A 57,289-nucleotide genomic window follows, 5' to 3' on the forward strand; every position below is an offset into this window, starting at 1 on the left:
GCTCGTCCTCGATCCGACCAAGAACTACCAGCCCACCGGACGGCCACGAGGACCAGCCCCCGGACATGACAACGGCGGACCTACAATTTCGTAGGTCCGCCGTCGCGGATGTCCTGAGACATCACAAACGTGCCCTCGACAGGATTCGAACCTACGACCTTCTGCTCCGGAGGCAGACGCTCTATCCACTGAGCTACGAGGGCGTGCGCACCGTGGTGCACGAGGGACGACATTAGCACCGCGTGCCGCGCGCGGTCACATCGGTCCGGGGTCAGCTCGTGAGGGCTTCGAGGTAGAGCTCGAGGTAGGCGTAGATCTCGCGGGCGGCGGCGTCCTCGTCGCCGTCGACGATCGCCTCGACGAGCTCGTCGTGCGTGTGGTCGGGGTGGTCGGTCTCGACGTTGGCGCGGATCGAGTCGCCGATCGCGTCGAGGAGGTTCTCGTAGAGGTCGAGCAGCAGCGGGTTGCGGGCGGCGGCGACGATCGCGCGGTGCAGGGCGAGGTCGCTCGTCACCATGGAGTCGACGTCGCCGACGGCGAAGCTGTTCTGGCGGCCCTCGTTGAGGGAGCGGAGCGTCATGACGTCGCGCTCGGTGCGGCGTCGCGCGGCGAGGCGAGCGGCCTCGACCTCGAGGCTGCGGCGGACCTCGAGGATGTGCTGCTGGTGGACGTGCTCGATCTGGCGGCCGAGCGCGACGGAGAGCTCGGAGTCGGAGAGCACGTACGTGCCGGAACCCTGCCGGCGCACGAGGAGACCCGAGTGGACGAGGGACTGGACGGCCTCGCGGACGGTGTTGCGGCCGACGCCGAGCGTTGAGGCGAGATCTGCCTCGGTGGGGATGCGGCTGCCGACGGGCCAGGTGCCGTTGATGACGGACTCGCGGAGCTGGTCGACCGTGCGATCGATGAGTCCGGTGCGGGCGGCCATGTGCGTCTCCTTCGTCGGGGGTCCATGAGAAGTGAACACCGTGGGACGTCCTACGACCACCTCGGCTCACCGGGTGGACCGGAACGTCCAGATCGTCACCCGCAGCGGGCTCGGATCGTGCTCGCTCCTGCGCGTAGTTCCCGGCTAGGCTGGTGAACGTGCGCGCGTCACGTCGGAGTTGTGCTCCGCGCCGCGCACGCAAGGCTCGAGGAGGAGTGATGACCACGGAGCGTCGCGGCGCCCCCGTCCGTGACGGTGCGCGGACCGCCGTCGCATCCGTCATCACGGGCATCCTCATGTCAGGCCCAGTCGCGCTCGTCCTCGGAGTCGTCTCGCTCGTCGCCCGGCCGGCCGCCGCGGTGCGGCGTCTCGCGGTCGTCGGGTGCGTGCTCGGGCTCCTCGGCACGGCCGGGTGGGGCGTGTGGGCCGTGAGCGTTCCGACGGGGTCCGGGACCGCCGTCGCCGCGGCCGCGCCGAAACCGGTGCGGCTCGCGCTTCCGTCGACGGCGGTCGCGCTCACCGACGAGCGGTCGGCGTTCGACACCGAGACGGGTTCCCGGGCCGCTGACGCCACGGAGAGCGCCAGCGCGACGGTGGCGATCGAGGACCTCGACGGCAAGGACGAGGTCCCGGTGCTCGGCATGGAGTCCGGGCTCGTGCAGAGCCTCCCGTTGGACGTCGCGACGTTCTCGACGGCCGGCTGGACGGTCGACCGGGGCGACGGCACCACCGAGACGATGCGCGCGACCTTCACCCACGACGGCACGGCGGTCAACGTCGTCGTCACGCTGCACCCGACCGCGACGGATGCGGAGGCCGCGATCGCGAGCGCCGTCCGGGACCGGCTCACGAGCCCTGACGCGTCCGAGCGGTCGGTCCTCACCCTCCGGGACGGTGCCGAGGCGCGCCGTGTCGTCGAGGCGGGCGTCACGACGTTCGCGTGGTCGGAGTTCACCGCGAGCGTCGAGGTCGACGGCCCCTCGAAGGACGCGCGCGTCTTCGTCGACCGCTTCCTCCTCGGAATGGGGGAGCAGGGCGGTCAGCAGTCTCGCTAGGATTGCCCGGTGACTCCCGACGAGCTCTCCCACGCGATCAGTTCCGCCCTCGCCGCCGCCGTCGCTGACGGCACCCTGGCCCTGCCTGCCGAGGACCTCCCGGCGACCGTCCACGTCGAGCGACCCCGCCAGCGTGAGCACGGTGACTGGGCGACGAACGTCGCGCTCCAGCTCGCGAAGAAGGCGGGCGTCGCCCCGCGCGTCCTCGCCGAGGACCTCGCAGCGCGCCTCGGCGCGACGCCGGGCGTCGCGAAGGTCGACGTCGCAGGCCCCGGCTTCCTCAACATCACGCTCGAGGCCGCAGCGGCGGGCGAGCTCGCACGCACGATCCTCGAGGCAGGAGCGGCCTACGGCCGCGGCACGGCCGAGGCTGGCAAGAAAATCAACCTCGAGTTCGTCTCCGCGAACCCCACGGGCCCCATCCACATCGGCGGCGTCCGCTGGGCCGCGGTCGGCGACTCGCTCGCGCGCGTCCTCGAGGCGCAGGGCGCCGAGGTGGCGCGCGAGTACTACTTCAACGACCACGGCGCGCAGATCGACCGCTTCGCACGGTCGCTGCTCGCGCGCGCCCGCGGCGAGGAGGCGCCCGAGGACGGCTACGGCGGCCAGTACATCCAAGACATCGCCGACGCCGTCCAGGCGGACGTCGCCGCGGCGGGCGAGCCGGACCCGCTCACGCTCCCCGAGGCCGAGGCCCAGGAGGTCTTCCGCTCGCGCGGCGTCGAGCGCATGTTCGGCGAGATCAAGCAGTCGCTCCACGAGTTCGGCGTCGACTTCGACGTCTTCTTCCACGAGGACTCCCTCCACGAGTCGGGCGCCGTTGAGCGCGCCATCGAGCGGCTGCGCGCCGCAGGCCACATCTTCGAGAAGGACGGCGCGACGTGGCTGCGCACGACCGACTTCGGGGACGACAAGGACCGCGTCGTCGTGAAGTCCGACGGTGACGCCGCCTACATCGCGGGCGACATCGCCTACTACCTCGACAAGCGCGAGCGCGGCTTCGACGTCGAGATCCTCATGCTCGGCGCCGACCACCACGGCTACGTCGCGCGCATGCAGGCCGTGTGCGCCGCGTTCGGCGACACCCCGAACGTCAACCTCCAGATCCTCATCGGGCAGATGGTCAACCTCCTCAAGGACGGCCAGCCGCTGCGCATGTCGAAGCGCGCCGGCACGATCGTCACGCTCGAGGACCTCGTCGAGATCGTCGGCGTCGACGCCGCGCGCTACTCGCTCGCACGCTCGTCGTCCGACTCCTCGATCGACCTCGACCTCGACCTGCTCGCCCGCGCGAGCAACGAGAACCCCGTCTTCTACGTGCAGTACGCGCACGCCCGCACCGCGAACGTCGCGCGCAACGCCGCCGAACACGGGGTCCGCCGCGAGGACGGGTTCGACCCGTCGCTGCTCGACCACCCCACGGAGGCCGCTCTCCTCGGCGCGCTCACAGAGTTCCCCCGCGTCGTCGCGCAGGCCGCGGAGCTCCGCGAGCCCCACCGCGTCGCCCGCTACCTCGAGGCCCTCGCCGGCTCGTACCACAAGTGGTACGGCGAGCGTCGCGTGACGCCGCTCGGCGACGAGCCCGTGGGCGACGAGCACCGCACGCGCCTGTGGCTCAACGACGCGACCCGTCAGGTCCTCGCGAACGGTCTCGGCCTGCTCGGCGTCTCCGCGCCGGAGCGCATGTGAGCGCCGCGGCCGGCGGGCCCGTGCCCGCACAGGTGCCGGGCGGCACGTCGATGCCCGGTGAGCCGTGGCCCCGTTCGGCGCGCCGCGACGGCGACGGCGTCGTGCACGTCGCGGGCGTCGACGTCCGTGAGGTCGCCGCCGAGCACGGCACGCCCGCCTACCTCGTCGACGAGGCCGACATGCGCGGCCGCGCACGCGCCTACCGCACGGCGTTCGAGACCGCGTTCGCCGAGATCGGCGCCGAGGTCGACGTCTACTACGCGGGCAAGGCGTTCCTCTCGACGGCCGTCGCCCGCTGGATGCACGCCGAGGGCCTGCGCATCGACACCGCGTCGGGCGCCGAGCTCCTCACGGCGCTCCGCGCGGGGGTGCCCGGCGCGGACATCGGCCTCCACGGCAACAACAAGTCCGACGCGGAGATCGCGCGCGCCCTCGACGAGGGCGTCGGCCGCATCATCGTCGACTCCCTCGCGGAGATCGAGCGGGTCGCCGACGCCGCCGGCGCGCGCGGAGTCACCGCGCCCGTCATGGTGCGCGTGACGACGGGCGTCCACGCGGGCGGCCACGAGTACATCGCGACGGCCCACGAGGACCAGAAGTTCGGCCTCTCCGTCACGTCACGCGAAGGCACGGACAGCCCCGCGCTCGCGGGCCTGCTCGCGGTGCTCGCACGCCCCGAGCTCACGCTCCAGGGCATCCACTCGCACATCGGCTCCCAGATCCTCGACGCGTCCGGCTTCGCGGCGGCCGCGCACAAGGTGCTCGAGCTCCGCGGCGCGCTCGCCGCACGGACCGGGGTCCTCGTCGACGAGGTCGACCTCGGCGGCGGCTACGGCATCGCGTACCTGCCGGGCGAGGTCGCGCTCGACCCCGATCGCGTCGCCAAGGAGATCGCCACGGCCGTCGCGGACGTCGCCGCGAACCTCGGCCAGCCCCTGCCGCGCTTCTCGATCGAGCCCGGCCGCTCGATCGCGGGCCCGCCGGGGACGACGCTCTACACGGTCGGCACGATCAAGCCCGTGCGCGTCGACGACACGACGACCCGCCTCTACGTGTCCGTCGACGGCGGCATGAGCGACAACGTGCGCCCCGCGCTCTACGGCGCGGCCTACCACGCCGAGGTCGCGAGCCGCCTCTCGACGGCCCCGCCCGCGCTCGCGCGCGTCGTCGGCAAGCACTGCGAGTCGGGCGACATCGTCGTCCACGACGTGTGGCTGCCCGCGGACGTGCGTGCGGGCGACCTCCTGCTCGTCGCCGCGACGGGCGCCTACGGGCGATCGATGGCGTCGAACTACAACCTGGTGCCGCGCCCGCCCGTCGTCGCCCTCGCCGAGGGTGGGACGCGCGTGCTCGTGCGCCGCGAGACCGAGGACGACCTGCTCGGGCTCGACGTCGGCTGACAGTGCCGGTCCGTCCACGGACGTGGACGAACCGGCACGGCCGCCCGGCCGACGCCTATCCTGTGCACGACCCCGCCGCGCCCGGCCCGGAGCGGCGGCCGATCCGGGGCGCAGCGCGCCCCGAACGAAGGAGGACCGGTGCCTGCACCGTCCAGCGCCCTGCGCATCGCCCTGCTGGGCTGCGGCGTCGTCGGCACGCAGGTCGTGCGGCTGCTCACCGAGCAGGCCGAGGACCTCGCGGCCCGCGTCGGCGCCCCGCTCGAACTCGTCGGCGTCGCCGTCCGTGACGTCGACGCCCCCCGTGACGCGGTCGTCCCGCGTGCCCTCCTCACGGCGGACGCCGCCGACCTCGTGACGCGCGCCGACATCGTCGTCGAGCTCATGGGTGGCATCGAGCCGGCGCGCGGCCTCCTGCTGCGCGCGATCGAGCACGGCGCGAGCGTCGTCACCGCGAACAAGGCGCTCCTCGCGCAGCACGGCCCCGAGCTCTACCAGGCCGCCGACGCCGCAGGCGTCGACGTCTACTTCGAGGCCGCCGTCGCGGGCGCGATCCCGCTCGTGCGTCCCCTGCGCGAGTCGCTTGCGGGAGACCGCGTGCGCCGCGTCCTCGGCATCGTCAACGGCACGACGAACTACATCCTCGACGAGATGACGACGAAGGGCCTCGCGTTCGACGACGTCCTGCGCACCGCGCAAGAACTCGGCTACGCCGAGGCCGACCCCACCGCCGACGTCGAGGGCCACGACGCCGCAGCCAAGGCCGCGATCATCGCGTCGCTCGCGTTCCACACCCGCGTGACGCTCGACGACGTCGCGTGCGAGGGCATCACGAAGGTCTCGGCCGACGACGTCGCCTGGGCGACCGCGACCGGCCACGTCATTAAGCTCCTCGCGATCGCCGAGCTCACGGACGACGGCGTCGCCGTGCGCGTCCACCCGTCGCTCGTCCCCGCGACGCACCCGCTCGCGTCCGTCGGCGGGGCGTTCAACGCCGTCTTCGTCGAGGCCGAGGCCGCGGGCGAGCTCATGTTCTACGGCCGCGGCGCCGGCGGTGCGCCGACGGCGTCCGCCGTCGTCGGCGACGTCGTCTCCGTGGCCCGCCACCGCGTGCTCGGTGGCAAGGGGCCCGACGAGTCGCGCTACGCCGACCTGCCGCTCGCCGCCGCCGACTCGGCCGTGACCCGCTACCAGATCCGCGTGCTCGTCGACGACCGCCCGGGCGTCCTCGCCCAAGTCGCAGGCGTCGTCGCCGAGCGCGACGTCTCGATCGCCGCGATGCGTCAGCAGGGGGAGACCGCCGACGGCGGCGCCCGCCTCGTGCTCACGACGCACTCCGCGCCCGAGGCCGCGCTCGCGGCCACCGTCGAGGCCGTGCGCGCCCTCGACGTCGTCAAGGAAGTCACCTCCGTCCTGAGAGTTGAGGGAGCCTGATGGCCCACCAGTGGCAGGGAATCATCCGCGAGTACGGCGACCTGCTCCCTGAGCACCTGCGCACGCACGTCGTGACGCTCGGCGAGGGCGGCACGCCGCTCGTGCCCGCCCCCGCGCTCTCGCGCCGCACGGGCGCGGAGGTCTTCGTCAAGGTCGAGGGCATGAACCCGACCGGCTCGTTCAAGGACCGCGGCATGACGACCGCGATCTCGGCCGCCGCCGCGCGCGGCGCGAAGGCCGTCGTGTGCGCCTCGACCGGCAACACGTCGGCGTCGGCCGCGGCGTACGCGACCGCCGCGGGCATGACGTGCGCGGTCCTCGTGCCCGACGGCAAGATCGCCATGGGCAAGCTCAGCCAGGCGATCGCGCACGGCGCACGTCTGCTCCAGGTCGACGGCAACTTCGACGACTGCCTCGACATCGCGCGCAAGCTCGCCGAGGTCTACCCGGTCGAGCTCGTGAACTCCGTCAACCCCGACCGCATCGAGGGGCAGAAGACCGCGTCCTTCGAGATTGTCGACGTCCTCGGCGACGCCCCGGACATCCACTGCCTGCCCGTCGGCAACGCCGGCAACATCACGGCCTACTGGAAGGGCTTCCGCGAGTACGCCGAGGCCGGAGTCGCGTCCCGCACGCCGCAGATGTGGGGCTTCCAGGCCGAGGGCGCGTCGCCGCTCGTCAAGGGCCACCCCGTCGACGAGCCCGAGACGATCGCGACCGCGATCCGCATCGGCAAGCCGGCATCGTGGGACCAGGCGATCGAGGCACGCGACTCGTCGGGCGGCGTCATCGAGGCCGTCACCGACGAGCAGATCCTCGCCGCGCACCGCATCCTCTCAGCCGAGGTCGGCGTGTTCGTCGAGCCCGCCTCCGCAGCGGGCGTCGCGGGCCTGCTCATGCGTGCCGAGCGTGGTCTCGTGCCCGCGGGCGCCCGCGTGACGATCACGGTGACCGGCCACGGTCTCAAGGACCCGCAGTGGGCGCTGCGCACGCTCGACGGGGCGGACGTCGAGCCGCAGAAGGTCCAGGTCGACGTCATGTCGGTCGCCGACGCCCTCGGCCTCGTCTGACCATGCGGCTCGGTCACGACCACGTCCGGGTGACGGTTCCTGCGACGAGCGCGAACCTCGGCCCGGGCTTCGACTCGATGGGCCTCGCGCTCGGCCGCCACGACGTCCTCGACGTGCAGGCGCTCGGCACGGACACGACCGACGTCACGGTCGTCGGCGAGGGGGCGGGGGAGGTGTCGCTCGGCGAGCAGCACCTCGTCGTGCGTGCGCTCCGTGCCGCGCTCGACCTCGTCGGTGCGCCGCAGATCGGCGTGCGCATGACGTGCACGAACGAGATCCCGCACGGCCGCGGCATGGGGTCGTCCGCGGCGGCGGTCGTCGCGGGCATCGCCGCGGCGCGCGCCCTCATCGCCGATCCGGAGGCGCTCGACGACCGTGTGGCGCTGCGTCTCGCGACGAGCTTCGAGGGTCACCCGGACAACGCTGCTCCCGCGATCCTCGGCGGCGCGACCGTCGCCTGGCAGGGCGTCGACGGAGCTCGTGCCACACGCCTCGAGGTCCACCCGGACGTCGAGCCGTGGGTGCTCGTGCCGACGGAGCGGCTCGCGACGAAGCGTGCGCGCGGCGTCCTGCCGACGCACGTGCCGCACGCCGACGCCGCGTTCAACGCGGGCCGCGCCGCGCTGCTCGTCGAGGCGCTCACGCGTCGACCCGAGCTCCTGCTCGAGGCGACGGAGGACCGGCTCCACCAGGACTACCGCGGCGACGTCATGCGCGGCTCCGTCGACCTCGTCCACGCGCTGCGCGAGCGTGGGCTCGCCGCAGTCGTCTCGGGAGCAGGGCCGACGGTCCTCGTGCTCGGACGGGCGAGCGACGGCGACCTTGTCGCCGACGCCGTTGCGGAGCTGCTCGACGGTGCGCCCGCCTGGCGGGCGTCGTGCCCCGGCATCGACGCCATCGGCGCGCACGCCGAGAGGCTCTGACGCGCACGTGCACAGGGCACGCGTGAGCGCGTGCCGCTCGTGTACCATGAGTCTGTTCCCCCGGTGATTCTCCTGAGACCGGGTGCGCCCGCGCCGCGACGCGCCGGGCAGCCACACGGGGGTGCGTCTCCGGAACGTCGCGTCGGCACCTTGCCGGCCCCTGCACGTGCGAGAGCACGGGGTAGTCGCGTCCGGACGGTCAGCGCGCAGGAGACGCGCGTGGCCTCCACACCAGCGGTCGACCGCACGGGCGGCGCACCGCAACACCAGGGGAAGGGTCCTCAGTGACTGACACCACCTCCGCTCCCTCAGGCGCTCTCAGCGCGATGCGCCTCGCCGAGCTCCAGGCCGTCGCCTCCGGCCTCGGCGTCAAGGGAACCTCGAAGATGCGCAAGAGCGATCTTGTCGAGGCCATCAAGGGAGCCCGCGGCGGCGCCACGGCGCCCCGCGCCCAGAAGGCTGCGCCGGCAGAGAAGCCCGCGGCCGCCACCACCGCGCCGAGCACCGAGAAGGCTGCCGCGCCTGCGCGCGAGGAGCGTGCCGAGCGTCCCGCCCGGACCGAGCGGCCCACCCGCGAGGACGCTGACCGTCCGGCCCGCGCCGAGCGTCAGCGTCGCAGCGACGACGCCGAGCAGCGTGCCGAGGAGGCGCGCAAGCGCGCCGAGGCCCGCTCCGGCCAGCGTCGCAGCGACGACCGTGGCGCGGACACGTCGAAGGACGAGACTCCTCGTGCCGCGCGTGAGGCCGTCGCCGCCGACCTTGCGTCGATCGAGCGCGGCCTCGAGCGCGGCCCGCGCCGTCGCGCGGGTCGCGACCAGGGCCCGGCCGACGGGCAGGGCCAGAACAGCCAGGGCCAGAACGGTCAGCCTCAGAACAGCCAGCAGGGCAAGCAGGCCCCGCAGCAGAGCCAGCAGCAGAGCTCGCAGGCCGGGCCGCGGCAAGCTGGTGAGCACCAGCAGGACCAGCGCTTCGACGACGACGAGCGTGGTGGACGCCGCCGTCGCGGGCGCGACCGCTACCGCGAGCGCGACCGCAAGCGTGGCCGCAGCCGCACGGGCAACCTCGACCTCGCGACCGAGGACTTCGAGGTCCACGAGGACGACGTCCTCCTGCCCATCGCCGGGATCCTCGACATCCGCGACAACATGGCGTTCGTCCGGACGAGCGGCTACCTGCCCGGCCCGAGCGACGTCTACGTCTCGATGGGCCAGGTGAAGAAGGCCGGCCTGCGTCGCGGCGACGCGATCACGGGCGCCGTGCGCCAGCCGCGCGACGGTGACCAGATGCCGCAGTCGAACATCGCACGTGCCAAGGCCAACGCGCTCGTCCGGCTCGACTCGGTCAACGGCGACGCGCCGTCGAAGGCGCTCGAGCGTCCCGACTTCCCGAAGCTCACGCCGCTCTACCCGCAGGAGCGCCTGCGTCTCGAGAACCCCGGGGCGACGAAGCTCACGCCGCGCGTCATCGACATCGTCGCCCCCATCGGCAAGGGCCAGCGTGGTCTCATCGTCGCGCCGCCCAAGGCCGGCAAGACGATCATCATGCAGCAGATCGCGAACTCGATCGCCGTGAACAACCCTGAGGTGCACCTCATGGTCGTCCTCGTCGACGAGCGTCCCGAGGAGGTCACCGACATGGAGCGGACCGTCGACGGCGAGGTTATCGCCTCGACGTTCGACCGCCCCGCGACGGACCACACGATGGTCGCGGAGCTCGCGATCGAACGCGCCAAGCGCCTCGTCGAGCTCGGCCAGGACGTCGTCGTGCTCCTCGACTCGCTCACGCGCCTCTCGCGTGCGTACAACCTCGCGGCCCCCGCGTCGGGTCGCATCCTCTCCGGAGGTGTCGACGCGTCGGCGCTCTACCCGCCCAAGCGGTTCTTCGGTGCGGCACGCAACATCGAGAACGGCGGTTCGCTCACCATCCTCGCGTCGGCGCTCGTCGAGACGGGCTCGAAGATGGACGAGGTGATCTTCGAGGAGTTCAAGGGCACGGGCAACATGGAGCTCCGCCTGTCGCGCAACCTCGCGGACAAGCGCATCTTCCCCGCCGTCGACGTCAACGCGTCGGGCACGCGCCGTGAGGAGATCCTCATGGGCGGCGACGAGTTGAAGATCGTCTGGAAGCTCCGCCGTCTGCTCTCCGGCCTCGACCAGCAGCAGGCGATCGAGCTGCTCCTGGGGAAGTTCAAGGAGACGAAGTCGAACGTCGAGTTCCTCCTCCAGGTGCAGAAGACGACGCCGACGACCGCGCACGACGAGGATGCAGGCAAGACGGTCTGACTCTTCGACGACCGACGTAGGAGCCCCCGTGACCGTGAGGTCGCGGGGGCTCCTGCGTACCTACGCCGACGCGTCAGCGATGCGTGTCGATGAGCGTCGGTGCGCGGTGCTTGGCCTGGCCGCGACGGAGGGTGAAGCGGACTGTCGGCTCGTCACCCGCGTCCTCGTGCGTCGAGAACACCCACCATCGACCTGCCCACAGACCCGTCACCTGCCACCGACCGTCGGCATCGGTCTCGACATACTCGCCCCAGCCGTCCGCCGAGACGACATAGACGGTCGTGCCGGCGAGGGGCATCTTCGTGCGGTCGACGACCTTGCCGGTGACGGTCGTGCCGCGCGCGAGCGTGATGTTCGCCGTCGTGGTGCCTGTCGTGCGGGTCGTCACGCGCTTCTTCGTGAGGACGCCCCGCTTCTGCCAGGAGAGGTCCGGCGCGTGCTCGTTCCCGTCGGCAGGGTCGGCGAGGACGACATAGCTGCCGCGGACGGCCCCACGGATCGTGTAGCGGCCGCGCTCGTCGGTGCTGGTGGCACCGAGGTCGGTTCCGTTCGCGTCGCGCACGACGACTCCGACACCCTCGTACACCTTGCCGTGCCGATCACGGACGACGCCCGAGATCGAGGCCTTGCCTGTGCGCGCTGTGAGTGCGACAGCGGAGGTCCGGGCGTTGCGCACGGTGATGCGCTTGGCGGTGTTGAGGCCGCTGATCGCGACCGAGTACTTCCCGGCGGGCACGCCGGAGAACGTGAAGACCTTGCCCCGCTGCTTCGCGGTGATGCCGACCGGGTACGTGACGCCGTCGACAACTGTCATGAGCATGACCGACTCGACATTGGCGGTGCTCCACCAGGCCTTGGGGGCCTTGATGGTCACCTTGATCTTGCCGGTCGTCACGCGCTTGGCGGCGGCCGTGACGACCGTGGTCGTCGCTGCGGTTGTGGCGGGTGCGGCCTGGGCCGGTGCGGCCGCGCCGGCCGCGAGGGCCAGCGCGGTGACGAGCGCGGCGGCGCTACGACGGGCGCGCGTGCGCCGTGCGGGAGTGTCTGGGTGCATCGAGGTGTCCTGTCTGAGGGAGGGGACGGTGGAGGGCGGTCCGGCCGCCGCACGCGGTGCGACGGCCGGTCGGACGTCAGTCGCGGAGCACGTCGAAGTGGTCGATCGCGTCGTTCCACTTGATCTTGTCGGGGAGGGTGGCGAGGTTCGCGTGGTCCTGGAGCGGCTCGACGACGAGCTTCTCGTCCGGGCGGGAGGTCCGCTTGTTCACTGCGGCCCACCGGTACATCGACCGGTTCCAGACCGAGCTGATCGAGTCGCGTGCACATCCCGTGACGACCTTTGTGCCGCCGATCTTGGCGGAGTCGAGGAGCGAGCTGTACCGGCCCGGACGCAGGCGGTCGATTTTGGTGACAGCCTTCTGGTAGGCGAGCCAAGACTCGCTGGCCGTCGTCGAGACGGTCGCGGCGGAGCGCAGCGCACTCTCACCCGCGGCGCCGAGCCCCTTGATCTTGTCCCACTGGCTCTCCCAGACGTGCTTGCCGGACGAGTTGACGAGGTTGCCATACATGACGCTCGTGTCGTTGTTCGGGTCGGCGAGGAGGATCGTGGCCTTGACGTTTCTGACGACGTCGGTGTTGGTGCCAACGCTGGCGAGCGTGGCATGCGTCACCCACGCGCCCTGGGAGTATCCGACGACGATGACCTTGGCGCTCGGGCAGGTCGTGCGATAGTGCGCGATGCGGTCCCGCAGTGTCGTGACGCCGGTCTCGGCGGACGTGACGTAGTTGGTGACCTCCGTGGCCGTCACCTTGGTTGGCAGGCCGGCGGCAGGGTAGTTGAGCGCTTCCTCCTTGAACGTCGTCACCTGGGTGGTGCGGTACGAGGACGCCTTGAGGTCGCTCTCGATCCGGTTGAGAACGTCGCGGACCGTCTCGCCGTACCCGCCGAACTCCTTGATCTTCGCGTCCGTGCGCTCACCCGACCCTGCGACGCCGAGGAGCACGATGTCGGCGCACGTCGTGGTCACCAACTTGGCGGGGCCGACAGCGGCCTGGGCGGCAGGGGCCGTCGCGACACCGGCTGCGCCGGGCGCGAGTCCGGCGGCCAGTGCCGCTGAGACGATTCTCTTCAAAGGTGCCTCCTCATCGTCGGGGGCAGCTGTGCCCTCGCCGATGACGAGGCTAGTGACGAGTCGGCTACTTCGGAAGCATCTTGACGTGTCCACTTTTCCCGACAGGTCAGACGCCCAGGTGGCGTAAGGGCGGGGCGGCCTGCCGTCGGGCCACGCCCGCCCGATGGCGTGACGTTCAGGCGCGCGGCAGCCCGAGGTAGCCCTGAAGGGTCTGCGCGACCTCGTCCCACGTCCAGTCACGGGCGACGCGCTCGCGGCCGGCGGCGCCCATGCGCTGGGCCTTCTCGGGGTCCTCGAGGAGCTCGACGATGCGCGCGGCGATGTCGGCTGGGTCGCGCGGGTCCACGACGTAGCCGGTGACGCCCTCCTCGATCGCGTCGGGCGCGCCGCCCGAGCGGCCGACAATGACCGGCAGGCCGGTCGCCGCGCCCTCGAAGAAGGCGAGGGGCAGCCCCTCGGGCTCGAGGCCCATGAGCCGGGTGCGGGACGGCATCGCGAAGACGTCGCCCGCGTCGACGAACGGGGGGACCTCGGCCCAGGGGAGTGGGCCGGTGAGGATGACGCTGTCGCCGACGCCGTGCCTGGTGACGAGCTTCTCGACGGGGCGTCGGGCCGAGCCGTCCCCGACGATGAGAAGGACCGCCCCGGGTACGGAGGCGAGGACGGTCGGCCACGAGCGCACGAGCATGTCCTGGCCCTTGCGAGCGACGAGCCGTGCGGCGCACACGACGACGGGCGCGTCGGGAGCGATGCCGAGGCGCGCGCGCACCTCGGCGCCGCCGTTGTCGGGCCGGAAGCGTGTGACGTCGGCGCCCGGGTGGAGGCGTCGCATGCGGTCGCGGGCCGCCGGGGTCATGGGCCGCGCGATGATGTCGCGGCACCAGTCGTTGATGAAGGTGACGTGGTCGGTCGCCTCGCCCGCGGTGCGGATGACGCGCCGCACACCGGGGACGCGTGCCCACCAGGTCTCGGCGGAGTGCGTGATGCCGACGATGCGCTGCGCCCCGGCCTCGCGCAGCGCCGGGGCGAGGAGCGCGAGCGGCGCCGACGCGCCGAACACGACACGGTCGCACTCGTAGGTCCGGAACGTCTCGAGCACCTCGCGGCGCACGCGTGCCGTCGGCAGGAGCGTCGTGCGCCGGTCGCGGACGACGGGGTAGGGGAGGGTTGCGTCGAGCTCGGCGGAGCCCGGCATCCCGGACGTGTGGACGACGACCTCGTCGGAGGGGAACCTGTCGGCGACCGCCTGGACGAACGCCTCGATCCCTCCCTGGCGGGGCGGGAAGTCGTTCGTGACGATGAGCGTCCTGGGCACCTGTCCTCCTCGGCCGGCGCGCCGCGGCGCGGCGCATCCGCACCATCCTAGGGGCGTGGGCCCTCTCGGCAGCCGGTGCGCGCCGGGCTGCGCCGACGTGAGCGGCCCCACCGCCCGCACCGCGCACGGGCCTTGACGGCCGTGGCACAATGGAGCGCTGGGATTCCGGTTCACGGCCGCGAGGTGCGGGCGACCCGGGACCCTCTCACATGAGGAGAACCATGAAGAAGGACATCCACCCGGAGTACGTGGAGACCACGGTCTACTGCACCTGTGGCAACACGTTCACCACGCGCTCGACGAAGACCTCGGGCGAGATCCGCGCGGACGTGTGCAGCGCCTGCCACCCGTTCTACACGGGCAAGCAGAAGATCCTCGACACGGGCGGCCGCGTCGCGCGCTTCGAGGCTCGCTACGGCAAGAAGGCTGCCAACTAGCTTTCTCACCGACGCCGGCGGGACCACGACCGACAACCTCTCCAGGGGCAGTCGGAGCCGTGGACCCGCCGGCGTCGGCCGTTCCCGGGCCTACCACCCGAGATCCCCCGAGCACGAGAGGCACCGATGAGCACCCCCGTCGGGCCCGAGGCCTTCGCGGCCGTCGAGCCCCTCCTCGCCGAGCACGCCGAGATCGAGCAGCAGCTCGCCGACCCCGCGGTCCACGCCGACGGCGACCGTGCGCGCACGCTCGGCCGTCGCTACGCCGAACTCGGCCGCGTCGTCGGCGCGTACCGTGCGTGGCGCGCCGCCGAGGACGACCTCGGCGCGGCGCGCGAGATGGCCGGGGAGGACGAGGGGTTCGCCGCCGAGGTTCCCGGCCTCGAAGAGGCTGCGACGGACGCGGCCGAGCACCTGCGGCGCGTCCTCGTGCCGCGTGACCCCGACGACGCGCGCGACGTCATCCTCGAGATCAAGGCGGGGGAGGGCGGCGAGGAGTCCGCGCTTTTCGCGGGCGACCTCCTGCGCATGTACCTGCGCTACGCCGAGCACCGCGGCTGGCGCACCGAGATCCTCGAGCGCACCGAGTCGGACCTCGGCGGCTTCAAGGACGTCCAGGTCGCCGTCAAGGCGCGTGGCACCGTCGCCCCCGAGGACGGCGTGTGGGCTGCCCTCAAGTACGAGGGCGGCGTCCACCGCGTCCAGCGCGTGCCGGTCACCGAGTCGCAGGGACGCATCCACACGTCGGCGGTCGGTGTGCTCGTCTTCCCCGAGGTCGAGGACGCGGGCGAGGTTGTCATCGACCCGAACGACCTGCGCATCGACGTCTACCGCTCGTCCGGTCCGGGCGGTCAGTCGGTCAACACGACCGACTCCGCGGTCCGCATTACGCACGTGCCGACCGGCATCGTCGTCTCGATGCAGAACGAGAAGTCCCAGTTGCAGAACCGTGAGCAGGCCATGCGCGTCCTGCGCGCGCGGCTCCTTGCCGCGCAGCAGGAGGAGGCGGCCGCCGCCGCGAACGACATCCGACGCTCGCAGGTGCGGACCGTTGACCGTTCCGAGCGGATCCGCACCTACAACTTCCCCGAGAACCGCATCGCGGACCACCGCACCGGCTACAAGGCGTACAACCTCGACACGGTGCTCGACGGCGAGCTCGGCCCCGTCATCGCGTCGGCGATCGAGGCCGACGAGGCAGCGCGCCTCGCCGGAACGTCCGAGTGACCATGGACCTCGCCGGGACGACGCGCGTCCGGGACGCGCTCACGCTCGCCGACGCGCTGCTCGCGGACGCGGGCGTGCCCAGCTCGCGTGTCGACGCGGAGCTGCTGTGCGCGCACGCCGCGGGCGCCGACCGCTCGGCGGTGACGACCGCGAGCATCCTCGGCCGGACGCTTGCCGACCTCGGCACCGACGTCGCCGACGCGTTCGCGCGGCTCGTCGCGGCGCGCGCCGAGCGGCGTCCCCTCCAGCACCTCACGGGCCGCGCCCCCTTCCGGCACCTCGAGCTCGAAGTCGGGCCTGGCGTCTTCGTGCCGCGCCCCGAGACGGAGGACGTCGCACAGGTCGCGATCGACGAGGCCGCCCGCGTCGTCGCCGAGCGTGGCGAGGCCCTCGTCGTCGACCTCTGCACGGGGTCGGCCGCGATCGCGCTCGCGGTCGCGACCGAGGTCCCGGGCGCGGAGGTCCGTGCGGTCGAGCTCGACGCCGACGCGCACGCGTGGGCCGCACGCAACGTCGCCCGCGTCGAGGCAGCGACCGGCGCGCGCGTCGGGCTCGTTCGGGGTGACGCCCGCACCGCGCTCCGTCAGTTCGACGGCACGGTCGACGTCGTCGTCTCCAACCCCCCGTATGTGCCCTCCGACGCGGTGCCACGCGACCCCGAGGTCGCCCGGCACGACCCCGCTGTTGCGCTCTACGGCCTCGGCGCCGACGGCCTCGAGGTGCCCCGCGGCGTCACGGCCGCGGCCGTGCGGCTCCTGCGCCCCGGCGGGCTCTACGTCATGGAGCACGCAGAGGTCCAGGACGCAGCCGCGCGCGCGATGGCCGCGGCTGCGGGCCTCGTCGACGTGCGTACCGTTCCGGACCTCACCGGCCGCCCCAGGACGGTCGTCGCACGTCGGCCGCTCGCAGTCGTGGGAGGATCGGAGTCGTGACGCACGCGATCCTCCCCGCTTCCGACCCTCAGTCGTGGGGGCCCGCGCTCGACGAGGCCGTGGCCGCCGTCCAGCGCGGAGCCGTCGTCGTCCTGCCGACCGACACCGTCTACGGCGTCGGTGCGGACGCGTTCTCGCCCGCGGCCGTCGCGGCCGTGCTCGCAGCCAAGGGCCGCGGCCGGCAGATGCCGCCGCCGGTCCTCGTGCCCGACGCCCGCACGCTTGACGGCCTCGCAACCGAGGTCTCCGACGACGTGCGCGCGCTCGTCGACGCGTTCTGGCCGGGCGGACTCACGCTCATCTGCCGCGCGCAGCCGACCCTCGCGTGGGATCTCGGCGAGACGCACGGCACCGTCGCCCTCCGCATGCCTGACCACCCGGCCGCGCTCGCGCTCCTGCGCCGCACCGGACCGCTCGCGGTCTCGAGCGCGAACCTCACGGGGCAGGCGGCCGCGCTCGAGGTCGCCGACGCCGCCGCGCAGCTCGGCGACGCGGTTGCGGTCTACCTCGACGGCGGCCCCGTCCCCGGGGGCGTCGCGTCGACGATCGTCGACGCGACCAGCGCCGTTCCCGTCGTCGTCCGCGCGGGCGCGATCTCGCTCGAGCGGCTGCGCGAGGTCGTCCCCGGGCTGCGTGGCGCGGGCGAGCCCGCGTCTGCGGAACCGGCTCCCGACACGCCGTCCGCCCCGTCGGAGGGCGCGGGGGACGAGACCCCCGACGCGCTCCGGTGAGGGCCTATCTGCTCGTCGCGCTCGTCGCTGCGACCGTGACGTTCCTCCTCACGCCGCTCGCGCGGTGGATCGCCATGCGCACGGGCGGCATGACCGCCGTGCGCTCGCGCGACGTCCACACGGTGCCGACCCCGCGCCTCGGCGGGCTCGCGATGCTCGCGGGGCTCGCGGTGTCGTTCCTTGTCGCGTCCCGGATCGGCTTCCTCGAGGACGTCTTCGCGTCGGGGGAGGCCTGGGCGATCCTCCTCGGTGCCGGGCTCGTCGCGCTGCTCGGCGCGGCCGACGACATCTGGGACCTCGACTGGATGACGAAGCTCGCCGGGCAGGTCCTCGCGGCGGGCGTTATGGCCTGGCAGGGCGTCCAGCTCATCACGGTGCCGATCGGCGGGCTGACGATCGGCTCGGGCCGGCTCTCCCTGTTCCTCACGGTTCTTGCGGTCGTCACGGCGATGAACGCCGTGAACTTCGTCGACGGCCTCGACGGGCTCGCAGCGGGTCTCATCGCGATCGGCGGCAGCGCCTTCTTCCTCTACACGTACCTCCTCACGCAGTCGACGAACCCCACGGACTACTCCGACCTCGCGAGCCTCGCGACGATCGCCCTCGTGGGCGTGTGCCTCGGATTCCTGCCGCACAACTTCCATCCGTCGCGGCTCTTCATGGGTGACTCGGGCTCGATGCTCATCGGCCTCGTCATCGCGGCCGCCGCGATCGCCGTCACCGGGCGCATCGACCCGGCGCGCATCTCCGAGGGCCAGTCGATCCCCGCGTTCCTGCCGATCCTCCTACCCGCAGCCATCATTGTCCTGCCGCTCCTCGACATGGTTCTCGCCGTCTTCCGGCGCACGCTCCAGGGCAAGAGCCCGTTCCATCCCGACCGCATGCACCTCCACCACCGGCTGCTGCAGCTCGGGCACACCCACCGTCGTGCGGTCGTCGTCATGTACCTGTGGACCGCGGTCCTCGCGTTCGGCGCCGCCGCACTCGTCGCGTTCACCGTGACGCAGGTGGTCGCGGGCATGGCCATCGCCTCCGTCGTCGTCCTCGCACTCACCCTCGGACCGCTCGGCCGCCACGGCCGTGGCGGCTCCGCCCCCGTCACGGCCAGCGTCTCGCAGGCCTGACCGAACCAGGAGCTCCCATGTCCCAGCCCACCGATCCGTCCCCGGTCCGCGCCGCGTTCGCCGGCGTGCTCCGTGCAGTGACGCTCTTCGTCGTCGCGGTCGCCGTGCTCGGCGCGGGCGTCGGCCTGCTCGTCGGAGGGACGCCCGGCCTCTGGGGCGGGCTCCTCGGCGCGGGCGTCGCGGCGTTCTTCTCGGTGACGACCGCGGTCATCATGGTGCGGACGGCCGACAAGCCCATGCACGTGACGAACGCGTGGGTCGTGGGCGCCTGGCTCGCAAAGATGCTCGTGCTGCTCCTCGCGCTCGCTGCGCTCAAGGACGCGACGTTCTTCCACAAGGGTGTCTTCTTCGTCGTGCTCGTCGTCGCAGTCGTCGGCTCGATGGCGCTCGAGATGTGGCAGCTGCAGCGTGCCCGCATCCCCGTCGTGGACCTCACGCAGCGTCCTGGCGCGAGTGCGGGGGACGACGCCGAAGCCCCATAGGCCCGTGACATCCCGACGATCGCACGCACGCAACCCCTGTGGGCGTGGCGATCGTCACACACAGCGGGTCCTGAGGCCTCGGACCGCGGCAGTTCGCCGCGGCTCCATGCGCTAGTCTGGGACCCGATTCCGACAATGTAGTCCGACGGCCCGCGTCCGCACCCGCGTGGTGTGGTATGTCGTCGACACGATCGCTGGGAGATCACCCTGTTCGCTCTGCCTCTCCACGGTGCCACTGTGCTCGCTGCCGGTGACGGCGGTGGGTTCCACACGCCCACCCTGGCCGACTTCTTCCCCCCGGTGATCTTCTTCGAGGGCACGCCCTTCGAGTTCAACCGGATCACGCTCGTGCGCGTCGTCGTGACGATCGCACTCCTCACGGTGCTTGTCATCGCCGCCCGCCGCGCGAAGCTCGTGCCAGGCCGCTTCCAGGGTGGCGTCGAGATGGTCCTCGATTTCGTGCGCGTCCAGATCGTCGAGGAGATCATCGGTAAGCGGACGGCACGCCGTCACACGCCGCTCCTCACGATCATGTTCGTGACAATCTTTGCCTTCAACATCACGGGCATCGTCCCAGGCCTCAACATTGCGGCCTCGGGCGTCATCGGCTTCCCGATTCTCATGGCGCTCGTCGCCTACGTCGCGTTCATCGTCGCGGGTGTGCGTGCCCAGGGTGGCGCGCACTTCCTCAAGAGCTCGCTCTTCCCGAGCGGCGTGCCGTGGCCGATTTACTTCATCCTCACGCCGATCGAGATCATCTCGACGTTCATTCTGCGTCCCGCGACGCTCGCGATCCGACTCCTTGTCAACATGGTCGCCGGGCACCTGCTGCTCGTCCTGTGCTTCGCCGCGACGCACTTCCTCTTCCTCGAGGCCGCAGGTGCCCTCAAGGCCGTCGGCACCGTGACGCTCGCGGCGGGCCTCGCCTTCACCGCGTTCGAGATCTTCATCGCCGCCCTGCAGGCGTACATCTTCGTCCTGCTCACCGCGGTGTACATCAACCTCTCCGAGGAAGCCCACTAAGACCCTCTACCGGGGCAGGTCGCGGACCGGCCTGTCCTCACACCCCCGACCGGGACTCTCCCGGCCGTACTGGAAGGAACACACTCGTGGACATCACGACGCTCGCCGCCCTCGAGGGCAACATCGCGACCATCGGTTACGGTCTCGCGGCCCTCGGCCCGGGCATCGGCCTCGGCATCATGGTCGCCAAGACCCAGGAGGCCACGGCTCGTCAGCCCGAGGTCGCCGGCGCCCTCCGCACCAACATGTTCATCGCGCTCGCTGCCATCGAGGCCCTCGGCCTCATCGGCTTCGCCGCGGGCTTCGTCTTCTGACGATGATCACCACGACGACCATCCTTGCGGCAGCGGAAGGGGAGCAGCCCTCGCTGCTCTGGCCCGAGCCGTACGACATCATCTGGTCGGCGGTCTGCTTCGCGATCATCGCGTTCGTCCTGGGCAAGTTCGTCCTGCCCGTCTTCACGGCGATTCTCGACGAGAGGACCGCGAAGATCGAGGCCGGTCTCAACTTCGCCGACGAGGCGAAGGCCAGCGCTGAGGCCGCGGCGACCGAGCAGGAGCAGACGCTCCGCGAGGCACGTGCCGAGGCCGCCCAGGTGCGCGAGCAGGCGCGGATCGAGGCCGCGGCGATCGTCGCAGAGGCCCGGACCAAGGCCTCCTCCGAGGCTGACCGACTCGTCGAGACCGCGCAGCGTCAGATCGAGGCGGAGCGGCAGGCGGCAGCGGTTGCCCTGCGCGCCGACGTCGGTGCTCTTGCGACCGAGCTCGCCTCGAAGATCGTCGGCGAGTCCCTCGAGGACGTCGCGCGCCAGTCGCGCGTCGTGGACCGCTTCCTCGACGAGCTCGAGGCGTCCACCCTCACCACCGCCAAGGAGAAGTGATGCGGGGTACCAGCCAGCGTTCGCTGGAGGCCGTGCGCGCCGGGTTCGCCCCGGTGCTGCGCGACGCCGGCGAGGGCGCCGTCGAGCTCGGTGAGCAGCTGTTCGCCGTGCTCGACGCGCTCGACGGATCGGCGGCTCTCCTGCGCGGCCTCTCTGACCCGGCGCGTGACGCCGCGGCGAAGGCCGGGCTCGTGCGCAGCCTCCTCGGACGGCAGGCCGACGACCGTGTCGTCGACGTGCTCGTCGACCTCGTCGGTCGGCGCTGGTCGGCGGACGCCGACCTCGCCGAGGCCGTCGAGGACCTCGCGGTCGGGGCGACGCTCGCGTCGGCCCGCGCCCGAGGGACGCTCGAGACCGTCGAGAACGAGCTCTTCACGATCGTGAGGTCGCTCATCGGCTCCCCGGCCGACGTCCGGTCCACGCTCTCCGCCCCCGGAGTCTCCGAGGCCGACAGGATCCGTCTCCTCGAGACGATCCTCGCCGGTCGCGGTGACGAGGCCACACGCCGGCTCGCACGCCGTGCCGTCGGTCTGCGGGGCGGGCGCCGGTTCGTCGCCACGCTCAGCTGGTACATGGAGATCGCCGCCGGCATGCGCGACCGCCTCGTCGGTCTTGCCACGGTCACCGCCCCCCTCACGGAGGCGCAGACGGACCGGCTCGGCTCCCTGCTCGCCCAGGCGTACGGCAAGCCCGTCCAGCTCAACGTCGTCGTCGACCCCACGGTCGTCGGCGGCCTGCGCATCCAGGTCGGCGACGACGTCGTCGAGGCCACCGTCCTCGCACGGATGGCCGACGCCCGCCGCCGTCTGGCGAGCTGACCCCCGCGCCGCAGGCGCACCACCCGCACCTCGCGGCCCGGCAGGGTCCGCACACTGAAAGATCGCACGACCGCCACGGGCGGTCATGACAGGAGAGATCAATGGCTGAGCTGCAGATCCGGCCGGAGGAGATCCGCGCCGCGCTGGACAGCTTCGTGAAGTCCTACGAGCCCACGGCCACCGCGAGCGAGGAGGTCGGTCGCGTCACCCTCGCGGGCGACGGCATCGCACGCGTCGAGGGCCTCCCGGGCGTCATGGCGAACGAGCTGGTCCGCTTCGAGGACGGCACGCTCGGCCTCGCCCTCAACCTCGAGGCACGTGAGATCGGCGTTGTCGTCCTCGGTGAGTTCACCGGCATCGAGGAGGGCCAGACGGTCCACCGCACGGGCGAGGTCCTCTCAGTCCCCGTCGGCGACGGTTACCTCGGCCGCGTGGTCGACCCGCTCGGCAAGCCGATCGACGGCCTCGGTGACATCGCGACGACGGGCCGCCGCGCCCTCGAGTTGCAGGCGCCCGGCGTCATGCAGCGCAAGTCGGTTCACGAGCCGCTCCAGACCGGTCTCAAGGCCATCGACGCGATGATCCCCGTCGGCCGCGGCCAGCGCCAGCTCATCATCGGTGACCGCCAGACCGGCAAGACCGCGATCGCGATCGACACGATCATCAACCAGAAGGCCAACTGGGAGACGGGCGACCCGACCAAGCAGGTCCGCTGCATCTACGTCGCCATCGGCCAGAAGGGCTCGACGATCGCCTCGGTCCGCGGCGCCCTCGAGGAGGCCGGCGCGCTCGAGTACACGACGATCGTCGCCGCCCCCGCGTCGGACCCGGCCGGTTTCAAGTACCTCGCCCCGTACACCGGCTCGGCCATCGGTCAGCACTGGATGTACGACGGCAAGCACGTCCTCATCATCTTCGACGACCTGTCGAAGCAGGCCGAGGCCTACCGTGCCGTCTCGCTCCTCCTGCGCCGTCCCCCGGGCCGCGAGGCCTACCCCGGTGACGTCTTCTACCTGCACTCCCGCCTGCTCGAGCGCTGCGCCAAGCTCTCGGACGAGATGGGCGCGGGCTCGATGACCGGCCTCCCGGTCATCGAGACGAAGGCGAACGACGTCTCGGCGTACATCCCGACGAACGTCATCTCCATCACCGACGGTCAGATCTTCCTCCAGTCCGACCTCTTCAACGCCGACCAGCGCCCCGCGGTCGACGTCGGAATCTCGGTCTCCCGAGTCGGCGGCTCGGCGCAGGTCAAGGCCATGAAGAAGGTCTCGGGCACGCTCAAGCTCGATCTCGCCCAGTACCGGTCGCTCGAGGCCTTCGCGATGTTCGCGTCTGACCTCGACGCCGCATCGAAGGCGCAGCTCACACGTGGTGCGCGACTTATGGAGCTCCTCAAGCAGGGTCAGTACTCGCCGTACCCCGTCGAGGACCAGGTCGCGTCGATCTGGGCCGGCACGAAGGGCAAGCTCGACGACGTCCCGCTCGAGGACGTCCGCCGCTTCGAGACCGAGCTCCTCGACCACCTGCGCCGCAACACCGACGTCCTCACGGTCATCGGATCGACCGGCAAGCTCGAGGACGACACCGAGGCGGCCCTCGCCGCCGCGGTCGAGGACTTCCGCCTCGGCTTCCTCAAGGGCGACGGCACGCCGCTCGTCGGCGGCGACGCTGCCGACGAGGAGACCCCGGTCGAGCAGGAGCAGATCGTCAAGCAGAAGAAGGCCTGACGATGGCGGGCCAGCAGCGCGTCTACCGGCAGAGGATCCGGTCGACACAGTCGCTCAAGAAGATCTTCCGTGCGATGGAACTCATCGCGGCCTCGCGCATCGGCAAGGCCCGCGCGAAGGTCACCGCGGCGTCGCCGTACTCCGACATGCTCACGCGTGCGGTGTCGGCGGCGGCGACGCACGGCGCGACCGACCACCCGCTCCTCTCCGAGCGGACGGACACCCAGCGGGTCGCGGTCCTCCTGGTCACGGCGGACCGCGGCATGGCCGGCTCCTACTCGGCGTCCGTCATCCGCGAGGCGGAGGCGCTCATCGAGCGTCTCGAGTCCGAGGGCAAGGAGGTCGACCTCTACGTCACCGGACGTCGCGCCGTGTCGTACTACTCGTTCCGCAACCGGCCGCTCGCGGGGTCGTGGACGACGCAGTCGGACGCGCCGTCGGTCGAGACCGCCGACGAGATCGCCGACCGTCTGCTCGAGTCCTTCCAGGCTCCGGCGGAGGAGGGTGGCGTGGGCGAGCTCCACGTCGTCTACACGCGGTTCGTCAACATGGTGACGCAGAAGCCGCGCATCATCCGCCTCCTCCCGCTCGAGGTCGTCGAGGGCGTCGAGGTCGCGGGCAAGGACGAGGCGCTGCCGCTCTACGAGTTCGAGCCGTCGGCCGAGGCCGTGCTCGACGCGCTCCTGCCGCGGTACGTCCGTCGCCGCATCTACACCGCGCTCCTGCAGTCGGCAGCCTCCGAGCTCGCCGCCCGGCAGCGCGCGATGCACACGGCGACCGACAACGCTGAGGATCTCATCCGCAACTACACGCGTCTGGCCAACCAGGCGCGTCAGGCCGAGATCACCCAGGAGATCTCCGAGATCGTCTCGGGCGCGGACGCCCTGGCGGCGTCATGAACGTGACGTCCCGAACCCACGTTGCAAGCATCGACCCCGCCGGGCACGTGCCCGGCACTGTGAAGCGAGGCCAGCAGTCATGACCGCCACCACTGTCGACACCGGCGCCGCCGGCGCGAAGACCCCCGGCGTGGGGCGCGTCGCCCGCGTCATCGGTCCCGTCGTGGACATCGAGTTCCCGTCGGATCAGATCCCCGAGCTCTACAACGCGCTCCAGGTCGACATCGACCTGACGTCGCAGGGCGAGGGCGAGAAGAAGTTCACGCTCAACCTCGAGGTCGCACAGCACCTCGGCGACTCGATGGTCCGTGCCATCGCCCTCAAGCCGACGGACGGCCTCGTCCGCGGCTCGGAGGTCCGTGACACGGGCGCCCCGATCTCCGTGCCCGTCGGCGACGTCACCAAGGGTCACGTCTTCGACGTCACCGGTGAGGTCCTCAACGCGGAGCCCGGTGAGCAGATCGAGATCACCGAGCGCTGGCCCATCCACCGCAAGCCGCCGGCGTTCGACCAGCTCGAGTCGAAGACCACGATGTTCGAGACCGGCATCAAGTCGATCGACCTCCTCACCCCGTACGTCCAGGGTGGAAAGATCGGCCTCTTCGGTGGTGCAGGCGTCGGCAAGACGGTCCTCATCCAGGAGATGATCTACCGCGTCGCCAACAACCACAACGGTGTCTCCGTGTTCGCCGGTGTCGGCGAGCGCACCCGTGAGGGCAACGACCTCATCCAGGAGATGACCGAGTCGGGCGTCATCAAGCAGACCGCGCTGGTCTTCGGCCAGATGGACGAGCCGCCGGGCACGCGTCTGCGCGTCGCGCTCTCGGCACTCACCATGGCCGAGTACTTCCGTGACGTGCAGAAGCAGGACGTCCTCCTCTTCATCGACAACATCTTCCGCTTCACGCAGGCCGGCTCCGAGGTCTCGACGCTGCTCGGCCGCATGCCGTCGGCCGTCGGCTACCAGCCGAACCTCGCTGACGAGATGGGTCAGCTGCAGGAGCGCATCACCTCGACGCGTGGTCACTCGATCACGTCGCTCCAGGCGATCTACGTCCCCGCCGACGACTACACGGACCCGGCCCCGGCGACGACGTTCGCGCACCTCGACGCGACGACCGAGCTGAGCCGTGAGATCGCCTCGCGCGGTCTCTACCCGGCTATCGACCCGCTGACGTCGACCTCGCGCATCCTCGACCCGCGCTACGTGGGCCAGGAACACTACGACGTCGCGACCCGCGTGAAGTCCATCCTCCAGCGCAACAAGGAGCTCCAGGACATCATCGCGATCCTCGGTGTCGACGAGCTCTCGGAGGAGGATAAGACCGTCGTCGGTCGCGCGCGCCGCATCCAGCAGTTCCTCTCGCAGAACACCTACATGGCCGAGCAGTTCACCAACGTGCCCGGTTCGACCGTTCCGCTCACGGAGACGATCGAGGCGTTCAAGAAGATCGCGGACGGCGAGTTCGACCACATCGCGGAGCAGGCGTTCTTCAACATCGGTGGCCTCGAGGACCTCGAGCGCAACTGGGCCCGCATCCAGAAGGAGTACGGCGTCTGACGCCGTCCGCCTCCTGATCGAGCCGACACACGCTAGGAGCTCACATGGCTGAACTTTCCGTCGACGTCGTCGCCGCTGACCGGGCCGTCTGGTCCGGCACGGCACGATCCGTCACCGCGCCCGCGCACGACGGGTCGCTCGGGATCCTCGTGGGGCACACGCCCCTGCTCGCGCTGCTCGGCGCGGGGGCGGTCGTCATCCGTCCCGCGTCGGGCCCCGAGCTCGAGATCTCGGTGACGGGCGGATTCCTGTCCGTCGACTCCGACCAGGTCACGGTGGTCGCCGACGAGGCGACTCTCGTCACCGCCTGATCACGCACGAGGGCGGCCGTCATGGGGGAGTGGTTCCGGTGGATGCTCGTCATCCTCGGTCTGCTCGCCGTGACGGCCGCCCTCGTCGTCGTCCTGCGCCTGCGGGCGCTCGAACGACGCGTGGGCTCCTTCTCGTGCGCCGTGGCGCCCGCCCACGCCCCCGCCCCGAGCGCGCCGCCGCGCGTCGGGGTCGCGCACTACGGCGTCGGCCGCCTCGACTGGTACCGGCGCTGGTCGCTCTCCCTACGTGCTGACCGCACGTGGATCCGGCACGACCTCGAGGTCGACTCGCGCGAGCTCGTCCCCGGGTCGGAGGACCGCTACCGCGTCCTGTGCAGCTATCGTGGGGAGCCGCTCGTCCTCGAGATGTCGTTCCCTGCGTACGCGGGACTCACCTCGTGGCTCGAGTCCGCGCCGCCGTCGGACGGTGGCGTAGTCTCCTGACCGCGCTGCGTCCCCGGGCGCCCGGCGCGGCGGAGCGCTTCCCGTCACCCCCGAGCCTGAGGATGTCGTGAGACTCGTCATCGCGGACTGCTCCGCGCACTACACCGGCCGGCTCTCGGCCCACCTGCCGCTCGCGCGGCGCCTCATCGTCGTCAAAGCCGACGGTTCGGTGCTGCTGCACTCGGACGGCGGCTCCTACAAGCCGCTCAACTGGATGAGCCCGCCGTGCACGCTCGTCGTCTCGGAACCCGACGACGACGAGGCGGCCGCAGGTCTCACTGCGGTGTGGGACGTCCAGCACACAAAGAGCGACGACCACCTGCGCATCGAGATCCATGAGGTCGTTCTCGACACGACCGCAGACCTGGGCATCGACCCGGGACTCGTCAAGGAGGGCGTCGAGGCACACCTCCAGGCGTTGCTCGCGGAACAGATCGAGCTGCTCGGGCCCGGGCACACGCTCGTCCGGCGCGAGTACATGACGGCGATCGGTCCGGTCGACATCCTCGCGCGCGACCCACGCGGCGGGTCGGTCGCGATCGAGATCAAGCGCCGGGGCGAGATCGACGGGGTCGAGCAGCTCACCCGGTACCTCGACCTCCTCAACCGGGATCCCCTCATCGCGCCGGTCCGCGGAGTGTTCGCGGCGCAGCAGATCAAGCCGCAGGCTCGGGTGCTCGCGACCGACCGCGGGATCGAGTGCCTCGTGCTCGACTACGACGCGATGCGCGGGGTCGACGACGTCGACGCGCGTCTCTTCTGAGCCGAACCGGGGCCTCGTGACTGGCACTGGGCGCCGCTCCGGGACAAGAATGGCAGCGTGGCTAACAAAGTGGTGCTGCGCGGTCGGGTCCTCACCGGGACGACGGAGATCCGGGATGGTGCCGTCGTCCTCGACGGACCGAGGATCGCGTTCGTCGGTGAGGTGAGCGAGGCGCAGGCCGCAGGCCACGACCTCGCCGGCGCGCGGGCCGTGCCCGTCGTCACGCCGGGCCTCGTCGACATCCACTGCCACGGCGGCGGCGGCGCGAGCTTCCCCGACGCTGAGGACGCCGCGACCGCGATGGCCGCTGTGCTCGAGCACCGGCGTGCAGGCACGACGACGCTCGTCGCGTCGCTCGTCACGGCGGCACCCGAGACGCTCCTGCAGCGCTCGGGCGTGCTCGTCGAGCTCGCCGAGGCTGGGGAGATCGCGGGCGCGCACCTCGAGGGTCCGTTCGTCTCGGTCGAGCGCTGCGGCGCGCAGGACCCGGCCCTCATCCAGGCGCCGTCGGCTGACCTCGTCCGCGAGGTCGCGCAGGTCCTCGGCCGGCACTTCGTGACGATGACGATCGCGCCGGAGAAGGACGGCAATGTCGGCGAGGGCGGGGTCGCCGAGGCGCTCATCGACGCGGGCGCCCTCCCGAGCTACGGGCACACGGACGCGGCTGCGGGCGAGATGCGCGTCGCCCTCGACGAGGCGCACGAGCGGCTCGCAGCGCCGGGCGTGCGTTCGGCGCGGCCGACGGTGACGCACCTCTTCAACGGCATGCGGCCCCTCGCGCACCGCGAGGCGGGCCCGATCGCCGACTGCCTCTCCGCGGCGGCACGCGGCCGGGCGGTCGTCGAGCTCGTCGCGGACGGCATGCACGTGCACCCCGCGCTCGTGCGGGACGTTATCGAGATGGTCGGCGCCGAGAACGTCGCGTTCGTCACGGACGCGATGGCAGCCGCCGGCATGGCCGACGGCAGCTATCGGCTCGGCTCGCAGGACGTCACGGTCCTCGACGGCGTCGCACGCCTCACGGTCGGCGGCGCGATCGCTGGCGGCACCGCACGGCTGAGCGACGTGCTGCGGCGCACTGTCCGGGGCGGTGTGCCGCTCGTCGACGCGGTGCGCTCGGCGACGCACACGCCGGCGACGGTTCTCGGACGCACGGACGTCGGCCGGCTCGAGGTCGGCGCGCGCGCCGACGTGCTCCTCCTCGACGAGGAGCTGCGCGTCCTCGACGTGCTCCGTGGCGGTGAGATCGTCGCGTAGGGCTGGCCAGGCCTCGGCCGTCGCTCCTTCGTCCGACTCGTAGGGCCCCAGCACCGTTCAATGGTGCTGGGGCCCTACGGGCCGTGCGAACCGGGCGGCAGGTGAGCGGGTGCACCGTCGGCGGTGCGCGATCCCGTGGTGCCGGTCGCCGGGCCCGTGGTACCGGTCGTCGGGGCGTCGGGGAGCGCTGCCTGCCGGGACGAGGCGCTCAGTGGCGCCTCGTCGATCCTCGGTCGACGAGCGTGGGCGCGACGAGCCGGATCTCGGCCGGTCGGGTCTCGGCGATGCGGTCGACGAGCATGTCGACAGCGGCGGCACCGAGGTGCTCGGCAGGGATCTCGACGGCCGTCACGGGCGTCGACTGTCGTTCGGCGACGTCGGCGGGGCAGACTGCGAGGACGGAGACGTCGCCGGGGACGGTCCGACCATGAGCCGCGAGGTGCGCGCGGACGTGGGGCAGGGCTGGCTCGTTGTGGACGATGAAGGCGCTCGTGCCGGGGGCTGCGGCGAGGATCGCGTCGACTGCGGCGTGCGTGCCACCGCCGCTCCCGTCCGAGCCGACGAGCGTCACGTCGAGGCCGGTGGCGTTGCCTGCGTCGTGGATGCCACGGGCGAACCGGACCGCGAACGAGGTCCCCTGCTCGCGGAACTCGTCGGCGTGGGCGACAACGCCGACGGTCGTGTGACCGAGCTCGGCGAGGTGCTCGATCGCGGCTCTGCCAGCACCCTCGAAGTCGAGGTCGACGCAGGGCAGCCCGCCGGGGGAGGCGGGTAGGCCGACGAGGACGGCGGGGCGGGGCCTGTCGCTCGCGTTCTCGGGCTTCGGATACTGGAGCCACGACATTGGTGGCTTCGAGGGCACGGCCGAGCCGGCGGTCTTCAAGCGGTGGCTCGCGTTCGGGCTGCTCTCGTCGCACTCGCGCCTCCACGGCTCGACGTCGGTGCGCGTCCCGTGGGCGTTCGACGACGAGGCGGTCGACGTCACGCGGCTCTTCACACGCCTCAAGCTTTCGCTCATGCCGTACCTCGGGCGGGTCGCAGGTGAGGCGCACGCGGCCGGGACGCCGATGGCACGCCCGATGCTGCTGGAGTTCCCCGAGGACCCGGCGGTCGCGACGCTCGAGACGCAGTACATGCTCGGTGACGCGCTCCTCGTCGCCCCCGGTCTTCTCGCACGAGGGCGAGGTCTCGTACTACGTGCCCGCGGGCACGTGGACGCACCTCCTCGACGGGCGGACGCTCGAGGGCGGCCGGTGGGTGACGGAGTCCTACGGCTTCGACTCGCTCCCGCTGCTCGTGCGTCCGGGCACGGTGCTGCCCGTCGGTGCGCGCGACGACTCGCCCGAGTACGACTGGGCGGACGGCGTGACGCTGCGGCTCTTCGAGATCCCCGACGGCTTCGACGAGGTCGTCGTCGTGCCGGCGTCGCAGGTGACGGGTGGTGCGGCGACCGAGTTCCGGGTCGTGCGCGAAGGCGCCGAGATCCGTGCGACGTCGTCGAGCGCGAGCCCGTGGCAGCTCGAGCTCGGCGGGCGTCTCGTCGAGGCGGCGTCGGGCACGGCCGTCCTCGCTCTCTGAACCCCGCGGCGGCTCCGGCCGCCGCCCTGGCCGCCGTTCCCCCGCGGCGGCCGACCCGGCCGGTCCGGCACTGCCGGACCGGCCGGCCCTTCCCCCTGATCGAAACGTTTCGATATTCTGGGCGGGGCTTGAGCCCACGACCACCGTCTGCCACCGTGGGCCCGGGACCCGTCCGCATCTCGAAGAGGAGACCACGCTCGTGACCGACCCCCGTACCTTCCCCGCCGACTTCCTCTGGGGCACTGCGACCGCCTCGTACCAGATCGAGGGCGCCGCGACCGAGGGAGGACGCTCCCCGTCCATCTGGGACACGTTCTCCCACACGCCCGGCAAGGTCCTCGGCGGCGACACCGGCGACGTGGCCGTCGACCACTACCACCGCTGGGAGGAGGACGTGCAGCACCTCGCCGACCTCGGCGTCGGTGCCTACCGCCTCTCGATCGCGTGGCCCCGCGTCCAGCCCGACGGCCGCGGCGAGCTCAACCGCGAGGGCGTCGAGTTCTACTCGAAGCTCGTCAACGCGCTCCTCGCACGTGGCATCAAGCCCGTCGTCACCCTCTACCACTGGGACCTCCCGCAGGTCCTCGAGGACGCAGGCGGGTGGCGCAACCGCGAGACCGCCGAGCTCTTCGGCGAGTACGCGCGCCACATGGCGCGCGAGCTCGGCGACCGCGTCAGCCTGTGGACGACGCTCAACGAGCCGTGGTGCGCCGCCTTCCTCGGCTACGGCAACGGCCAGCACGCCCCGGGCGTCACCGACGACCTCGCGGCGCTCGAGGCCTCCCACCACCTCAACCTCGCGCACGGCCTCGCCGTGCGCGCGATCCGTGACGAGCTCGGCGAGGATGCGCCCGTCTCCGTGACCCTCAACCTTCACGTCGTGCGGCCCGCCGACCCCGAGAACCCCGGTGACGTCGAGTCCGCGCGCCGCATCGACGCGGTCGGCAACCGCATCTACACGGGCCCCATGCTCGAGGGCGCCTACCCGGACGACCTCCTCGCCGACACGGCCTCGATCACCGACTGGTCGTTCGTCCGCGACGGCGACCTCGAGATCATCCACCAGCCGCTCACGTCGCTCGGCGTCAACTACTACGACGTGACGATCGTCGCAGCGCCCACGGGTGAGCCCGTCGGCGACGAGCCCACGCCGTGGGCTGGATGCCGGGACGTCGTGTGGGCCGACCGCCCCGGCGAGAAGACCGCGATGGGCTGGGGTATCGACGAGACGGGCCTCACCGAGCTCCTCACGAACCTCTCGGCGCGCTACCCCGGGCTCCCGCTCATGGTCACCGAGAACGGTGCCGCGTTCGACGACGAGGTCTCGGCCGACGGCGCCGTCCATGACCCGCGGCGCATCGACTACTACGCGCGTCACGTCGAGGCCGTCGGCAGGGCGCTCGACGCGGGCGCCGACGTCCGCGGCTACTTCGCGTGGTCGCTGCTCGACAACTTCGAGTGGTCGTTCGGTTACGAGCGTCGCTTCGGGATCATCCGCGTCGACTACGAGACGCTCGCACGCACGTGGAAGGACTCCGCGCACTGGTTCCGCGAGCTCGTGACGACGGGCACGCCGCCAGCGCTCCCGTACACCCCCGCACGCTAACCCCCGACCCCCGACCCCCNTCTATGTCGATCATCTCTCTGAGGCTGTTTTTTCAAGTAATAGACGGCATATGATATCCTATCGGGTTGCGGTGTAGTTGAGATGTGTATTAGATACGTTTTTTTTAGGAAAAGGAGAAGGGGGCATACGAGTTCTAGTCCGGTCTCGTGGGCTGGGAGATGTGTATAAGAGGCGGGGTGGGGGTGGGTCAGGCCGGGACTCGGTTTGCGAGCCACGCGAGCTGGCGCGGCGCCATGTGACCTCCGCCGCCCTCGTGGCCGTTCCACGGCCACACGACGATCTCCTTGTCAGTGCCGGCGTACGCGTTGAACGCCGCGTAGATCGTCGACGGCGGACACACCATGTCCCGCAGCGCCGCCGACGTGAGGAGGGGAGCGGTCGCCCGACGCGCGTGCGTGACGCCGTCGAAGTACGCGAGCGTGCGGAACACCTGCTCCTCGTGGAGGCGGTTGACGCTGAGGTACTGGACGATCTCCTGGTACGGGAACGCGTCCGTGAGGTCGACCGACCGGCGGAAGTGGCAGAGGAATGGCACGTCGGCCATGACACCCGCGAGACCGTCGGTGAGGCCGGCGACGGCGAGCGCGACGCCGCCTCCCTGTGACCGGCCCGTGACGACGATCCGGGTGCCGTCGACCTCGGGCATCGCGCGCGCAGCGTCGACCGCGAGCACGGCGTCCGTCTGGAGGCGGCGCAGGTAGTGCTCGTGGGGGTCGAGGATCCCGCGCGTCATCTGGCCTGCGGCGGCGGGGCCGTGGCCGACCGGGTCGGGCGTGTCGCCCCCGTTGCCCCACCCCGATCCCTGCCCGCGGGAGTCCATGAAGAGGTGTGCGTAGCCCGCGTTCGCCCAGAAGAGGTGCTCGATCGCGAGTCCTCGTCCGCCGCCGTAGCCGTTGTACTGCACGACGGTCGGCAGGGGGCCCTCGGTCGCCGCGGGGAGCGTGAGCCACGCGCGGACGGGGTGGCCGCCGAAACCGGAGAACGTCACGTCGTAGGAGTCGACCGCGCGCAGGCCGGTCGTCACGCGTGTGCGCGTCGGCGCCGAGGCGAGGGCGCGGGACCCGGCGAGGGTTGCCGCCCAGAACTCGTCGTGGTCCGGGGCCTCGCCGACCTCGTCGGGCCCCGGTGCGTACGCCTGCAGCTGGTCGGTGGGCAGGTCGAAGAGAGCCATCACGTCCTCGTCGTCGGATCGTCCGTGCGCCGTCGTCGGCGCGTGCCCGCCCAGCGTAGGGAAGATGTGGGAGCGCTCACCTGGCGTGGGTGGGTGTGTCGCAGGAACGGGTCCCGGCGTGTCGCTCCCCGGCGTGTCGGAGGCGCGGCGGGTGAGATCTGCCCCGTCGGCGCGCGGTGTCCACCGCCTGTGGACGACGCGGGCGCACGGGGTGGGGACAGGCGCTCGGCGGGGGCGGGGGGGCCGCGGCGCAGGGCGGGGAGCGGCGTGTTGGCGCGATTGTCGGTGGCTCGTGGGAGGGTGATCGAGCAGGTTCTGTGCGTGGGTTGCAGCGGGGTCCGCGCGGTCGTCCACAGGCTTCCCACACGTCTGTCCACCTTCCGGCGAACATGGGATGACACCGATGTAAGTCACAACACCTAGGGGCTGTGGCCACGGCCGACCACTAGGTGTAGTGTTGCCGACGTCGGTGCGAGCCCGGGCCTCCCGGAGCCCGCCCCGAGAATCACATGAACGTCGTTCAGCCGCCGCGCGCGGCCGGACGGTCCGAACGAGGGGATCCGACTGATGAGCATCACGGTCTACAGCAAGCCGGCCTGCGTGCAGTGCGACGCCACCTACCGCGCGCTCGACAAGCGCGGCATCGACTACACGGTCGTCGACATCAGCCAGGACCTCGAGGCCCTCGAGATGGTCCGCTCGCTCGGCTACATGCAGGCTCCCGTCGTCGTCGCTGGCGACACCCACTGGTCCGGCTTCCGCCCCGACCAGATCTCGGCCCTCGCGACGCAGGTCGCCACCGCCGTCGCCTGACGACGCACCTGCCCGGTGCACCTCGCGAGGTGCGCCGGGCATCCCCGTACCCGGAGGTGCCCGTGACCGCCCTGGTCTACTTCTCGAGCGTCTCAGGGAACACCCACCGGTTCGTCGAGAAGCTCGGGCTCCCCGCCCGGCGGATCCCGCTCCTGCGGACCGACGAACCACTACGCGTCACCGAGCCGTACGTGCTCGTCGCCCCCACCTACGGCGGGGGCAACGGACGCGGGGCCGTTCCCAAACAGGTGATCCGATTCCTCAACGACGAGACCAACCGATCACTCATCCGCGGCGTCATCGCCGCAGGCAACACCAATTTCGGTGAGGCGTACTGCCTCGCCGGAAAGATCATCTCCGCCAAGTGCGAGGTGCCGTACCTGTACGGCTTCGAGCTCCTGGGGACGAGCGAGGACGTCACCCGCGTCCGCGAAGGATTGAGGCAGTTTTGGCAACGACAGTCACGGAGAACGGCATGACCGCCCTCGAGCAGGAGTCCGAGATGGACTACCACGCGCTCAACGCGATGCTCAACCTCTACGGCCCGAACGGCGAGATCCAGTTCGACAAGGACCGTGAGGCCGCGCGTGCCTTCTTCCTCCAGCACGTCAACCAGAACACGGTGTTCTTCCACTCGCTGCGCGAGCGGCTCGACTACCTCGTCGAGCACCACTACTACGAGCAGAGCGTGCTCGACCAGTACTCGTTCGAGTTCATCACGCAGCTCAACGACCTCGCGTACTCGAAGAAGTACCGCTTCGACACCTTCCTCGGCGCGTTCAAGTACTACACGTCGTACACGCTCAAGACGTTCGACGGGAAGCGCTACCTCGAGCGCTTCGAGGACCGCGTCGTCATGACAGCCCTCGCGCTCGGCGCAGGCGACGAGGCCCTCGCGACGAACATCGTCGAGGAGGTCCTCGCTGGCCGCTTCCAGCCCGCGACCCCCACGTTCCTCAACGCCGGCAAGGCGCAGCGCGGCGAGCTCGTCTCGTGCTTCCTCCTGCGCATCGAGGACAACATGGAGTCGATCTCGCGCGGCATCAACTCCTCGCTCCAGCTCTCGAAGCGGGGCGGGGGCGTCGCGCTCCTCCTCTCGAACATCCGCGAGTCGGGCGCGCCGATCAAGAAGATCGAGAACCAGTCGAGCGGCATCATCCCCGTGATGAAGCTCCTCGAGGACTCGTTCTCGTACGCCAACCAGCTGGGCGCACGCCAGGGCGCGGGCGCGGTCTACATCTCCGCGCACCACCCAGACATCATGCGGTTCCTCGACACCAAGCGTGAGAACGCCGACGAGAAAATCCGCATCAAGACGCTCTCGCTCGGCGTCGTCATCCCCGACATCACGTTCGAGCTCGCACGCAAGAACGAGCCGATGTATCTCTTCTCGCCCTACGACGTCGAGCGCGTCTACGGCGTGCCGTTCGGCGACATCTCCGTGACGGAGAAGTACCAGGAGATGGTCGAGGACTCCCGGATCCGCAAGACGAAGATCAACGCGCGCGAGTTCTTCCAGACGATCGCCGAGATCCAGTTCGAGTCGGGCTACCCGTACATCGTCTTCGAGGACACGGTCAACAAGGCGAACCCCATCAAGGGCCGCATCAACATGTCGAACCTCTGCTCGGAGATCCTCCAGGTCAACACGCCGACGACGTACAACGAGGACCTCTCGTACGACGTCATCGGCAAGGACATCTCGTGCAACCTCGGCTCGCTCAACATCGCGCGCGCCATGGACTCCCCGGACCTCGGCCTCTCGGTCGAGACCGCGATTCGCGCGCTCACCGCGGTGTCCAATCAGTCGCACATCTCGTCGGTCCGCTCGATCGAGGTCGGCAACGACTCCTCGCATGCGATCGGCCTCGGCCAGATGAACCTCCACGGCTACCTCGCGCGTGAGCGCGTGTTCTACGGCTCGGAGGAGGGGATCGACTTCACGAACATCTACTTCATGACGGTGCTCTTCCACGCGCTGCGCGCCTCCAACCGCATCGCAATCGAGCGCGGCGAGACGTTCGGCGGGTTCAAGGACTCGACGTACGCGTCGGGCACCTTCTTCGACAAGTACACCGAGCAGGCGTGGGTCCCGGCGACGGCGCGCGTCGCCGAGCTCTTCGCGCAGTCCGGCCAGCACATCCCGACGCAGGACGACTGGCGCGAGCTCAAGGCCTCGGTCATGGAGCACGGCATCTACAACCAGAACCTCCAGGCGGTGCCGCCGACCGGCTCGATCTCGTACATCAACCACGCGACGAGCTCGATCCACCCGATCGCGTCGAAGATCGAGATCCGCAAGGAGGGCAAGATCGGGCGCGTCTACTACCCGGCGCCCTACATGACGAACGACAACCTCGAGTACTACCAGGACGCGTACGAGATCGGCTACGAGAAGATCATCGACACGTATGCCGCCGCGACGCAGCACGTCGACCAGGGCCTGTCGCTCACACTGTTCTTCAAGGACACCGCGACGACGCGCGACCTCAACAAGGCCCAGATCTACGCGTGGCGCAAGGGCATCAAGACGATCTACTACATCCGTCTGCGCCAGCTCGCGCTCGAGGGCACCGAGGTCGAGGGCTGCGTCTCCTGCATGCTCTGACCCGCTGACGGCACATCGACGGCCCCGTCCCGCCCCCCGGCGGTGCGGGGCCGTCGGCGTCGCGACCGGGGAGCACCTGCGCTGTGCACGCTCGTCGGAGGTGGGGGAGGATGAGCAGCAAAGCGACAGGGGGATGCATGAGCAATAGCCGCACGCACATCACGGTGGCGCGGGGGCCCGCCGCGTACGTCGTCCTCGGCGTCATCGTGCTCGGGATGGCTGCGTTCTGGGGCTTCGTCGCACCGTTCATCCTCTCGGCGGTCTCTGCGGCGGGACCAGGGCCGGGCGGGCTCGACGCGCGCACGCTCGGGCTCCTCGTCCGCGGGGTCACTGTGCTCCTCGTCGTCGGCGGCCTCGCGAGCGTCGTCCGGGGGATCGCCGGCATCGTCCGACGCGAGAGCCCCGAGGCATCGAGCGCGAACTTCTACGTCGACGTCGGAGTCGAGCCCTGGCTGCTCGACGGGATCCTCGGGCGAGACGAGCGCGGCACGCCCGACGGCGGCACGTCCGACGACGGGGGCCCCGACGACCGCGAGCAGCCGAGGTCGCAGGGCCCTGATGTCGCTCCTCCGCTCTTCTGACCGCGGCGCGCGTCGCCCCGGCGGGTGCGCTCGCACCGGTGACCGGGCACCCCTAGACTCGGCGCGACAGCCACGGCCGGGCCTCCGGGCGCGCACCGCGGCACGGAGCTGGTGTGCGACGCAGGGGGTCGACGGACGATGACAGACGGAACCTCTCACGGCACGCCCGCGTGGGATCACGGACGGGGCTCCGGTGCGCCGGACCCGTTCCGTGCTGCACCGGCCGGTGCAGCACGGCCGGGCACGGGCCGCACGGTCGGTGGTGTCGTCGCGCTCGTCATCGGCATCTTCCTGATGTTCTTCGGAGTCGTGTGGCTCGCCGTCACGGTCGGGTTCGGTTTGCTCTCCGGAGCCGGGAGCGTGCTGTTCGACGACAACCTCGTCGAGGCCGACGGGCGTGTCGTCGACCTCGTCCGGTCGACGTCGAGCGACGGCGGCGCCTCGTGCCAGCCCGTCATCGCCTACCCGGGGCGCGAGGGAGAGGTCCTCACGTTCACCGGGCTGGTGAGCGAGTCGCCCTGCCGACGCGTCGGCGACGTCGTCCGCATCCATGTCGACCCCGTGAACCCGACGCGCGTCTATCTCGACCCGTTCGACGGGCCTACGGGCCTGCTGCTGCCGATCTTCGCCGTCATCGGCGGGGTCCTGCTCGTCGGGGGCATCGGGCTCGTCGTCGGCGGTTCCGTCGCCCTTCGGCGTGGGCGTCGTGCAGCGCGTGCGAGCGACGTGTCCCGCGGGGCGTGGCCGCCGCCCACGGGGACACCGTCCTCCGTGCCACCGCCGCCCGGGTACGTCGAGCACGCGGGCCCGGGCAACGGCATGGCTGCCGGTGCGTACGCCGTCGCGGACGAGGCCGGTGCCCGCACCGACGCTGCCCGCGCCGACGCCGCCCGCACCGACGCGGCCCGCACCGACGCTGCCCGCACCGACGCCGCCCGCACCGACGCGGCCCGCACCGACGCCGCCCGCACCGACGCGGCCCGCACCGACGCTGCCCGCACCGACGCTGCCCGCACCGACGCGGCCCGCACCGACGCTGCCCGACCCGACGGGTCGGGGTCGCACGTCGCACCGCCCCTCTTCTGACCCCCGCTCCCGTCTGTCCGAGGGTCTCCGCCCGTCCGAGGGGCGAGCCCCGTCGACCGTCCGGGAGAGGTGTCGCGGGCATCACCTGACCGGAGCGTGGGTCCGGCTTCACCCCGCTCGCGTGCGCGGCTAGGCTGGGCCAGCGGTGCACGAGCACCCGCCCGAACCTCGTCCCGGCGCCACGCCGGTCGGGTCCGTGGCGGCTCGTCGCACGCATGTCGCTGCGCCCGGGGCACCCCGTGGGCCCGCAGCGGCGCACGACGACCCAGGAGCGAGGAGCGGCATGACCCCCAGCCCGAAGATCAAGCTGATCGACCGTGTCACGGCGATCAACTGGAACCGCATCGAGGACGACAAGGACCTCGAGGTCTGGGACCGTCTCACCGGCAACTTCTGGCTGCCGGAGAAGGTCCCGCTGTCGAACGACATCCAGTCGTGGGCCAACTTCAACGACGAGGAGAAGGCGCTGACGACGCGCGTCTTCACCGGCCTCACGCTGCTCGACACGATCCAGGGCACGGTCGGCGCCGTCTCGCTCATCCCGGACGCCCTCACGCCGCACGAGGAGGCCGTCTACACGAACATCGCGTTCATGGAGTCGGTCCACGCGAAGAGCTACTCGTCGATCTTCTCGACGCTCATCTCAACGCCGGAGATCGACGAGGCGTTCCGCTGGTCGGAGGAGAACGAGGCCCTGCAGCGCAAGGCGCAGATCATCCTCGACTACTACCGCGGCGACGACCCGCTCAAGCGCAAGGTCGCCTCGACGATGCTCGAGTCGTTCCTCTTCTACTCGGGCTTCTACCTGCCGATGCACTGGTCGTCGCGGGCTCGCCTCACGAACACCGCGGACCTCATCCGCCTCATCATCCGCGACGAGGCCGTCCACGGGTACTACATCGGCTACAAGTACCAGAAGGGCCTCGAGCGCGCCTCGCAGGAGGTCCGCGACGAGATGAAGGCCTACACGTTCGAGTTGCTCTTCGAGCTCTACGAGAACGAGGTCCAGTACACGCAGGACCTCTACGACGGCGTGGGTCTCACCGAGGACGTCAAGAAGTTCCTGCGCTACAACGCGAACAAGGCGCTCATGAACCTCGGCTACGAGGGTCTCTTCCCCAAGGACGAGACGAACGTCAACCCCGCGATCCTCTCGGCGCTCTCGCCGAACGCCGACGAGAACCACGACTTCTTCTCGGGGTCGGGCTCGTCGTACGTCATCGGCAAGGCCGTCAACACGGAGGACGAGGACTGGGACTTCTGACGCTCCTGGTTCGCTGAACCGTACGACGGAGGGCCGGTCACCGCGCAGGCGGTGACCGGCCCTCCGTCGTCTGCGGCGGGGGAGCTCAGTCGCCCGGCACCGTCGTCCCGATCGCGGGCTGCGCGGACCACGGGAACGTGATCCACAGGTCCGTGTCCTTCCACGAGTAGTCGGGGCGCACGATCGAGCGCGGCTTCGTGAAGAGTACGGCCGAGCGGGCCTCGGCGCCCTTGGCGGCGAGCATCTCCATGACGAGCGCGAGCGTCCGACCCGAGTCCGCGACGTCGTCGACGACGAGGACGTGAGCGCCCGGCAGGTCGGCGGTGTCCATGAGCGGCGGCAGGACGCGCGGGTCGTCGAGCGTCTGGCCGATGTCCGTGTAGAACTCGACGTTGAGCGTCCCGACGCCCTTCGTGCCGAGCGCGTACGCGACGGCGCCGCCGGGCACGAGGCCGCCGCGGGCGATCGCGACGACGACGTCGGGCCGGAAGCCCGAGTCGTAGACCTGCTGGGCCAGCTCACGGGCGGCGACGCCGAAGGCCTCCCACGTGAGGACCTCGCGCTCGGGGGACAGGACGGGGTTCTCGGTGCTCATCGCCCCACGATACGTGCGCCGCGGCAGGGGGCCGGGGCTGGACGGCCCGGATCGGGCAGACGCCACGCGTGAGCCTGCTCACGCGCGACTCCCGGGCCCGGAGACGGCCGAGGGGCGCGCAGCCGCAGCTGCGCGCCCCTCGGGACGTGAGGCGGACGGAGCCGCGCGGTGCTACTTCGCTGCGACGACCGAGTCGATCGTCACGACGAAGACGAGCGTCTCGGTCGCGAGCTCGGAGGTGGGCGACGCGCCGTAGCCGAGGGCCGGCGGAATGACGAGCATGACCGTGGTCCCGACCTTGAGGCCCTCGAGCCCATGCGTCCAGCCCTGGATCACACCGGTGAGCGGGAACTCCGACGGCTCGTCGCCGCGCGTCCACGACGAGTCGAACTCCTTGCCGTCCGAGCCGTTGACACCGAGGTAGAAGGCCTTGATCGTGTCGGTCTGCTTGACGACGTCGCCGTCGCCCTCTTCGAGGACGACGCGGGTGACTCCCGGAGCCGTCGTCGCGAGCCCGCCCTCGGGCAACGTCACGGTTGGCTTCTTGCCCTGGGGGGCGTCGACGGTCGGCAGGCCGGCGTCGCCGACCTTCGCGTCCGTGACGAACTCGTCCTGGGCAAGGACGTCGACGAGTTCGTAGACCTGGACCGCCGGCGTCCCGTCGTTGGGGAACGTCACGGCGAAGCGCGTGCCGACGGTGAGGCCCGCGAGGGCCCCCTGGTCAAGCTCGCCCTTCGCGACGCTCATGTAACCGGGTGCCGTGGCCACGTAGAGTTCGGTGCCGTCCGCGATCGTCACGGCGCGCGAGAGGTACGTCGCGACGTTGCCCTCCTCGAGGACTGGCCCGTCGCCGGTGCACAGGGTCGCGACCTCGCCCTGCTCGGGAACCTCGTAGGACGCGTCGACGGTGATCGTCGGGGTCGTGCCGAGGTCGCCGCCGAGCGTCACGGCGGACACGAGCTTCGACTCGCTTCCCTCGACCGGGGTGCAGGTCGTCGCGGTGGTCGCGAACGTCGCGGGGACACCGGGGGTCGCAGCGTCGCCGGACGGCGTCGCCGACGCGCCGGGAGTCGCGTAGCCCGACGAGCTCGAGGTGTTGCCACCGTCGTCGGAGCAGCCGGCGAGGGCGAGGGCGGCGACGGTGACGAGCACGGCGCCGCGCCGCAGGAAGGTGCTGGACACTGGGGGAGTTCCTCACGTCGTGGGGGCGCAGCGCGCCGCGGGTCCGGACCACCCTACGACCACTTCCTGAGAACGGCCTGGGGAGCCCGGCATCCGGTCGTCCGCGTCCGTCGTGGCACCATGGACGGGTGCCGTCCAAGCGTCCCTCCCGTCGCCGCCCGTGGGGCGAGCCGCACCGCGAACTCGACCTCGACCGGGCCACGGGCGGACGCTCGACGACGCAGCGGCGCGGCGAGGACTGGACGGTCCAGAAGATCCGCGCGAGCGACAAGGCGTACCGTTGCCCCGGCTGCCAGCAGGAGATCGCGCCAGGCACCCCCCACGTCGTCGCGTGGGCGCAGGACGGGCTCTTCGGCGCGGACGCCGCGCTCGCGGACCGCCGCCACTGGCACAACCCGTGCTGGGACCGCGCACGCTGACCCGGTCCGCCGAGCGTGCCGTGCCCGACGTCACGCGCCCGGGCCGTCCGTGACGGGGAGGCCCGGGCTAGGCTCGGGCCTCGTGACGACCGAGATCCGCTCCACGACCGTCCTGCCCGCCCGCCGCGAGGACATCGAGCTCCACACGGCCGACGGCCTCACGCTCGTCGGCGAGCTCGCGCTCCCGGCCGACCGCGACCCCGTCGCGACGCTCGTGACGCTCCACCCGCTGCCGACGCACGGCGGCTTCATGGACTCCCACGTCTACCGCAAGGCGGCGTGGCGCCTGCCGGCGCTCGCGGACCTTGCGGTGCTGCGCTTCAACACGCGCGGCACGTCGTCGCCCCGCGGCACGAGCGAGGGCACCTTCGACGGCGGGGAGGCCGAGCGGTTCGACGTCGCCGCGGCGATCGAGCTCGCGGAGTTCCGTGACCTGCCCCGGCCGTGGCTCGTCGGCTGGTCCTTCGGCACGGAACTCGTCCTCAAGCACGGCACCGACCCCGCGATCGAGGGCGCGATCCTCCTCTCGCCCCCGCTGCACCGCGCGACAGACGACGACCTGCGACGCTGGGCAGAGTTCGGCCGGCCCCTCAAGGTCCTCGTGCCCGAGCTCGACGACTACCTCCGGCCGGCCGAGGCACGTGAACGCTTCGCGCTCGTCCCGCAGGCCGAGGTCGTCGGGGTCGACGGAGCCAAGCACCTGTGGGTCGGGGAGTCCGCGGTGCGACGTGCGCTCGACGAGATCGTCGGCACCGTCCTGCCCGGCCACGGCCCGCTCCCGACGACGTGGGACGGCGAGGCGACGACCGCCGACGAGCCCGAGACCCGCTGACGCACGTCCTGCCCGTCCCGGGTGCCGTTTGGCCCGGGTGCGCCATGATGGAGACGGGCACGGCCGCACGGGCCGTGCGACGCTGCGGGCCCCGCGCCCGGGACGGGAGGCACCTCGTGATGACCGGAGACGGACTGCTCGCCCACCACCGCCTGCGTGAGGGGGAGGGCACGCCCCTCGTCCTCCTCCACGGGTTCCCGCTCGACTCACGCATGTGGCACGACATCGTGCCGCTGCTCCCGGGCTCGTTCCCCGTCCTCGCGCTCGACCTCCCCGGCATGGGGGCGTCGCCGTCGGGTCATGACGTCGCGCTGCGGCTTCAGGTGCCCGACGTCCCGTCGGTCGAGCTCCAGGCCGACGCGGTCGCCGACACGCTCGCCGAGCTCGGCATCGACCGCGCCGTCGTCGCGGGCCTCTCGATGGGCGGGTACACGGTTCTCGCACTGCTCGAACGTCACGCATGGCTCCTCGCCGGCGCGGCGCTCGTCGACACGAAGGCCGGCGCCGACGCCGAGGAAGCACGCGCGAACCGCCTGCGCATCGCCGACGAGGTCGAGCGCACTGCGACGGTCGACGAGGTGCTCGGGATGCGCCGGGCGGTCCTCGGTGAGACGAGCCGTGTCGAGCGCCCCGACCTCGTCCAGCGGATCGACGGCTGGATCCGCGACCAGGGCCCCGCAGGGATCGCGTGGTGTCAGCGGGCGATGGCAGCCCGGCCCGACCGCCTCGACGCGCTGCGGGCCTTCGACGGCCCGGTCGCGGTCGTCGTCGGCGACGAGGACGAGCTCTCGCCGCTGCCGGAGGCCGAGGCGATGGTCGGCGCCGCGCAGGACGCCGTCCTCACGGTCGTCCGTCGGGCTGGCCACATGACGCCCATCGAGCAGCCCGAGCCGGTCGCCGTCGCGCTCGCGGACCTCGTCGCGCGGGCCTGAGGGCCCCAGAGGTGCTAGAGGTCCGGGCCCGTGGCTGCTCGTCGCAGCCACGGGCCCGGACCTGTTCGACGGACTCGGGGTCAGTCCTCGGGGACGACGCGCGCGAGCGCGTCACGCATGTCGATCGACTCACCGTCACGTCCGCCCTTGCCGAGGACGAGAGGCGGGTCGCTCGGTTCAGGACGTGACCCGGCGAGCCGTGCCCGCAGGCCGCCGGCGACCGTGAGGACGTAGAAGAGACCGTCCTCGCCGACCGCGGCGGAGCGGTTGGCGCGGAGGTACCACCCGCGCAGGCCCGTACGGTACGGGCCGTTGCCGGAGTAGTCCCGTGCGTGGAGCGGCTCGGGCTCGACACCGCGTGCGCGGGCCCGCTCGACGAACGCCGCGATGAGCTCGCGTGCCACGGCAGTCTCGCCGGCCTGCTTCTCTCGGAGGCGCTGCTCGTGGACGAGGGCGGCTTCACGCCGCTGATCGGCCCAGCCACCTCCGTCGTTCATCGTGCTGCCTGCTCCGGAGCCTGCTCGTCGCCCGCCGCGTCCCCGCCCGTGGCGTCCGCGTCCGTGGCGTTCGTGTCCGTCGCGTCCTCGTCGTCCTCGTCGGGCTCGTCGGCGGCGACCTCGACGTGGTCGTCGGCCGGCTCGGCCTCGACCGCCTCGGCCTCGACCGCCTCGGCGGAGGCCGCCGACGGTGCGGGCTCGGCGGAGACGGCCGACGGTGCGGCGGCTGCCGCAGCTGCCGAGAGGTCGTCGGCAGCGGCCGATGCCGCCGCCGTGAACTCGGTCGTCTCGGTGCCCTCGGCCTGCTGCTCGAAACGCTCCTGGGCGACGGAGACCTTCTCGAGCGTGCGCCGCGAGGGGATGGGGTCGCCACCGAGAAGCGAGCGCAGCTCGTCGAGGTACGTCGTGATGGACTCGCGCTGCTTGTTGAGGTCGTCGACTTGGCGCTGCGCGGTCGTGCGCTCGCGGTCAGCCTCGCTCACGGCCTCCGAGAGGGTGCGCTCGGCGTGCTCGCGCGCGCCCGAGACGATCTCGTCGGCGTTGCGGCGGGCACCGGCGAGCAGCTCCTTGGCGTGGGCGTCGGATTCCTGACGGATCTTCTCGGACTGCTCGACCGCGCGGACGACGCGCTGCTCGGCGTCCGCGGCGTGCGCCTCGGCCTCCGCGACCATGCGGTCCGTCTCGGCGCGGGCGGCCGCCATGCGTTCGTCCTCGGAACGCTCGAACTCGGCCTTGCGGGTCGCGATCTCGAGCTCGGCATCGGCGAGCGCCTTGCGGGCCTGCTCGCGCAGCGTGTCGGCGTCGGCCTTCGCGGATGCGAGGACCGCGGCCGCCTCACGGGCTGCCTCGGCGCGCTGTGCCTCGACCGCGAGGCGGGTGCTCTCGCGGAGCTCGGCGGTCTCGCGAGCCGCCGTCGAGCGGAGCTCGGCGACGGCGGTGTCCGTGGTCTCGCGCAGCTCGGTCGTCTCACGTTCCGCGGCCTCGCGGAGCGCGGTCGTCTCGAGACGAGCGGTCTCGCGCTGCTCGGTCGTCTCGCGGTCCGTCGTCGCTCGGAGCGTCGTCACGTGCTGCTCGGTCTCCGTGCGCAGCGCCGTCGCCCACGTCTCCGTCTCAGCGCGGAGCTGAGCGACCTCGGCGGCTGCAGCCTCCCGGAGCTCACGGACCTCGCGGTCGGCAGTCGTGCGCGTGAGGGCCGCGTACTGGTCGGCCTCGGTGCGGAGAGCTTCGGTCTCCTCCGTGACGCGGCGGCCCAGCTCGGTCGTCTCGCGCTCGGCGGTCTGGCGGAGCGTGTCGGCAAACTCCTGGGCGCTCGCACGCAGCTCGGCAGCGGCGGTCTCGGCTGCCTGTCGGAGCTCACCCGTCTCACGTGCCGCGGGGCGTCGCAGCTCGGCGGTCTCGCTGTCGGCTGCCTGGCGGAGCGCGGCGGTGTCCGCCTCGGTCTTCTGGCGCAGCGCCGACGTCTCGACGTCAACGGTGCGACGCAGGTCCGCGGCGTAGGCGTCGGTCTCCTCGCGCAGCGCGGTCGTCTCGCTCTCGGCCGTCTGGCGCAGCGCGGCGACCTCGTCCTGCGTGCGCACGCGGAGCTCGGTCGTCTCGAGTTCGACGGCTGCGCGGAGGCTCGACGTCTCGCGCTCAGCAGTCGCGCGAAGTTCGGCGACCTCGGTCTGCGTGACGGACTGGATGCGAGCGGCCTCGCGCTCGGCGGAGCTCACCATCTCGTCTGCGCGGCGCAGCGCGCTCGTCGTCACGGACTCGGCCTCGGTCGCGGCGGCGGCGCGCGTGTCGTCGGCCTCGCGGCGGGCGGTCGCGAGGATCTCGGCGGCCTCGTTCTCCGCGCGGGCACGGATCTGGCCCGCGGCAAGCTTGGCACGGGCGACGGAGTCGGACGCCTGAGCGTTTGCCTGCGCGACGACGTCCGACGACTGCTCCTCGGCGGACCGCATGAGCTGTTCGATGCGCGAGCCGAGACCGGAGTACGTCGGGCGTTCGGCCTCACGGAGCTGGCGCTGCGCGTCCGAGAGCTCTCCGCTCATCTGGAGCGTCTTCTCGTCGAGCGACGCGACCTGGGCGCGCGCGGCGTCGAGCTGCTTGGCGAGGCGGGCGATCTCGCCGTCGACCTGGCCGCGGTCGTAGCCGCGCATGACGACGGGGAACAGAGGACGGTCTTCGGACACGATGAGCCTTCGGCGTCGGGAGTGGAGCATCGGGTGCGCGGGTCCGCCGGGTGGTCGTCGTCGACTCCCGCCCGGGCACGCCGTCCCAGCGTATCGGTTCACCCGCAGGTCCGGGACCCGGATGTTGTGATCTGTGCCGGTGTGCAGATCCCGTGGTGAGGTGGCACGGGCCGGGCCGCTCGATGGCCGTCGCCGCGGGCGACACCGTAGGCTGGAGCGTCCGGAACGGAAGGAAACTTGGTGCTGCAACGCGTCATCGGTGCCGTGCTCGTCGCGCTCGGCGTGCTCTCGGCGGCCCTCGCCGTCGCCTCGGCGACGGTCTGGCGACCCGACGACGTCGTCACGGCGTCGAGCACGAGCGGGGGGGCGGCGACGCTGCTCGTCGTCGAGCCCGGTGTGCTCGACCTCGTCTCGGACGAGGTGACTGTGACCGCGAGCCGGAGCGACGGCGGCGAGGTTGCGGTCGCTCTCGGCCGGGAGGCCGACGTCCGTGGCTGGGTCGGTGACGACGCGCACCTGGCCGTCACAGGTCTCGCGTCATGGGACGCTCTCGCGACGCAGCTCGTCGCGGGGAACACGACACCCGTCGAGCCCTCCGACGACGGGACGACGAAGCCGTCCGCCGACGCCTCCGCGACCCCCTCCGGCGACGCGACGACGAAGCCGTCCGACGATGCCTCGACGAAGCCGTCCGCCGACGCCTCCGCGACCCCGGCGGCCTCGCCCACGCCGACGCCGGTCGTCGGTTCCTCGGGTCTCGTCGGCCCTGACCCGTCGGGCTCCGACATGTGGTTCGCCTCGGCCTCAGGCGCCGGCAGCGCGAGCCTCCCGGCTGGTACGGCCGTGGCGGAGGGGCGCACGATGCTCCTCGTCGCATCCGTCGGCGACGGCGCGCCCGCGCCCGTCCTCACGCTCTCGTGGCAGCGCGAGGTCTCGTCGGCGTGGCTCGTCCCCGGCCTTGTCCTCGGGAGCCTGCTCGCGCTCGCCGGCGCGGCGGTCCTCCTCGCGGCCTCGCGCGGCGGGCTGCGCGCCGTCGGCGCGAGCACGCGCCGCAGCATCCTCGAGACCTCCGCCCGCACCGCCGCGACCCTCTCGCGCCGCGGTGGCCAGCGTGCCGAGCCGACCGACGAGCGACCGGCGTCGCCGACCCCCACCCAGCCACCGGCGACCCGGCCGACGACGCCCGTGGCGCCCACGGTGGCGCAGGCCCCGTCCCCGTACGATCTCCGGCCCGGGCCCTCCTCACCCGGCGGACCGGTGCCCGCAGGACCCGCCGACCGCGGCCCCGTGCCCGGGGCCGCCTCCGCAGCGGGCGCACAGCCCGCCGACGGTCCCGCCCGGACCGCCGGAACCTCCGCGGCGAGCCCCTACGAGACGCGACCGAGCTCCCCGACGAGCGGCTCCGCGGTCGAGCCCGCAGCCGAGACCGGAGCCCGACCGCTCACGCGGCGTGAGCTGCGCGAGCAAGCGGAGCGTGAGGCGCTCCTCGCGGCGCAGGAGAAGACCCGTCGCCGACCCCGCACGGGCGCGCTGCCAGCCGTACGCGCCGAGCGCGCAGGCGGCGGCACCGAGCCGACACCGACGCAGCCGGCTCCTCCCGCAGCCTCGCCCACGCCTGCCCCCACGCCCGACGACTCGAACACCGCCCGGGCCGACGCCTGGCGGCGCGCCTGGGGCTTCGAGCAGCAGACCTGGACCCCGGACACTCACGACGCCAGCCCCGCCCGCCCCGAGGAGGACGCATGACCCGCACTCACCGGACGGCACTCGCTGCGTCCGCGCTCGCGCTCGCGCTCGGCCTCGCGGCGTGCGCCGAGCCGCTCCCCACGCCGACGCCCGCGGCGACGCCCGTCCAGGCGCCGCCCGTGCTCACCCCCGAGCAGTCCGCAGCGATCCTCGCCTCGATCGGTGAGACCCTCGCGACGACCGACGAGGCCCGCAGCGACAAGGGCCTCAAGGACCGGCTTTCAGGACCCGCGCTCGCGATCCGCAAGGTCGAGCTCGCGGTCGCCAAGGCGACGAAGAAGGACGACCCGCTCACGAAACTGCCGACGACGGCGCTGTCGATGACGAGCCCCGTCGAGCAGGCGTGGCCGCGCGCGGCGCTCGTCGTCTCGGAGCAGCCCGAGCTCGAGACGGAGCGTCTCCTCGTCCTCGAGCAGGACGAGGCCCGGGACCCCTGGCGCCTGTGGTCGTGGGTGCGGCTCTTCCCCGGCGTGACGCTGCCCCGCTTCGCCGCCGCGACCGTCGGGTCCGGCACGGTCGGCGCCGACGACGACGGCTACCTCGTCACCGCCTCCGAGGCACTCGAACGCTACGCGGACGTCCTCTCGAAGCCGAAGAAGTCCAAGCACCTCGATCTCTTCGCCGACGACCCGTTCCGGGAGAGGGTCGCGCAGCTGAGCAAGCTCCAGAACGCGGCGCTCAAGCCCGCCGAAGGCAAGCAGACCATGACGTTCACCGCGGTGCCGGGCGCACTCCACGCGTTCGCGACCGTCGACGGCGGCATGCTCGTCGTCGGTGAGCTCACGGCACTCGAAGATCGCGTTGCCGAGAAGGGCGCGAAGATCTCGCCCGTCGACGACGTCGAGAAGCACCTCACGAAGAAGCTCAAGGTCGAGAACTCGATGGCGCTCACGTACACGACGGTCGTCGCGATCCACGTGCCCGCCGACGGCTCCGACGCGACGAAGGTCGACGTCCTCGGCGTCGAGCACGCCGCGACGAAGGCCTCGATCCCCGAGAAGAAGGACTGACGACGCGCGTCGTCCCCGCACGCAGGAAGGTGTCATGAGCCAGCCCCAGCCCGACCCCCGTCTCGACGTCCGCGGAGCCGTCGACCTCTCCTCGCTAGGCCGACCGACCGCGCCGCCCCCGGGCGAGCCCGGCGGCGCACCCGCGGCCGGGGGCAACGTCGTCGACGTGACGACCGAGACGTTCGGCGACGTCGTCGAACTCTCCGCGCGCGTGCCCGTCGTCGTCCTCATGTGGCTGCCGACGGACGACGCCGTCGCGCGCTTCGGCACCGCGCTCGGCGCGGTCGTCGACCGCTATGAGGGCCGCATGCTCCTCGCGCGCGCGGACGTCGAGGCGCACCCGCAGATCGCTGCCGCGTTCCAGGTGCAGGGCGTGCCGTCGGTCGTCGCCCTCATCTCGGGCCAGCCCGTCCCGCTGTTCCAGGGCATCCTTGACGACGAGCAGGTCGGGGGCGTGCTCGACCAGGTCCTTCAGGCTGCCGAGGCCAACGGCGTCACCGGGCGCCTCGACGCCGAGGGCGGGGCCGCGGACGACGACGTCGCCGCGGAGCCCGAGCCGGAGCCGCTGCCGCCGCTCCACCAGAAGGCGTACGACGCGATCGACGCAGGGGACCTCGAGGGCGCGATCGCGGCCTACACGCAGGCGCTGCGCGAGGACCCCCGCGACGCGGCCGCGTCAGCAGGGCTTGCGAACGTCCGGCTCCTCGCGCGGACCGCGACGATGGAGCTCGGCGCGGTGCGCGCGGCCGCAGCGGAGCGTCCCGCGGACCTCCAGGCCCAGCTTGACGTCGCCGACCTCGACCTCGCCGGCGGCAAGGTCGACGACGCGCTCGGACGTCTCGTCGAGCTCCTGCCTTCGCTCGACGCCGACGGCAAGGAGACGGTGCGCACGCGCCTCGTCGAGTACTTCGAGATCCTCGGACCCGAGGACCCGCGCGTCGGACCTGCGCGCCGCGCCCTCGCCAACGCGCTGTACTGACGCTCACGACGACGGCGGCCACCCCGGACCGGGGTGGCCGCCGTCGTCGCGCGTGGGCGTCAGCCCTCGTGCCGCAGGTAGATCGCGCCGAGCGGCGGGACACGCAGCGGCACGGAGAACCGCTGGCCCTTCCACGGCTGGTCCTCCGCGGTGACGCCGCCGAGGTTGCCGACGCCCGAGCCGCCATAGTCGGCGGCGTCCGTGTTGAGGATCTCCGTCCACGTGCCGCCCGTCGGAAGCGGCAGGCGCCATCCCTCGTGCACGGTGTCGGCGAAGTTCACGACGACTGCGACGTCCCGGCCGTCGGTCCCACGTCGCAGGAACGCGATGATGTTCGCATCCGCGGCGTCGGAGTCGAGCCACGTGAAGGCCGCAGGGTCGAAGTCCCGCTCCCACAGCGCGCCCTCGGCGCGGTACACCGAGTTGAGGTCGCGCACGAGGCTCTGGACGCCCCGGTGCGGCGCATGGTCGAGCAGGTACCACTCGACACCCGAGCCGTCGTCCCACTCGGTGCCCTGTCCGATCTCGCAGCCCATGAAGAGCAGCTGCTTGCCCGGATGCGCCCACTGGTAGGCGAGCAGCCCGCGCAGCCCCGCGAACTGCTGCCACTCGCCGCCCGGCATCTTGCGCAGGAGCGACCCCTTGCCGTGGACGACCTCGTCGTGGCTGAGCGGCAGCATGAACTGCTCGGAGTACGCGTACACCATCGAGAACGTCACCTCGTGGTGGTGGTATCGCCGGTGGACCGGGTCCGTCGCGAGGTAGCGGAGCGTGTCGTTCATCCACCCCATGTTCCACTTGAGACCGAACCCGAGGCCGCCCGCGCTCGTCGGCGCCGTGACGCCGGGCCACGACGTCGACTCCTCGGCGATCATGACGATGCCCGGGCTGCGCCGGTAGGCCGTCGCGTTGGCCTCCTGGAGGAACGCGATCGCCTCGAGGTGCTCACGGCCGCCCTGCACGTTGGGACGCCACTGGCCGGGCTTGCGCGAGTAGTCGAGGTAGAGCATCGACGCGACGGCGTCGACGCGCAGACCGTCGACGTGGAATTCCTCGAGCCAGTACGTCGCGTTCGCGACGAGGAAGTTACGGACCTCGGCACGTCCGAAGTTGAAGACGTACGTGCCCCAGTCTGGGTGCTCGCCACGGAGCGGGTCCGGGTCCTCGTAGAGCGGGGTCCCGTCGAAGCGCGCGAGCGCCCACTCGTCCTTGGGGAAGTGCGCCGGAACCCAGTCGAGGATGACGCCGATGCCCGCCGCGTGCAGCGAGTCGATGAGGAACCGCAGGTCGTCAGGGTGGCCGAAGCGTGAGGACGGCGCGTAGTAGCCCGTCACCTGGTAGCCCCACGACGGCCCGTACGGGTGCTCGGCGATCGGCATGAGCTCGACGTGCGTGAAACCCTGCTCGACGACGTACGCCGTGAGCTGCTCGGCGAGCTGGCGGTAGCCGAGGCCCGGACGCCACGACCCGACGTGCACCTCGTAGACGCTCATCGGCCCCGTGTGCGGGTCCGACTGCGCACGGCGTGCCATCCACGCGTCGTCCTGCCACACGTGCTCGGAGGCGACGACGACGGACGCCGTCGCGGGCGGCACCTCCGCGGACTTCGCCATCGGATCGGCCTTCTGCCGCCACGAGCCGTCCTGCGCGAGGATCTCGAACTTGTAGCGCGTGCCTGCACCGACCCCCGGGACGAAGAGCTCCCACACGCCCGAGCTGCCGAGTGAGCGCATCGCGTGCGACGCACCCTGCCAGTGGTTGTGGTCGCCGACGACGCGCACCGCGCGAGCGTTGGGCGCCCACACCGCGAACGCCGTGCCGTGAACCTCGCCGAGCACGCTCGGGAACGTGCGGAGGTTCGCGCCGAGCACCGTCCACAGCGTCTCGTGGCGGCCCTCCTGCACGAGGTGGAGGTCGAGCTCGCCGAGCGTCGGCAGGAAGCGGTACGGGTCGTCGGAGCGCGTGACCTCGTCGCCGTACCGCACGCGGAGCCGGTAGTCGGGCACCTCGTCGACGGGCAGGACGACACACCACACCCCGTCCTGCTCGTGCTCCGTCGGGTGCTCGCCGTCGGCCGTGACGACGACGACCTCGTCGGCGAGCGGACGCAGGACTCGGACCGTCACCGCGCCGTTGTGCACGTGCGGCCCGAGCACCGAGTGCGGGGCATGGTGACGACCTGCGGCGACCGCGGCGAGTTGCGCGGCGTCGACGGGGAGCGGCGAGGGTGAGGACGGGATCATTGCACTACCTTTCCACGGCACGGGCAGGAGACAGAGGGACCGACGACCGGCGCGTCGGCTCCGGTGCAGGTCACCCGGGCACGGGCTCGTCCCCGTCGGGCGCAGGTGGCTTGCCGTGTGCGAGCAGCCGGTCGACCGCGCCGAGCGGGATCCTCAGCCAGTCGGGCCGGTTCCCGGCCTCGTAGACGACCTCGTAGAGCGCCTTGTCGAGCTCGAGCGCGTCCCGCAAGGTCTGCGTGAACGCGTCGTCGGGCGTGGGGTACGCCTCCGCGTAGCCCGCGAGGAACGCCTCACGCGCGTCGGTCGCCCACGTGGGCGACGTCGCCTCGCCGACGGCCGCCGCGTAGTCGAAGGACCTCAGCATCCCGGCGACGTCCCGGACCGGAAGGTCGGGGCGCTGCCGCTCCGCGAGCGGCCGCATGGGCTCGCCCTCGAAGTCGAGGACACGCCACGTGCCGTCGCCCGCGCGGAGGACCTGGCCGAGGTGTAGGTCGCCGTGGATGTGCTGGAGCTCGAGCAGGCTCGCCTCGTCCGGCGCCTCGAGCAGGCCGTAGAACTGCTCGATCGCGGGGAGACGCCCCGCGATCACGCTCGCGCTCGCGGCGGCGGCCCGCGCCCGCCGACGCAGCTCCGAGCGTAGCCATGCGAGCCCGACGGTCTGGCCGGCAGCGGGCAGGGCCTGCCGCAACGCGACGTGCATGCCCGCGACCGTGCGGCCGAGCTCGGCCGCGTCCTCGGCGAACGAGAGGTCTCCCGTCGCGTACGCGCACGCGAGCTGGAACCCGTCCGACGCGTCAGGGACGAGCTCCGTGAGCACCCCGAGGTCGATCGGCTCGGCACCGGCCGGCACGTCGCCCTCGTCCTCGCCCGCAAGCTCGAGCCACGCGAGCGGGGCGGGCACGCCGTCCCAGCCGACCTGCACGAGAGCCCGCGGCACGTCGACGTCCGGGTTCGCACCCGGCGCGACCGTCCGGAACAGCTTGAGGATCGCGCCGCCCGCGACCGCGGGCAGGAGGATCGACGTGTTCGACTGCTCGACCGTGAGCATGCGCGCGCCCGCAAGGTCGAGGCTCGCGGGCGGGGCGTCTGCCTCGCCCCACTGGGCGAGCGTCAGCCACGCCCGCCAGAACGTCGGGTCGTCGCACGCGTCGAGCAGGTCCGTGCCGTCGCCCAGCGTGCCGATCCACGACGGTGGCACCTCCTGCCCGACGGCGTGCGTGACCGACGGCCGCCGCACGACCGGAACCTGGACCGTGACGGTCGCCTCGGGACCCTCGACGCGCAGAAGGTGGACGATCGCGTCCGAGCCGTCGGCGAGCCCGAAGGACCGCCACGGCGTGATCGTCGTCGTCCCCGACTTCACGGGGAACCAGCGTCGCGCCGGCATCCACGCGCGCAGCAGCGCCAGCTGTGCGTCGTCGGGCGCGGGCGCCGGGACGAACGGTCCGAGCTGGTCGGTGAGATCAATGCGTCGACGGCTCATGCGCACCCCTCAGCTAGCCGTCGTCGACGTCGTCGGCGTGAGCGACACCCAGTGGAAGTCGCGCGCCCCGAAGGTCCACCGCACCGAGCCGTCGGCCGCGACCGTGCCGAGCACGGCGCCGCCGAAGAGGTCCGTGAGCGTCGCACCCGCATGCCCGGGAAGCATGAGGGTCGCGGCACGTGCCGTAGCACCGAGGTTCGCGAGGCACAGCAGCGTCTCGTCAGCCGTCGTCCGGAGGAAAGCGAGCACGGACTCGTCGTCCGCCGGCACCGGCGTGAACGTGCCAAGCCCGAACGCCGGGTGCCGCCGCCGGACCGTGAGCATGCCGTGCACCCAGTGGAGGAGCGAGCCCGGCATCGCGAGCTGCGCCTCGACGTTCGTGCCCTCGTAGGTGTGTCCGAGCGAGCGCACGACCGGCAGGTAGAGCTTGCCGGGATCCGCCGTCGAGAAGCCCGCGTTGCGGTCCGGCGTCCACTGCATGGGGGTGCGCACGCCGTCGCGGTCCTCGAGCCAGATGTTGTCGCCCATGGCGATCTCGTCGCCGTAGTAGAGGCAGGGGCTGCCAGGGAGCGACAGGAGGAGGGCGTGCGCGAGCTCGATCTCCTTGCGGGAGCCTCCGAGCAGCGGCGCGAGCCGCCGGCGGATGCCGACGTTCGCACGCATGCGCGGGTCCGACGCGTACCAGCCGTACATCGCGGCACGCTCCTCGGTCGACACCATCTCGAGCGTGAGCTCGTCATGGTTGCGCAGGAACGTCGACCACTGCGCGCCCGCCGGGATCTCCGGGGTGTCCGCGAGGATCTCGAGGATCTTCGTCGCCTTCTGGTCCCGCAGCGCGTAGTAGATGCGCGGCATGACGGGGAAGTGGAAGCACATGTGACACTCGGGGGCTTCCTCGGTGCCGAAGTACTCGACGACCTCGCCCGGCCACTGGTTCGCCTCCGCGAGCATGATCGTGCCCGGGAACTCCGCGTCGACCATCGCCCGCACGCGCGCGAGGAACTCGTGGGTGCGCGGCAGGTTCTCGCAGTTCGTGCCCTCCTCCTCGAAGAGGTACGGCACGGCGTCGAGCCGGAAGCCATCGACGCCCACGCGGCACCAGAATCGTGCGACGTCGAGCATCGCCTCCTGGACGGCGGGGTTCTCGAAGTTGAGGTCCGGCTGGTGGGAGAAGAACCGGTGCCAGAAGTACTGGCGGCGCACCGCGTCGAACGTCCAGTTCGACGTCTCCGTGTCGACGAAGATGATGCGGGCGTCGCCGTACCGCGTCGGGTCGTCGCCCCAGACGTAGAAGTCGCCGTACGGCCCGTCCGGGTCCTGCCGCGACGCCTGGAACCACGGGTGAGCGTCGCTCGTGTGGTTCATGACGAGGTCGATGACGACGCGGATGCCGCGCGCGTGCGCAGCCTCGATGAGCTCCGTGAAGTCCTCGAGCGTCCCGTACTGCTCGGCGATCGCCGTGTAGTCCGCGACGTCGTAGCCACCGTCACGCAGCGGCGACGGGTAGAACGGCGGTAGCCACAGGCAGTCGACGCCGAGCCACTGCAGGTAGTCGAGCCGGTCGACGAGGCCGCGCAGGTCGCCCGATCCTGACGCTGTCGAGTCGGAGAACGCCCGCACGAGCACCTCGTAGAAGACCGCGGTCCGGTACCACTCGGGGTCGTCGGACAGCGCACGAGGCACGGCCGGGACCGTGGGGCGACGCTGCGGCGGCAACGCCGCAGCAGCGAGCTGGCCGGTCACGGGTGCTGGCTCAGGCATACGGGGGATCGTCGTCATGGCGTCGTCACCTCGATGATGTGCGCGGGGCGGCCCGGCTCGAGCCGCACGAACGCTCGACGGCCCCACGCGTACGTCTCGCCTGTGAGCAGGTCGTGCGCGTTGAAGCGCGGCTCGTCGTTGTCCGCGGGCTCGAGGCCGAGGGCCACGAGGTCGAGGTCAACCATCGACTCCTGCGGACCCCACGGGTCGAGGGAGACGACCGTGATGACGGTGTCCGGGCGGCCGTCCGTCGTGAACTCACCGCCGAGGTGCGAGGAGAACGCGACGACCTGGTCGTTCGTCGTGCCGTGCACCGTAAGGTTCCTCAGCTGGCGCAGCGACGGGTGCGCGCGGCGGATCTCGTTGAGCCGCGTGAGCAGACCCGTGAGACGCGCAGCCTCGGGAGCTGACCAGTCGCGCGGCTTGAACTCGTACTTCTCGTTGTCAATCTGTTCCTCGGCGCCAGGTCGCGCGACACGCTCGGCAAACTCGTAGCCCGAATAGATGCCCCACGTCGGCGATCCCGTCGCGGCGAGCACCGCGCGGATCGCGAAGATCTCCTCGCCCCCGTGCTGCATCGTCGGCGTGAGGATGTCGTGCGTCGTCGGCCAGAAACTCGGCCGCATGACCGAGCCGACCTCGTCCGACACCTCCGCGAGGTACGACGTGATCTCCTCACGCGTGTTGCGCCACGTGAAGTACGTGTACGACTGCTGGAACCCGATGCGCGCGAGCGTGAGCATCATCGCGGGACGCGTGAACGCCTCCGCGAGGAAGATCACCTCGGGATGCGTCGCCCGGATGCTCGTGAGCAGCCGCTCCCAGAAGTCGAGCGGCTTCGTGTGCGGGTTGTCGACGCGGAACGCCGTCACCCCATGATCGATCCACAGGCGCACGATGCGTTCGATCTCCGCCTCGATGCCTGCGGGGTCGAGGTCGAAGTTCAGCGGGTAGATGTCCTGGTACTTCTTCGGCGGGTTCTCCGCGTACGCGATCGTGCCGTCGACGCGCGTCGTGAACCACTCGGGGTGCTCCGTCACCCACGGGTGGTCCGGCGAGCACTGGAGCGCGAGGTCGAGCGCGACCTCCATGCCGAGGCTGCGAGCACGCGCGACGAACGTGTCGAAGTCGTCGAAGGTCCCGAGCTCGGGGTGGATCGCGTCGTGACCGCCGTCCGGCGAGCCGATCGCGTACGGCGAGCCTGGGTCACCCGGGAGCGCCTCGAGCGAGTTGTTGCGCCCCTTGCGGAACGTCGTGCCGATCGGGTGGATCGGGGTGAGGTAGACGATGTCGAAGCCCATCGCGGCGATGCCCGGCAGGCGCTCGGCCGCGGTCCGCAGCGTTCCCGAGCGCCACGAGCGCGTCGCGGCGTCGTACACCGCACCCTCCGAGCGCGGGAACATCTCGTACCACGCACCCGCGAGCGCAAGCTCGCAGCTCACGACGAGCGGGTAGTCCGCGGACGGCGAGATGTGGTCACGCAGGGGCGACCGCAGGACGAGGATGTCGCGGACGTCGTCCGCGAGCGCCGCCGCGAGACGGTCCTGCGGGGTCGACCGGGTGTCGGCGAGGGTCGTCCGGACGCGCTCAAGCGTCGAGCGGTCCGCGGCGTCGAGCGTGAGCTCGGCGAGGACACGGTCCATGAGCCGCACACCCTCGGCGAGCATGAGCTCGACGTCGACGCCCGCAGCGATCTTCACGGTCGCGTCGTGCGTCCACGTCCCGTAGGGGTCCGACCACGCCTCGACGCGGAACGTCCACTCGCCCGGTGCGTCGGGCGCGACGCGCGCCTCGTAGCGGTCGAGCCCCGGCGCGATGTCGACCATGCGGGCGCTCGCGTGGACGGTGCCGTCGGGAGCGACGAGCA

The 57,289-nt window shown here is 71.6% G+C and carries 51 protein-coding genes, 1 tRNA gene and 1 pseudogene (1 of these 53 cut by a window edge); 38 read left to right on the top strand and 15 right to left on the bottom strand.

What is annotated here, in order from left to right; all coding sequences use genetic code 11:
• Window positions 1-130: 130 nt before the first annotated feature.
• Together C1729_RS00005 and C1729_RS00010 are read right to left on the bottom strand one after the other, a co-directional pair.
• Window positions 131-203, bottom strand: a tRNA-Arg gene (locus C1729_RS00005).
• A gap of 68 nt (window positions 204-271) precedes the next feature.
• Window positions 272-928, bottom strand: a complete 657-nt coding sequence (locus tag C1729_RS00010; protein WP_102507637.1) for a FadR/GntR family transcriptional regulator — start codon at window positions 926-928, stop codon at window positions 272-274.
• 218 nt (window positions 929-1,146) lie between these two features.
• On the opposite strand from C1729_RS00010, the gene C1729_RS14425 reads away from it, so the two are divergent.
• The 7 genes from C1729_RS14425 to rho all read left to right on the top strand — a co-directional run bounded on the left by C1729_RS14425 (window position 1,147) and on the right by rho (window position 10,778).
• Complete coding sequence (locus C1729_RS14425) at window positions 1,147-1,983, top strand: DUF4190 domain-containing protein (RefSeq protein ID WP_165375373.1); 837 nt, start codon at window positions 1,147-1,149, stop codon at window positions 1,981-1,983.
• A 9-nt stretch (window positions 1,984-1,992) separates the two neighbouring features.
• On the top strand, window positions 1,993-3,672 hold the full coding sequence (argS, locus tag C1729_RS00020) for an arginine--tRNA ligase (protein ID WP_102507639.1): 1,680 nt from the start codon (window positions 1,993-1,995) through the stop codon (window positions 3,670-3,672).
• Window positions 3,673-3,722: 50 nt separating this feature from the next.
• On the top strand, window positions 3,723-5,072 hold the full coding sequence (gene lysA / locus C1729_RS00025; RefSeq protein ID WP_102510427.1) for a diaminopimelate decarboxylase: 1,350 nt from the start codon (window positions 3,723-3,725) through the stop codon (window positions 5,070-5,072).
• A gap of 138 nt (window positions 5,073-5,210) precedes the next feature.
• Window positions 5,211-6,503 carry a homoserine dehydrogenase gene (locus tag C1729_RS00030; protein WP_102507641.1) on the top strand — a complete coding sequence of 431 codons (1,293 nt, stop codon included), beginning with the start codon at window positions 5,211-5,213 and terminating at the stop codon, window positions 6,501-6,503.
• The gene (gene thrC / locus C1729_RS00035; protein WP_102507643.1) at window positions 6,503-7,573 is read left to right on the top strand and encodes a threonine synthase; all 1,071 of its coding nucleotides are present in this window, start codon (window positions 6,503-6,505) and stop codon (window positions 7,571-7,573) included. The genes C1729_RS00030 and thrC overlap by 1 nt, the downstream gene beginning before the upstream one ends.
• Before the next feature lie 2 nt (window positions 7,574-7,575).
• Entirely contained in the window at window positions 7,576-8,496 is a 921-nt protein-coding gene (gene thrB / locus C1729_RS00040) for a homoserine kinase (RefSeq protein WP_102507645.1), read from the top strand.
• Between the two features lie 284 nt (window positions 8,497-8,780).
• Entirely contained in the window at window positions 8,781-10,778 is a 1,998-nt protein-coding gene (gene rho, locus C1729_RS00045; protein ID WP_102507647.1) for a transcription termination factor Rho, read from the top strand.
• 73 nt (window positions 10,779-10,851) lie between these two features.
• Here the strand turns inward: rho and C1729_RS00050 are convergent, their stop codons facing one another.
• The 3 genes from C1729_RS00050 to C1729_RS00060 form a co-directional block, all read right to left on the bottom strand.
• A complete protein-coding gene (locus tag C1729_RS00050; protein ID WP_102507649.1) occupies window positions 10,852-11,832 on the bottom strand; it encodes an MSCRAMM family protein in 981 nt (326 codons plus the stop codon).
• A gap of 76 nt (window positions 11,833-11,908) precedes the next feature.
• Window positions 11,909-12,907 carry a cutinase family protein gene (locus C1729_RS00055; RefSeq protein ID WP_165375374.1) on the bottom strand — a complete coding sequence of 333 codons (999 nt, stop codon included), beginning with the start codon at window positions 12,905-12,907 and terminating at the stop codon, window positions 11,909-11,911.
• A 175-nt stretch (window positions 12,908-13,082) separates the two neighbouring features.
• Complete coding sequence (locus C1729_RS00060) at window positions 13,083-14,222, bottom strand: glycosyltransferase family 4 protein (RefSeq protein WP_102507653.1); 1,140 nt, start codon at window positions 14,220-14,222, stop codon at window positions 13,083-13,085.
• A gap of 221 nt (window positions 14,223-14,443) precedes the next feature.
• Here C1729_RS00060 and rpmE point away from each other — a divergent pair, with 221 nt between their 5' ends.
• From rpmE to C1729_RS00145, 17 genes are all read left to right on the top strand, one after another.
• The gene (gene rpmE, locus C1729_RS00065) at window positions 14,444-14,659 is read left to right on the top strand and encodes a 50S ribosomal protein L31 (protein ID WP_102507654.1); all 216 of its coding nucleotides are present in this window, start codon (window positions 14,444-14,446) and stop codon (window positions 14,657-14,659) included.
• Window positions 14,660-14,785: 126 nt separating this feature from the next.
• Window positions 14,786-15,886: a peptide chain release factor 1 gene (gene prfA, locus C1729_RS00070; protein WP_102507656.1), complete on the top strand. Its 1,101-nt coding sequence runs from the start codon at window positions 14,786-14,788 to the stop codon at window positions 15,884-15,886.
• Window positions 15,887-15,888: 2 nt separating this feature from the next.
• Window positions 15,889-16,818 carry a peptide chain release factor N(5)-glutamine methyltransferase gene (gene prmC / locus C1729_RS00075; protein WP_102507658.1) on the top strand — a complete coding sequence of 310 codons (930 nt, stop codon included), beginning with the start codon at window positions 15,889-15,891 and terminating at the stop codon, window positions 16,816-16,818.
• Window positions 16,815-17,549, top strand: a complete 735-nt coding sequence (locus C1729_RS00080; protein WP_242493648.1) for an L-threonylcarbamoyladenylate synthase — start codon at window positions 16,815-16,817, stop codon at window positions 17,547-17,549. The genes prmC and C1729_RS00080 overlap by 4 nt, the downstream gene beginning before the upstream one ends.
• Window positions 17,546-18,673, top strand: coding sequence for an MraY family glycosyltransferase (locus C1729_RS00085; protein ID WP_102507659.1), 1,128 nt, complete (start codon window positions 17,546-17,548; stop codon window positions 18,671-18,673). Before C1729_RS00080 ends, C1729_RS00085 begins: the two co-directional genes overlap by 4 nt.
• A 17-nt stretch (window positions 18,674-18,690) precedes the next feature.
• Window positions 18,691-19,155 carry a Cg1360 family ATP-synthase-associated protein gene (locus C1729_RS00090; protein ID WP_102507661.1) on the top strand — a complete coding sequence of 155 codons (465 nt, stop codon included), beginning with the start codon at window positions 18,691-18,693 and terminating at the stop codon, window positions 19,153-19,155.
• Between the two features lie 237 nt (window positions 19,156-19,392).
• Window positions 19,393-20,178: a F0F1 ATP synthase subunit A gene (gene atpB / locus C1729_RS00095; protein WP_242493649.1), complete on the top strand. Its 786-nt coding sequence runs from the start codon at window positions 19,393-19,395 to the stop codon at window positions 20,176-20,178.
• An 86-nt stretch (window positions 20,179-20,264) separates the two neighbouring features.
• Window positions 20,265-20,492, top strand: a complete 228-nt coding sequence (atpE, locus tag C1729_RS00100) for an ATP synthase F0 subunit C (protein WP_102507663.1) — start codon at window positions 20,265-20,267, stop codon at window positions 20,490-20,492.
• A 2-nt stretch (window positions 20,493-20,494) separates the two neighbouring features.
• On the top strand, window positions 20,495-21,058 hold the full coding sequence (locus C1729_RS00105; RefSeq protein WP_102507664.1) for a F0F1 ATP synthase subunit B: 564 nt from the start codon (window positions 20,495-20,497) through the stop codon (window positions 21,056-21,058).
• Window positions 21,058-21,876: a F0F1 ATP synthase subunit delta gene (locus C1729_RS00110; RefSeq protein WP_102507666.1), complete on the top strand. Its 819-nt coding sequence runs from the start codon at window positions 21,058-21,060 to the stop codon at window positions 21,874-21,876. Before C1729_RS00105 ends, C1729_RS00110 begins: the two co-directional genes overlap by 1 nt.
• A 101-nt stretch (window positions 21,877-21,977) precedes the next feature.
• Complete coding sequence (gene atpA, locus C1729_RS00115) at window positions 21,978-23,606, top strand: F0F1 ATP synthase subunit alpha (RefSeq protein WP_102507668.1); 1,629 nt, start codon at window positions 21,978-21,980, stop codon at window positions 23,604-23,606.
• Between the two features lie 2 nt (window positions 23,607-23,608).
• Window positions 23,609-24,505, top strand: coding sequence for a F0F1 ATP synthase subunit gamma (locus tag C1729_RS00120; protein WP_102507670.1), 897 nt, complete (start codon window positions 23,609-23,611; stop codon window positions 24,503-24,505).
• Between the two features lie 79 nt (window positions 24,506-24,584).
• Window positions 24,585-26,066 (top strand): F0F1 ATP synthase subunit beta, encoded by a 1,482-nt coding sequence (atpD, locus tag C1729_RS00125; RefSeq protein ID WP_102507671.1) that lies wholly within the window; start codon window positions 24,585-24,587, stop codon window positions 26,064-26,066.
• Between the two features lie 44 nt (window positions 26,067-26,110).
• A complete protein-coding gene (locus tag C1729_RS00130) occupies window positions 26,111-26,377 on the top strand; it encodes a F0F1 ATP synthase subunit epsilon (protein WP_102507673.1) in 267 nt (88 codons plus the stop codon).
• A gap of 21 nt (window positions 26,378-26,398) precedes the next feature.
• Complete coding sequence (locus C1729_RS00135; RefSeq protein ID WP_102507675.1) at window positions 26,399-26,821, top strand: DUF2550 family protein; 423 nt, start codon at window positions 26,399-26,401, stop codon at window positions 26,819-26,821.
• Between the two features lie 67 nt (window positions 26,822-26,888).
• On the top strand, window positions 26,889-27,584 hold the full coding sequence (nucS, locus tag C1729_RS00140) for an endonuclease NucS (protein WP_102507677.1): 696 nt from the start codon (window positions 26,889-26,891) through the stop codon (window positions 27,582-27,584).
• 57 nt (window positions 27,585-27,641) lie between these two features.
• Window positions 27,642-28,841, top strand: a complete 1,200-nt coding sequence (locus C1729_RS00145) for an N-acetylglucosamine-6-phosphate deacetylase (protein WP_102507679.1) — start codon at window positions 27,642-27,644, stop codon at window positions 28,839-28,841.
• A gap of 208 nt (window positions 28,842-29,049) precedes the next feature.
• Here the strand turns inward: C1729_RS00145 and C1729_RS14845 are convergent, their stop codons facing one another.
• Complete coding sequence (locus C1729_RS14845) at window positions 29,050-29,685, bottom strand: substrate-binding domain-containing protein (RefSeq protein WP_242493855.1); 636 nt, start codon at window positions 29,683-29,685, stop codon at window positions 29,050-29,052.
• On the opposite strand from C1729_RS14845, the pseudogene C1729_RS00155 reads away from it, so the two are divergent.
• Window positions 29,639-30,419: pseudogene (locus C1729_RS00155) on the top strand (TIM-barrel domain-containing protein); the annotation flags it as partial. The gene C1729_RS14845 and the pseudogene C1729_RS00155 sit on opposite strands and share 47 nt — an antisense overlap.
• A gap of 199 nt (window positions 30,420-30,618) precedes the next feature.
• On the top strand, window positions 30,619-32,025 hold the full coding sequence (locus C1729_RS00160) for a GH1 family beta-glucosidase (RefSeq protein WP_102507682.1): 1,407 nt from the start codon (window positions 30,619-30,621) through the stop codon (window positions 32,023-32,025).
• A gap of 208 nt (window positions 32,026-32,233) precedes the next feature.
• Here the strand turns inward: C1729_RS00160 and C1729_RS00165 are convergent, their stop codons facing one another.
• On the bottom strand, window positions 32,234-33,217 hold the full coding sequence (locus C1729_RS00165) for an acetylxylan esterase (protein ID WP_102507683.1): 984 nt from the start codon (window positions 33,215-33,217) through the stop codon (window positions 32,234-32,236).
• A gap of 567 nt (window positions 33,218-33,784) precedes the next feature.
• On the opposite strand from C1729_RS00165, the gene nrdH reads away from it, so the two are divergent.
• The 6 genes from nrdH to nrdF all read left to right on the top strand — a co-directional run bounded on the left by nrdH (window position 33,785) and on the right by nrdF (window position 39,569).
• Window positions 33,785-34,030, top strand: coding sequence for a glutaredoxin-like protein NrdH (gene nrdH / locus C1729_RS00170; RefSeq protein ID WP_102507685.1), 246 nt, complete (start codon window positions 33,785-33,787; stop codon window positions 34,028-34,030).
• Between the two features lie 62 nt (window positions 34,031-34,092).
• Window positions 34,093-34,509, top strand: a complete 417-nt coding sequence (nrdI, locus tag C1729_RS00175; RefSeq protein WP_102507686.1) for a class Ib ribonucleoside-diphosphate reductase assembly flavoprotein NrdI — start codon at window positions 34,093-34,095, stop codon at window positions 34,507-34,509.
• Window positions 34,506-36,638 carry a class 1b ribonucleoside-diphosphate reductase subunit alpha gene (nrdE, locus tag C1729_RS00180; RefSeq protein ID WP_102507688.1) on the top strand — a complete coding sequence of 711 codons (2,133 nt, stop codon included), beginning with the start codon at window positions 34,506-34,508 and terminating at the stop codon, window positions 36,636-36,638. Before nrdI ends, nrdE begins: the two co-directional genes overlap by 4 nt.
• Before the next feature lie 137 nt (window positions 36,639-36,775).
• Entirely contained in the window at window positions 36,776-37,219 is a 444-nt protein-coding gene (locus C1729_RS00185; protein ID WP_102507690.1) for a hypothetical protein, read from the top strand.
• A 138-nt stretch (window positions 37,220-37,357) separates the two neighbouring features.
• On the top strand, window positions 37,358-38,305 hold the full coding sequence (locus tag C1729_RS00190) for a DUF3592 domain-containing protein (RefSeq protein WP_102507691.1): 948 nt from the start codon (window positions 37,358-37,360) through the stop codon (window positions 38,303-38,305).
• A 283-nt stretch (window positions 38,306-38,588) separates the two neighbouring features.
• A complete protein-coding gene (nrdF, locus tag C1729_RS00195) occupies window positions 38,589-39,569 on the top strand; it encodes a class 1b ribonucleoside-diphosphate reductase subunit beta (RefSeq protein ID WP_102507693.1) in 981 nt (326 codons plus the stop codon).
• Between the two features lie 85 nt (window positions 39,570-39,654).
• On the opposite strand, the gene C1729_RS00200 is transcribed toward nrdF, so the two are convergent.
• Both C1729_RS00200 and C1729_RS00205 read right to left on the bottom strand, forming a co-directional pair.
• A complete protein-coding gene (locus C1729_RS00200; protein ID WP_102507695.1) occupies window positions 39,655-40,164 on the bottom strand; it encodes a phosphoribosyltransferase in 510 nt (169 codons plus the stop codon).
• 171 nt (window positions 40,165-40,335) lie between these two features.
• Complete coding sequence (locus tag C1729_RS00205; protein ID WP_102507697.1) at window positions 40,336-41,346, bottom strand: FKBP-type peptidyl-prolyl cis-trans isomerase; 1,011 nt, start codon at window positions 41,344-41,346, stop codon at window positions 40,336-40,338.
• 128 nt (window positions 41,347-41,474) lie between these two features.
• Between C1729_RS00205 and C1729_RS00210 the strand changes: the two genes are divergently transcribed.
• The 3 genes from C1729_RS00210 (at window position 41,475) to C1729_RS00220 (ending at window position 43,529) form a co-directional block, all read left to right on the top strand.
• Window positions 41,475-41,765 carry a hypothetical protein gene (locus C1729_RS00210; protein WP_102507699.1) on the top strand — a complete coding sequence of 97 codons (291 nt, stop codon included), beginning with the start codon at window positions 41,475-41,477 and terminating at the stop codon, window positions 41,763-41,765.
• Between the two features lie 82 nt (window positions 41,766-41,847).
• Complete coding sequence (locus C1729_RS00215; protein WP_102507701.1) at window positions 41,848-42,597, top strand: alpha/beta hydrolase; 750 nt, start codon at window positions 41,848-41,850, stop codon at window positions 42,595-42,597.
• A gap of 119 nt (window positions 42,598-42,716) precedes the next feature.
• Window positions 42,717-43,529 (top strand): alpha/beta fold hydrolase, encoded by an 813-nt coding sequence (locus C1729_RS00220; RefSeq protein WP_102507703.1) that lies wholly within the window; start codon window positions 42,717-42,719, stop codon window positions 43,527-43,529.
• 80 nt (window positions 43,530-43,609) lie between these two features.
• Here the strand turns inward: C1729_RS00220 and C1729_RS00225 are convergent, their stop codons facing one another.
• Both C1729_RS00225 and C1729_RS00230 read right to left on the bottom strand, forming a co-directional pair.
• On the bottom strand, window positions 43,610-44,026 hold the full coding sequence (locus tag C1729_RS00225; RefSeq protein ID WP_102507705.1) for a hypothetical protein: 417 nt from the start codon (window positions 44,024-44,026) through the stop codon (window positions 43,610-43,612).
• Window positions 44,023-46,200, bottom strand: a complete 2,178-nt coding sequence (locus C1729_RS00230; RefSeq protein ID WP_129590609.1) for a coiled-coil domain-containing protein — start codon at window positions 46,198-46,200, stop codon at window positions 44,023-44,025. The genes C1729_RS00225 and C1729_RS00230 overlap by 4 nt, the downstream gene beginning before the upstream one ends.
• Window positions 46,201-46,440: 240 nt before the next feature.
• On the opposite strand from C1729_RS00230, the gene C1729_RS00235 reads away from it, so the two are divergent.
• From C1729_RS00235 to C1729_RS00245, 3 genes are read left to right on the top strand one after another with little or no spacing between them, the layout of a single operon-like run.
• Window positions 46,441-47,946 (top strand): hypothetical protein, encoded by a 1,506-nt coding sequence (locus C1729_RS00235; RefSeq protein WP_102507709.1) that lies wholly within the window; start codon window positions 46,441-46,443, stop codon window positions 47,944-47,946.
• A complete protein-coding gene (locus C1729_RS00240; protein ID WP_102507711.1) occupies window positions 47,943-48,956 on the top strand; it encodes a DUF8094 domain-containing protein in 1,014 nt (337 codons plus the stop codon). The genes C1729_RS00235 and C1729_RS00240 overlap by 4 nt, the downstream gene beginning before the upstream one ends.
• 34 nt (window positions 48,957-48,990) lie before the next feature.
• Window positions 48,991-49,935: a tetratricopeptide repeat protein gene (locus C1729_RS00245; RefSeq protein WP_102507713.1), complete on the top strand. Its 945-nt coding sequence runs from the start codon at window positions 48,991-48,993 to the stop codon at window positions 49,933-49,935.
• A 59-nt stretch (window positions 49,936-49,994) separates the two neighbouring features.
• On the opposite strand, the gene glgB is transcribed toward C1729_RS00245, so the two are convergent.
• The 4 genes from glgB to C1729_RS00265 all read right to left on the bottom strand — a co-directional run.
• Window positions 49,995-52,178: a 1,4-alpha-glucan branching protein GlgB gene (glgB, locus tag C1729_RS00250; protein ID WP_102507715.1), complete on the bottom strand. Its 2,184-nt coding sequence runs from the start codon at window positions 52,176-52,178 to the stop codon at window positions 49,995-49,997.
• Between the two features lie 70 nt (window positions 52,179-52,248).
• On the bottom strand, window positions 52,249-53,661 hold the full coding sequence (locus tag C1729_RS00255; protein ID WP_165375375.1) for a maltokinase N-terminal cap-like domain-containing protein: 1,413 nt from the start codon (window positions 53,659-53,661) through the stop codon (window positions 52,249-52,251).
• Between the two features lie 9 nt (window positions 53,662-53,670).
• Window positions 53,671-55,440: a maltose alpha-D-glucosyltransferase gene (treS, locus tag C1729_RS00260; RefSeq protein WP_102507718.1), complete on the bottom strand. Its 1,770-nt coding sequence runs from the start codon at window positions 55,438-55,440 to the stop codon at window positions 53,671-53,673.
• Window positions 55,437-57,289: the 3' portion of an alpha-1,4-glucan--maltose-1-phosphate maltosyltransferase gene (locus tag C1729_RS00265; protein ID WP_165375513.1), read on the bottom strand. 208 nt of this gene lie beyond the right edge of the window; only the last 1,853 of its 2,061 coding nucleotides appear in the window; the start codon falls outside the window, past its right edge; it ends in the stop codon at window positions 55,437-55,439. The genes treS and C1729_RS00265 overlap by 4 nt, the downstream gene beginning before the upstream one ends.

Origin of the sequence: Sanguibacter massiliensis (assembly GCF_900240335.1) — a bacterium.
In the GTDB taxonomy this organism is placed as follows: Bacteria; Actinomycetota; Actinomycetes; order Actinomycetales; family Cellulomonadaceae; genus Flavimobilis; species Flavimobilis massiliensis.

What these genes read in the sequence shown, in the direction of transcription:
- C1729_RS00185 (WP_102507690.1), top strand. Translation starts at nt 36,776, where the DNA reads ATGAGCAATAGCCGCACGCACATCACGGTGGCGCGGGGGCCCGCCGCG.
- lysA (WP_102510427.1), top strand. Translation starts at nt 3,723, where the DNA reads ATGCCCGGTGAGCCGTGGCCCCGTTCGGCGCGCCGCGACGGCGACGGC.
- treS (WP_102507718.1), bottom strand. Translation starts at nt 55,440, where the DNA reads ATGACGACGATCCCCCGTATGCCTGAGCCAGCACCCGTGACCGGCCAG.
- C1729_RS00010 (WP_102507637.1), bottom strand. Translation starts at nt 928, where the DNA reads ATGGCCGCCCGCACCGGACTCATCGATCGCACGGTCGACCAGCTCCGC.
- C1729_RS00190 (WP_102507691.1), top strand. Translation starts at nt 37,358, where the DNA reads ATGACAGACGGAACCTCTCACGGCACGCCCGCGTGGGATCACGGACGG.
- C1729_RS00200 (WP_102507695.1), bottom strand. Translation starts at nt 40,164, where the DNA reads ATGAGCACCGAGAACCCCGTCCTGTCCCCCGAGCGCGAGGTCCTCACG.
- C1729_RS00105 (WP_102507664.1), top strand. Translation starts at nt 20,495, where the DNA reads ATGATCACCACGACGACCATCCTTGCGGCAGCGGAAGGGGAGCAGCCC.
- prmC (WP_102507658.1), top strand. Translation starts at nt 15,889, where the DNA reads ATGGACCTCGCCGGGACGACGCGCGTCCGGGACGCGCTCACGCTCGCC.
- C1729_RS14845 (WP_242493855.1), bottom strand. Translation starts at nt 29,685, where the DNA reads ATGTCGTGGCTCCAGTATCCGAAGCCCGAGAACGCGAGCGACAGGCCC.
- C1729_RS00220 (WP_102507703.1), top strand. Translation starts at nt 42,717, where the DNA reads ATGACCGGAGACGGACTGCTCGCCCACCACCGCCTGCGTGAGGGGGAG.
- thrB (WP_102507645.1), top strand. Translation starts at nt 7,576, where the DNA reads ATGCGGCTCGGTCACGACCACGTCCGGGTGACGGTTCCTGCGACGAGC.
- prfA (WP_102507656.1), top strand. Translation starts at nt 14,786, where the DNA reads ATGAGCACCCCCGTCGGGCCCGAGGCCTTCGCGGCCGTCGAGCCCCTC.
- rpmE (WP_102507654.1), top strand. Translation starts at nt 14,444, where the DNA reads ATGAAGAAGGACATCCACCCGGAGTACGTGGAGACCACGGTCTACTGC.
- C1729_RS00110 (WP_102507666.1), top strand. Translation starts at nt 21,058, where the DNA reads ATGCGGGGTACCAGCCAGCGTTCGCTGGAGGCCGTGCGCGCCGGGTTC.
- C1729_RS00240 (WP_102507711.1), top strand. Translation starts at nt 47,943, where the DNA reads ATGACCCGCACTCACCGGACGGCACTCGCTGCGTCCGCGCTCGCGCTC.
- nrdF (WP_102507693.1), top strand. Translation starts at nt 38,589, where the DNA reads ATGACCCCCAGCCCGAAGATCAAGCTGATCGACCGTGTCACGGCGATC.
- C1729_RS00245 (WP_102507713.1), top strand. Translation starts at nt 48,991, where the DNA reads ATGAGCCAGCCCCAGCCCGACCCCCGTCTCGACGTCCGCGGAGCCGTC.
- glgB (WP_102507715.1), bottom strand. Translation starts at nt 52,178, where the DNA reads ATGATCCCGTCCTCACCCTCGCCGCTCCCCGTCGACGCCGCGCAACTC.
- C1729_RS00050 (WP_102507649.1), bottom strand. Translation starts at nt 11,832, where the DNA reads ATGCACCCAGACACTCCCGCACGGCGCACGCGCGCCCGTCGTAGCGCC.
- atpD (WP_102507671.1), top strand. Translation starts at nt 24,585, where the DNA reads ATGACCGCCACCACTGTCGACACCGGCGCCGCCGGCGCGAAGACCCCC.
- C1729_RS00135 (WP_102507675.1), top strand. Translation starts at nt 26,399, where the DNA reads ATGGGGGAGTGGTTCCGGTGGATGCTCGTCATCCTCGGTCTGCTCGCC.
- nrdE (WP_102507688.1), top strand. Translation starts at nt 34,506, where the DNA reads ATGACCGCCCTCGAGCAGGAGTCCGAGATGGACTACCACGCGCTCAAC.
- nrdH (WP_102507685.1), top strand. Translation starts at nt 33,785, where the DNA reads ATGAGCATCACGGTCTACAGCAAGCCGGCCTGCGTGCAGTGCGACGCC.
- C1729_RS00255 (WP_165375375.1), bottom strand. Translation starts at nt 53,661, where the DNA reads ATGAGCCGTCGACGCATTGATCTCACCGACCAGCTCGGACCGTTCGTC.
- thrC (WP_102507643.1), top strand. Translation starts at nt 6,503, where the DNA reads ATGGCCCACCAGTGGCAGGGAATCATCCGCGAGTACGGCGACCTGCTC.
- C1729_RS00130 (WP_102507673.1), top strand. Translation starts at nt 26,111, where the DNA reads ATGGCTGAACTTTCCGTCGACGTCGTCGCCGCTGACCGGGCCGTCTGG.
- C1729_RS00165 (WP_102507683.1), bottom strand. Translation starts at nt 33,217, where the DNA reads ATGGCTCTCTTCGACCTGCCCACCGACCAGCTGCAGGCGTACGCACCG.
- C1729_RS00225 (WP_102507705.1), bottom strand. Translation starts at nt 44,026, where the DNA reads ATGAACGACGGAGGTGGCTGGGCCGATCAGCGGCGTGAAGCCGCCCTC.
- atpA (WP_102507668.1), top strand. Translation starts at nt 21,978, where the DNA reads ATGGCTGAGCTGCAGATCCGGCCGGAGGAGATCCGCGCCGCGCTGGAC.
- C1729_RS14425 (WP_165375373.1), top strand. Translation starts at nt 1,147, where the DNA reads ATGACCACGGAGCGTCGCGGCGCCCCCGTCCGTGACGGTGCGCGGACC.
- C1729_RS00090 (WP_102507661.1), top strand. Translation starts at nt 18,691, where the DNA reads ATGTCCCAGCCCACCGATCCGTCCCCGGTCCGCGCCGCGTTCGCCGGC.
- C1729_RS00120 (WP_102507670.1), top strand. Translation starts at nt 23,609, where the DNA reads ATGGCGGGCCAGCAGCGCGTCTACCGGCAGAGGATCCGGTCGACACAG.